The 41,506-nt window shown below is 49.5% G+C and carries 33 protein-coding genes; 9 read left to right on the forward strand and 24 right to left on the reverse strand.

The annotated features are described in order from the left end of the window. Positions 1–122: 122 nt before the first annotated feature. The 6 genes from AAG834_RS07655 to AAG834_RS07680 all read right to left on the reverse strand — a co-directional run bounded on the left by AAG834_RS07655 (position 123) and on the right by AAG834_RS07680 (position 5,996). On the reverse strand, positions 123–818 hold the full coding sequence (locus AAG834_RS07655) for a hypothetical protein (RefSeq protein WP_342031769.1): 696 nt from the start codon (positions 816–818) through the stop codon (positions 123–125). Between the two features lie 514 nt (positions 819–1,332). Continuing rightward, a complete protein-coding gene (pntB, locus tag AAG834_RS07660) occupies positions 1,333–2,718 on the reverse strand; it encodes a Re/Si-specific NAD(P)(+) transhydrogenase subunit beta (protein WP_342031770.1) in 1,386 nt (461 codons plus the stop codon). 90 nt (positions 2,719–2,808) lie between these two features. Then, positions 2,809–3,462, reverse strand: coding sequence for a class I SAM-dependent methyltransferase (locus AAG834_RS07665; protein WP_342031771.1), 654 nt, complete (start codon positions 3,460–3,462; stop codon positions 2,809–2,811). 87 nt (positions 3,463–3,549) lie between these two features. Next, the gene (locus AAG834_RS07670) at positions 3,550–3,951 is read right to left on the reverse strand and encodes a GFA family protein (protein WP_107814337.1); all 402 of its coding nucleotides are present in this window, start codon (positions 3,949–3,951) and stop codon (positions 3,550–3,552) included. A 116-nt stretch (positions 3,952–4,067) separates the two neighbouring features. Then, positions 4,068–4,451 (reverse strand): MAPEG family protein, encoded by a 384-nt coding sequence (locus tag AAG834_RS07675; protein WP_003744140.1) that lies wholly within the window; start codon positions 4,449–4,451, stop codon positions 4,068–4,070. Positions 4,452–4,454: 3 nt separating this feature from the next. Beyond that, positions 4,455–5,996 (reverse strand): Re/Si-specific NAD(P)(+) transhydrogenase subunit alpha, encoded by a 1,542-nt coding sequence (locus AAG834_RS07680; RefSeq protein ID WP_342031772.1) that lies wholly within the window; start codon positions 5,994–5,996, stop codon positions 4,455–4,457. Positions 5,997–6,232: 236 nt separating this feature from the next. Here AAG834_RS07680 and serB point away from each other — a divergent pair, with 236 nt between their 5' ends. Then, the gene (gene serB, locus AAG834_RS07685) at positions 6,233–7,066 is read left to right on the forward strand and encodes a phosphoserine phosphatase SerB (RefSeq protein ID WP_342031773.1); all 834 of its coding nucleotides are present in this window, start codon (positions 6,233–6,235) and stop codon (positions 7,064–7,066) included. Between the two features lie 399 nt (positions 7,067–7,465). Further along, positions 7,466–9,439: a TonB-dependent copper receptor gene (locus AAG834_RS07690; RefSeq protein ID WP_342031774.1), complete on the forward strand. Its 1,974-nt coding sequence runs from the start codon at positions 7,466–7,468 to the stop codon at positions 9,437–9,439. A 203-nt stretch (positions 9,440–9,642) separates the two neighbouring features. Here the strand turns inward: AAG834_RS07690 and lpxH are convergent, their stop codons facing one another. The 3 genes from lpxH to AAG834_RS07705 all read right to left on the reverse strand — a co-directional run bounded on the left by lpxH (position 9,643) and on the right by AAG834_RS07705 (position 13,342). Beyond that, on the reverse strand, positions 9,643–10,350 hold the full coding sequence (gene lpxH, locus AAG834_RS07695) for a UDP-2,3-diacylglucosamine diphosphatase (protein ID WP_446740453.1): 708 nt from the start codon (positions 10,348–10,350) through the stop codon (positions 9,643–9,645). Positions 10,351–10,512: 162 nt separating this feature from the next. Continuing rightward, positions 10,513–11,892 carry a PIG-L deacetylase family protein gene (locus AAG834_RS07700; protein ID WP_342031776.1) on the reverse strand — a complete coding sequence of 460 codons (1,380 nt, stop codon included), beginning with the start codon at positions 11,890–11,892 and terminating at the stop codon, positions 10,513–10,515. Between the two features lie 457 nt (positions 11,893–12,349). After that, on the reverse strand, positions 12,350–13,342 hold the full coding sequence (locus AAG834_RS07705) for a TraB/GumN family protein (RefSeq protein WP_342031777.1): 993 nt from the start codon (positions 13,340–13,342) through the stop codon (positions 12,350–12,352). Positions 13,343–13,616: 274 nt separating this feature from the next. On the opposite strand from AAG834_RS07705, the gene AAG834_RS07710 reads away from it, so the two are divergent. Further along, positions 13,617–14,066 (forward strand): CopD family copper resistance protein, encoded by a 450-nt coding sequence (locus AAG834_RS07710; RefSeq protein WP_342031778.1) that lies wholly within the window; start codon positions 13,617–13,619, stop codon positions 14,064–14,066. Positions 14,067–14,560: 494 nt separating this feature from the next. On the opposite strand, the gene AAG834_RS07715 is transcribed toward AAG834_RS07710, so the two are convergent. From AAG834_RS07715 to AAG834_RS07755, 9 genes are all read right to left on the reverse strand, one after another. After that, entirely contained in the window at positions 14,561–15,907 is a 1,347-nt protein-coding gene (locus tag AAG834_RS07715; RefSeq protein ID WP_342031779.1) for a hypothetical protein, read from the reverse strand. A gap of 47 nt (positions 15,908–15,954) precedes the next feature. Further along, positions 15,955–16,368 carry a type VI secretion system baseplate subunit TssE gene (gene tssE / locus AAG834_RS07720; protein WP_003758401.1) on the reverse strand — a complete coding sequence of 138 codons (414 nt, stop codon included), beginning with the start codon at positions 16,366–16,368 and terminating at the stop codon, positions 15,955–15,957. Beyond that, positions 16,368–16,907: a type VI secretion system lipoprotein TssJ gene (gene tssJ / locus AAG834_RS07725; RefSeq protein ID WP_070497194.1), complete on the reverse strand. Its 540-nt coding sequence runs from the start codon at positions 16,905–16,907 to the stop codon at positions 16,368–16,370. The genes tssE and tssJ overlap by 1 nt, the downstream gene beginning before the upstream one ends. A 20-nt stretch (positions 16,908–16,927) precedes the next feature. Continuing rightward, positions 16,928–18,037, reverse strand: coding sequence for a type VI secretion system baseplate subunit TssG (gene tssG / locus AAG834_RS07730; RefSeq protein ID WP_070497192.1), 1,110 nt, complete (start codon positions 18,035–18,037; stop codon positions 16,928–16,930). Next, positions 18,001–19,767, reverse strand: coding sequence for a type VI secretion system baseplate subunit TssF (tssF, locus tag AAG834_RS07735; RefSeq protein ID WP_003758395.1), 1,767 nt, complete (start codon positions 19,765–19,767; stop codon positions 18,001–18,003). The genes tssG and tssF overlap by 37 nt, the downstream gene beginning before the upstream one ends. A 9-nt stretch (positions 19,768–19,776) precedes the next feature. Beyond that, positions 19,777–21,402 (reverse strand): type VI secretion system protein TssA, encoded by a 1,626-nt coding sequence (tssA, locus tag AAG834_RS07740; protein WP_342031780.1) that lies wholly within the window; start codon positions 21,400–21,402, stop codon positions 19,777–19,779. After that, a complete protein-coding gene (locus AAG834_RS07745; protein ID WP_342031781.1) occupies positions 21,402–24,467 on the reverse strand; it encodes an ImcF-related family protein in 3,066 nt (1,021 codons plus the stop codon). Before AAG834_RS07745 ends, tssA begins: the two co-directional genes overlap by 1 nt. Before the next feature lie 422 nt (positions 24,468–24,889). Then, positions 24,890–25,153 carry a PAAR domain-containing protein gene (locus tag AAG834_RS07750; protein ID WP_342031782.1) on the reverse strand — a complete coding sequence of 88 codons (264 nt, stop codon included), beginning with the start codon at positions 25,151–25,153 and terminating at the stop codon, positions 24,890–24,892. Between the two features lie 730 nt (positions 25,154–25,883). Then, positions 25,884–27,167, reverse strand: a complete 1,284-nt coding sequence (locus AAG834_RS07755) for a deoxyribodipyrimidine photo-lyase (RefSeq protein ID WP_342031783.1) — start codon at positions 27,165–27,167, stop codon at positions 25,884–25,886. 389 nt (positions 27,168–27,556) lie between these two features. Between AAG834_RS07755 and AAG834_RS07760 the strand changes: the two genes are divergently transcribed. Both AAG834_RS07760 and argC read left to right on the forward strand, forming a co-directional pair. Continuing rightward, the gene (locus AAG834_RS07760; protein ID WP_342031784.1) at positions 27,557–28,402 is read left to right on the forward strand and encodes a DUF817 domain-containing protein; all 846 of its coding nucleotides are present in this window, start codon (positions 27,557–27,559) and stop codon (positions 28,400–28,402) included. A 137-nt stretch (positions 28,403–28,539) separates the two neighbouring features. Then, complete coding sequence (argC, locus tag AAG834_RS07765; protein WP_342031785.1) at positions 28,540–29,583, forward strand: N-acetyl-gamma-glutamyl-phosphate reductase; 1,044 nt, start codon at positions 28,540–28,542, stop codon at positions 29,581–29,583. Positions 29,584–29,996: 413 nt separating this feature from the next. On the opposite strand, the gene AAG834_RS07775 is transcribed toward argC, so the two are convergent. Beyond that, complete coding sequence (locus AAG834_RS07775; protein ID WP_342031786.1) at positions 29,997–30,272, reverse strand: hypothetical protein; 276 nt, start codon at positions 30,270–30,272, stop codon at positions 29,997–29,999. Positions 30,273–30,571: 299 nt separating this feature from the next. On the opposite strand from AAG834_RS07775, the gene AAG834_RS07780 reads away from it, so the two are divergent. The 3 genes from AAG834_RS07780 to AAG834_RS07790 all read left to right on the forward strand — a co-directional run bounded on the left by AAG834_RS07780 (position 30,572) and on the right by AAG834_RS07790 (position 32,777). Continuing rightward, entirely contained in the window at positions 30,572–31,258 is a 687-nt protein-coding gene (locus AAG834_RS07780) for a S24 family peptidase (protein WP_003758368.1), read from the forward strand. A gap of 216 nt (positions 31,259–31,474) precedes the next feature. Beyond that, positions 31,475–31,813: an iron-sulfur cluster insertion protein ErpA gene (gene erpA / locus AAG834_RS07785; protein WP_003758366.1), complete on the forward strand. Its 339-nt coding sequence runs from the start codon at positions 31,475–31,477 to the stop codon at positions 31,811–31,813. Positions 31,814–32,102: 289 nt separating this feature from the next. Continuing rightward, on the forward strand, positions 32,103–32,777 hold the full coding sequence (locus AAG834_RS07790) for a hypothetical protein (RefSeq protein WP_342031787.1): 675 nt from the start codon (positions 32,103–32,105) through the stop codon (positions 32,775–32,777). 389 nt (positions 32,778–33,166) lie between these two features. Here AAG834_RS07790 and AAG834_RS07795 read toward each other — a convergent pair whose 3' ends face one another. The 5 genes from AAG834_RS07795 to AAG834_RS07815 form a co-directional block, all read right to left on the reverse strand. Beyond that, entirely contained in the window at positions 33,167–33,925 is a 759-nt protein-coding gene (locus tag AAG834_RS07795; protein WP_342031788.1) for an iron ABC transporter ATP-binding protein, read from the reverse strand. Positions 33,926–33,997: 72 nt separating this feature from the next. Then, on the reverse strand, positions 33,998–34,621 hold the full coding sequence (locus AAG834_RS07800) for an FmdE family protein (protein WP_146736661.1): 624 nt from the start codon (positions 34,619–34,621) through the stop codon (positions 33,998–34,000). A 58-nt stretch (positions 34,622–34,679) separates the two neighbouring features. Then, the gene (locus tag AAG834_RS07805) at positions 34,680–36,545 is read right to left on the reverse strand and encodes an acyltransferase family protein (RefSeq protein ID WP_342031789.1); all 1,866 of its coding nucleotides are present in this window, start codon (positions 36,543–36,545) and stop codon (positions 34,680–34,682) included. Between the two features lie 155 nt (positions 36,546–36,700). Further along, complete coding sequence (locus tag AAG834_RS07810) at positions 36,701–37,699, reverse strand: iron chelate uptake ABC transporter family permease subunit (RefSeq protein ID WP_342031790.1); 999 nt, start codon at positions 37,697–37,699, stop codon at positions 36,701–36,703. Next, positions 37,689–38,663 carry an ABC transporter permease gene (locus AAG834_RS07815; protein WP_342031791.1) on the reverse strand — a complete coding sequence of 325 codons (975 nt, stop codon included), beginning with the start codon at positions 38,661–38,663 and terminating at the stop codon, positions 37,689–37,691. The genes AAG834_RS07810 and AAG834_RS07815 overlap by 11 nt, the downstream gene beginning before the upstream one ends. 610 nt (positions 38,664–39,273) lie before the next feature. Between AAG834_RS07815 and ppk1 the strand changes: the two genes are divergently transcribed. Beyond that, positions 39,274–41,331: a polyphosphate kinase 1 gene (gene ppk1, locus AAG834_RS07820; protein ID WP_342031792.1), complete on the forward strand. Its 2,058-nt coding sequence runs from the start codon at positions 39,274–39,276 to the stop codon at positions 41,329–41,331. The last annotated feature ends 175 nt before the right edge of the window (positions 41,332–41,506 follow it).

A 41,506-nucleotide genomic window follows, 5' to 3' on the forward strand; every position in this document is an offset into this window, starting at 1 on the left:
TGCGGTTTGGCTGATGTTTTTGCATTGTTCGTAATAGTTTAAAGCTTTGTTTCTTAAGTCCGCAGAGTATGCCATGGTTAGACCTTAAAAGTTGAGTATTGTACTATTTTATTTTTAATTGACTATAGGATTCCTAATTTTTGTTTCATTTCATCAGAAGCTTTCTCTCTCTCTTCATTAGATAAATGACCTTCATCCAATTTCTTCAAACTATCCTGCTGCATTGCCTGCCAAGCGGACTTCAACAGATTGAATGCAGGTAGGCGGAAACTTTCGCCGTAATCGCCTCGAAAAAACGGCAGCAGGTTGTAGATAGCAGAAATCTGCAAAGCGACCGCTCCGTCCCGTTTGCTGAAGGTATCAAAATCGGCTGTATCCGGCTTTTTGCTGTATTCTTCGGATCGCTCTGTTGTTTTCTCTACAACTTCCACTCCGTCTTTTGAGCTGCTTTTCTGCGTGGTTTTACTGACGGTTTTTATTTCCGGCAAATGTACTCCGCTGACCCATTCTGATAGTTTTTGAAATTCTTTCAGGTTAATGTCTTTGCGCTGGTTCTCGATTTGCTGTCTATTGTTTTCGTCGCGGAAATGCCAGATGACAAAAGCGACAGGGGCGGAAACAATCAGAATAATAAGATTCCAAGCACCGGGGGGAATACTCTGATTCTTTTCAATAACAAACTCATGAATAGTCCATAAAATAAATGCCGATGTGGCCCCCGCAAACAAAACTATTACCGCATTTCTTTTCTCATACAACCAAGTCTTGTTTTTACTGATTGTTTCTGTGATTTTCTTCCAGATATTCCATTTCACCATTTTTCACTCCCTTTATTGAATTTCAAGCCGTATCGCGCTTGGAGACAGCACGGATTTTATAGTATTGACTGAAAGCAAAAAAGAAAAAGGTCGTCTGAAACCAAGCTTTCGGTTTCAGACGACCTCTTGCCGTGTCAGCAACTTTGTTCCTTCCCCCGTCCGGCGGGGGAAGGTTAGGATGGGGGTGGCTTCGTGGCTTTAGGCAAAATCAAATTGTGCAGCCCGTAGAGCCACCCTCTCCCCAGCCCTCTCCCGCCGGACGGGAGAGGGGGCAGGTTGCGCGTAGAGACATAGATTTCTGTCGCACTACCGTCATTCCCGCGCAGGCGGGAATCTACTTTTAAATCTCGGCAACTGTTTTTTCAAACATCAGTTTCTTAGAATTTCTGATGGATTCCCGCCTGCGCGGGAATGACGGCGGCGGGGTGTTTGACGTATTGTGTTCATAAGAAAAGGTCGTCTGAAACCCTCAAAAATCAGGTTTTCAGACGACCTTTTATCTTGGCTTCAGCTTTTATTTCTTCAATTCCGCCAAAATCTCGTCAACGGTTTTCTTCGCGTCGCCGAAGCACATTACGCTGTTTTCATTGAAGAACAGCGGGTTTTGTACGCCTGCGTAGCCGGTATTCATCGAGCGTTTGAAGACGACGACTTCTTTTGCCTTCCACACTTCCAATACGGGCATGCCGGCAATCGGGCTGTTCGGGTCGGTTTGGGCGGCGGGGTTGACGGTGTCGTTCGCGCCGATAACCAGCACTACATCGGTTTCGGGGAAGTCGTCGTTGATTTCGTCCATTTCCAACACGATGTCGTAGGGGACTTTGGCTTCGGCGAGCAGTACGTTCATATGACCGGGCAGGCGGCCGGCGACGGGGTGGATACCGAAGCGTACTTCGGCGCCGTTTTTACGCAAAAGCTCGGTGATTTCGGCAACGGGGTATTGTGCTTGCGCCACTGCCATGCCGTAGCCCGGTGTGATGATAACGCTGCTGGCGTTGCGCAGCATTTCGGCAACTTCGGCGGGTTTGGCTTCGCGGTATTCGCCGATTTCTTGGCTGCCTGAGGCTGCGGCGGAACCGTCGGTACCGAAGCCGCCTGCGATGACGGAGATGAAGGAGCGGTTCATGGCTTTACACATGATGTAGGACAGAATCGCGCCGCTGGAGCCGACGAGTGCGCCGGTAACGATGAGCAGGTCGTTGGAGAGCATGAAGCCTGCCGCTGCTGCCGCCCAGCCGGAGTAGGAGTTCAGCATGGACACGACCACGGGCATATCCGCGCCGCCGATGGAGGCGACCAAGTGCCAGCCGAATGCGAGGGCGATCAGGGTCATCAGGATGAGGATGAAGCCGCTGCCGTCAACGGATACGAACACCAGCATCAGGATAAAGGATAAAACCAATGCGGCGAGGTTGAGCTTGTGTTTGGCGGGCAGTTGTAGCGGCGCGCTGCTGATTTTGCCGTTGAGCTTGCCGAATGCGACCAGCGAGCCGGTAAAGGTTACGGCGCCAATGAAGATGCCCAAATAGACTTCGACCAGATGGATGGTGTGCATATCGTGCGAAACGTTGCCCGGCTCGATGTAGCTGTTGAAGCCGACCAAAACGGCTGCCAAGCCGACGAAGCTGTGCAGAAGTGCAATCAGCTCGGGCATTTCGGTCATTTCTACTTTTTTGGCTTTGTAGATGCCGATGGCGGCGCCAATCAGCATAGCGATGATGATCCAGCCCAGTCCGTGGGTGTTTTCGGAAAACACGGTAACGAACAAGGCGACCGTCATCCCGGCGACGCCGGAATAACAGCCCTGCTTGGCGGTTTCCTGCTTGGACAGCCCCGCCAGCGAAAAGATGAACAGTATCGCGGCTACGATGTACGCCGCTGTAACGAGTCCTGAAGACATGGTGATTCTCCAATTATTTGTGAAAGTAACTGTGTTTTTTAATCGGGTCGTCTGAAAACTGAATTTCGGGTTTTCAGACGACCCTGATGCTTAGTGTTTTTCAAAGACGACTATGACAAATTCCCTCCGCACCAGATTGCCGCTTTTGCTGACCGCCCAATCGCGGCTTCGCTGTTCCCGAATACAGCGCAACGGCAGGTTTTCCGACAGGGCGCGGATGTCGGCGGCATCGTAGAGCGCGAAGCCGTGCGCGGCAAACGGCAGTTTCGCCATAAAGTCTTTTTCGCAGAAATTCAGGCATAGCCGCCCGCCGGATTTAAGCACGCGGCTCAGTTCTGAAAGTACGCTTGGTGCGTCGTCCCAAAAATAGACGGTATTGACGGAAACGATTTTGTCGAAGCTTTCATCGGCAAAAGGTAGTGCGCCGCCGTCGTACAGCCGGTAATCCGCCAGCCCTGCTTCGAGAAACGGAGCATTGAATGCCTGCGCCTGTGCGTGCATCAACGGGGAAATTTCCAAGCCTGTGTAATGCAGGTTTTCTGCCTGCGACAAAATGTAGCCGAGCAGCCCGCCGTTGCCGCAACCCGTTTCTAGGATGCGGTCTCCGTTTTGCAGTTGCACCGCTTCAAACGAACCGAGAATCTGTGTCAGGTTGCGCAGGTTCATCATCTGCCCGAACGCTTTTCCTGCTTCGTCATGCGGGCAGCGCAGTTGGGCGGCGGTTTGTTCGGTGGACAGGTTCATAGGGTTCTCCGACTATCGGGGCGGTTGATTCAACGTCGTCTGAAAATCCGGAATGAGGGTTTTCAGACGACCTCTGTATCGGGTTGCCTATTCGCCGCCGAATTGTGCCAAAAATTCTTCTTCGGTCAGCTTGGGCGTGTCGTTTGCCAGTTCGTAATACGGGGCTTTGGCGTCGATGTAAATCTGCTCTTCCAATTTGAAATCGGCGTTGTCGGCAAACAGTCCGGCGAAGACGAAATAGCTGTCGTTTGGCAGGAAATGGTAGAACAGGTGTGTACCGCAGTTTTTGCAGAACGTGCGTTCCGCCCATTCGGACGAATGATAGCGGGCGATGTTCGCTTCACCGTCGATTTTCGGCGGCTTGGCGGCAATCAGCGAAAACGTCGCGCCGCTGCCCCAAGTGCGGCACATGCCGCAATGGCAGGCGTGGACGTGTTTGTCGTGTTCCACTTCTAAAGATACGTCGCCGCACAGGCATTTTGCTTTCATGGTCGAACTCCTTATATTTGAAAGCTGACTTCTAGGTCGTCTGAAACGGTGTTGCCAAAACTTACGTCGCTCGTTTTAGCGAAACTCGCTGAGCTCGTTTTCAGACGACCCCGCTGTCAGACAGCGGCTACAAACAGCCCGATGGTGCAGACAAATCCGCCCGTCCACATTGCCGAACGCAGGCTCGGTTTATCTTTCAGATAGCTGAAAATATAAGCGATGCGGAAGGCGATGAACGATACTGCCAAAAGGTTGATGGTCGCTTGTGCGGCGTTGCCTGTGGCGTGTGCCACCAAAACAGCGGCGGCAAACGGGGCGAATACTTCAAAACCGTTTTGCTGTGCGGCATTGGCGCGCGCCGACAAGCCTTGCGTACGGGCGAGGAAATCGCGCGGATTTCGGTTGTCCGACGGCTGAAAACCGCCCTGCGCTTTGGCGATGAAGGAACAAAACAGTGGCAGCAGCGATGCGATCAGGATGCACCAATAGGCTAAAGTCATGCTTTATCCTTTCCTAAACATATTCAACATCCGGCGCGTTACGAAGAAGCCGCCGAAGATGTTGATGCTGGCAATCAGGATGGCAATGAAGGCAAGCAGGGTAACGAAGCCGTTGCCTTGGCTGATTTGCAGCAGCGCGCCGACGACGATGATGCCGGAAATGGCGTTGGTCACGGACATCAGCGGGGTATGCAGCGAGTGGCTGACGTTCCACACAACGTAGTAGCCGATGACGCACGCGAGGACGAACACGATAAAGTGGTTCAAGAATGCGGCAGGTGCAACCGCGCCAACCCACAGTACCAACACGGCGGCGATGACGGCGGGCGTGAGTTTTTTCCACAGGGGAACGGGTTTCGGTTCGGGCTTGGCGGCAGGCGCGGCTTTTTCAGACGACGTTTGCTGCGGCTGGGCGGAAACTTGAATCGGCGGAGGCGGGAAGGTGATTTCGCCGTCGCGGGTAACGGTCATGTTGCGGATAATCACGTCTTCGAAGTCCAACGTGATTTCGCCGTCTTTGTTCGGGCTTAACAGCTTGGTCAGATTCACCAAGTTGGTGGCGTAAAGCTGGGAAGACTGTCCGGCAAGGCGGTTTGCCATGTCGGTGTAGCCGATGATTTTCACGCCGTTGTCGGTTACGAACAATTCGCCCGGTTTGGTGAGTTCGCAGTTGCCGCCCGTCGCCGCCGCCAAATCGACGATGACGGAGCCAGGTTTCATGCTTTCGACCATTTCTTTGGTAATCAGTTTGGGCGCGGGTTTGCCCGGAATGGCGGCGGTAGTGATGATGATGTCCACTTCTTTCGCCTGCTCGGCAAAAAGTTTCATCTCGGCGGCGATAAATTCGTCGCTCATTACTTTGGCGTAGCCGTCGCCGCTGCCGCCCGATTCTTGCGGGAAGTCGAGTTTCAGGAACTTACCGCCCATCGATTCGATTTGTTCCGCCACTTCCAAGCGGGTATCGAACGCGCGCACCACTGCGCCGAGCGAGTTTGCCGTACCGATCGCCGCCAAACCTGCCACACCTGCACCAATCACCAAAACCTGCGCGGGCGGCACTTTGCCGGCGGCAGTGATTTGACCGGTGAAGAAACGGCCAAAGGCGTTGGCGGCTTCAATCACAGCGCGGTAGCCGCTGATGTTTGCCATCGAAGACAAAGCGTCCAAAGCCTGTGCGCGGGAAATGCGGGGAACCATGTCCATCGCCAGCGCGTTGACTTTCTTGGCACGCAAGGCTTCGACCAAAGCCTCGTTTTGGCGCGGCCACAAGAAGCTGACGATGGTTTGCCCTTCTTTGAGCAGCGGCAGCTCGCCTTCGGACGGCGCATTGACTTTGTAAAGCAAAGGGCATGCCCAAACCGTTGCTTTGTCGGCAACGGTCGCGCCTGCTGCTTGATAAGCCGCATCATCCAAACTTGCCGCCAAACCTGCGCCGCTTTCGACAACGGTTTCAAAGCCCAGTTTGCTCAACAGGGCAACGGTGGCAGGCGTACAGGCGACGCGGGTTTCGCCGGATAATGACTCGCGTGGGATACCGATTTTCATCTCTGAATCCTTTTTTAGGTTGTCTGTATATAAATGTTAATATATTCCATATAATCCCCTTATAGCGAATTTTCAGTGGACTGGCAATAGGCAAGCCGACAATTCGGCATTTCCTTCCTGTATTGCCTTACAAATACTGTCGTCTGCGTTTAAAATCATTTCCCAAACATACGGCTTGAGCGCCGTAACATTCTCCGTTGTTTCACTATATAATCCGCATTTTTTGAGCCACCGCCATGCCGCACGCCCTCGTCCTCCAATTTCCCTCCGCCGAAGCTCTACCTTCCGCCCTCCTCTCCCGCCTGCCCGAGCCTGATTACGCCGATGAAAAGCGTATGCGTTTTATCGTTGAAGAAGGGTTTTCTTTAAGCGGGGCAGACGCAGTGTTACTGGACAGCCGTCAAATCGACCACGCCGTGTTGCCCGATCTGGCGTTTGGCGAACTCGGGCTGATTGTCAGCGATATGGATTCGACGCTGATTACCATTGAATGCGTCGATGAAATTGCGGCGGGTGTCGGCTTGAAAGACCGCGTGGCGGAAATTACCGAACGCTCGATGCGCGGCGAATTGGATTTCGAGCAGTCTTTGCGCAGCCGCGTCGCCCTGTTGGCGGGATTGGACGAACGGGTTTTGGCGGAAGTTTATGAAAACGTTTTGCGGCTCTCACCCGGCGCGGAATTTTTGTTGGACGAATGCAAGGCACACGGCGTGAAATTCATGCTGGTGTCGGGCGGGTTCACGTTTTTCACCGAAAGGCTGCAACAACGCCTCGGCTTCGAATACCAACACGCCAATGTTTTGGAAATTGAAAACGGCAAGCTGACAGGTCGTCTGAAAGGCAGAATCATCGACGCACAGGCAAAGGCGGATTTATTGCGCGAATACCGCGACCGCCTCGGATTGCAGCCGCATAAGGTTTTGGCGATGGGCGACGGTGCAAACGATATTCCGATGCTCAAAGAAGCGGGCGTAGGCGTGGCTTACCGCGCCAAACCGAAAGCGCAGGCATTCGCCGATGCCTGCATCAATTTCGGTGGGCTGGGACGCGTCAGGGGTTGGTTTAAATAAACCGCCTGTATCGGTTGTTAGGAGTTTCCCAGTAAAACAAAGGTCGTCTGAAAAATTTTCAGACGACCTTTTTGCTGTTTGAAATATCGTAATGACTGCGAACGGAATACCAAAGAAACGCGGTAACAACACGCCAAAACGAAGCATCCACCCCGCTCCTAAACACGACCTTCTTCATTCCCCGTAACAACCTTATCCTTTCTTCCTGACAGACTGGAAGCAGGCAATTAATCAACACAGTTATTACCGTTCTTAAAATAATTTGGCTATGCACTGAAAATATTGACTTAAATTAAACAAAATCGTTTTCTTATTCACAAACTATCTGACATTCTTTATACTACCAAAGTAGTAATTAACTACAACCTATGAACTAAACCAATAAAAGGAGACCTAAGAATGAAACACCAGCTACTCCTTCTGCCGCTTGCCGTAGCTGTATCCCAAGCTTGGGCAGATACAGACCCCGTTCCCGAAGAGACTGTTACCCTTTCTCCTGTCACCGTCACCGGCACACAACAACAAAAAGCCAATAGCGTTACTTTCAACCCCAAAGCTGCTTTGCAACCCCTCCCTGCCGGAGACGGGGCAGACCTTTTACAGTCTGTCCCCAACATGAGCATCATCCGCAAAGGCGGAAGCTCGGGCGATCCGTTGTTCCGCGGTTTGGGCGGTTCGCGCCTGTCGATTAACGCCGATGACCAGTTTATTTACGGCGGTTGTGGTATGCGTATGGACCCGCCGACCGCCTACATCCACCCGAACTCTTTCGACAAAGTCGTCGTGACCAAAGGCCCTCAAACCGTAACCCAAGGCATGGGTTTGGTCAGCGGCTCGGTGCAATTCATCCGCAAAGACCCTGATTTCAGCGAAAAACCCTACAACATCAACTCCTCCCTGACCGCGGGCAGCAACGACCGCCGCGATGGCTCGCTTGAAGCTGAGTTCGGCGGCAAATACGCCTACGTCCGCAGCAATATTTCCCATAACGAAGCCGACGACTACAAAGACGGCTCAGGCAAAAGCGTCCACTCCCATTTCAAACGCGACAGCCAAATGCTGCAACTGGGCATCACCCCAACCGAAAACACCACTATCGCAGGCACATACGAACGCAGCAGAGCCAAGGTCGCCTACGCCGACCGCATGATGGACGGCAGCAAATTCGACCGCGACGCATGGAACGTCCGCTTTACCCAACGCAACCTCACCCCTTGGCTCAGCGAACTCGAATTGCGCTACGGTGAAAGCGAAATCGACCACGTTATGGACACATACAGCCTGCGCACCATCCGCAATCCCGCAGGCAAACAGATTAAAAACGCCAACAACCCCAAACGCAACACCGACACAGGTCGTCTGAAAGCCACCTTCGATTGGAATAATCTCAACCTGCAAACCGGCGTCGATTATATGGACGACGTACACGTCGCCCGTATGGAACGCGGCGGCGACGGTTACAGCCACAAGCCTTTTATGCCCAACCAAAGTTTCAAACAATGGGGCGTTTTCACCGAAGCCGCTTGGCAGCAAACTGACAAACAACGTTGGGTAGCAGGCTTGCGCCACGACCGTGTCAAAGCGGATTATGATTCCGCAGACGTAACCGATCCCGCCTTGAAACATCAGAAATTCAACTTGAATTCCGGTTTCTTACGTTGGGAACATGATACGGATAACGGCTTGAAATACTACGCCGGATTCGGTATCGCCGAACGCTCGCCCGACTACTGGGAACGTCTGCGCGCCAAAAAGAAAATCATCCATCCCGAACAAAACCGCCAAATCGATGCGGGCATCATCTGGAAACGTCCTAACCTCCATGCCTCCGTGTCCGTATTCGGCAGCGATGTCAAAAACTTCATCATACTCGAACGCCAAGGCACGGATTTAGGTGTACGCAACGTTAAAGCCTCGCGTTTCGGCGGCGAAGCCGAAGTCAAATGGACGTTTGCGCCCAACTGGGAAATCGGCAGCAGCCTCGCCTACACCCACGGCAAAAACCGCACTGACGGCAAACCTTTGGCGCAAACCCCGCCGCTCGAGTGGAACAACACCCTCGCCTTTGACAACGGCAAATACAGCGCAGGCGCGTTATGGCGCGTCGTGGCGAAACAAAACCGTTACAGCAAAGGTCAAGGCAATATCGTCGGTCAGGACATCGGCGCCTCTTCCGGCTTCGGCGTACTCTCGCTCAATGCCGGCTGGAAATTCAGCAAATACGCCACCTTGCAGGCCGGTATAGACAACGTGTTCAACAAAACCTATGCCGAATTCGTCAGCAAAGGCGGCGACCCTTCAGCAGGCACGCAAACCTTGCGCGTCAACGAACCCGGCCGTACCGCTTGGTTGAGGCTGCAAGCGAAATTCTGATGTTGAGTTGAAAAAGTGAAAGGTCGTCTGAAAACCCGATTGTGAGTTTTCAGACGACCTTTTTGATGATGGTTTTAAAGTGAAGCCGTTTACGAAATACGATGTTTTGATGATTCAAATCATACGGAGCAGTTGAAATATCGTACCAAGATGAAAGCTTGAACCCAAGCCCCTGTATTTTTACCCGCCACCACCCGGCAAATTTATAAAGGAACGAATCGGAAACCCTGTTCGTCAACCTCCAGTATGGAAGCGTAATCATTTTTCCAATCGCCCAATACAATGCGGGTGAAGCCGTCTTCCTGATGGATATGTTCACGATGGGTGTGACCGTGAATCAAGAGCGGGGTATGATACTGATGCACAATATCTGCGGTGAATTGCGGCTGAACGTCCATGATTTCCGCCGATTTATATTGTTTGCCCTGTTTGCTGGTTCGGCGTATTTTACGGGCGATTTTCAGGCGCAGGGCGAGCGGCAGGCTGAGGAACAGACGTTGCAGCCATTTTTGGTGAACAATCTTTCTGAACTTCTGATAACGCGCATCATCGATACACAAAGTATCTCCGTGGCAAATCAAGGCGGAACTGCCGTATAAATCGACCACCGCATATTCGGGCAGCAACTTCATACCGGATTGCGCTGCAAATTGCTTTCCGATCAAAAAATCCCGATTGCCGTGTACGAAGAAACATTCAACCCCGCGCTGCACGACGGATTGAATCGCTTGCGCGACAGTGTGGGTCAATTCGGATTGCTCGTCGTCGCCTATCCAAAAATCAAACAAATCCCCCAAAATATAAACCGAACGCGCCTGCGGTGCTTTTTCACGCATAAAGCGCAAAAACAATTTGGTCAATTCGGGATGGGATTCGCTCAGGTGCAAATCGGAAATAAAGTAAATCGGCATGGCGGGCAACAGGTGTGAAATCCTTGCCATTATAGGTTTTCAGACGACCTTTGTATATCGGTAGCCCAAGTATGCGGCATGGTTCCACCCATTGCCGAGACTGCGCTCAATTGCTCTTTTTATCCGACATTCAGGCAGGCAATGATTTGAAACCTGCCCCATTCAGCCGCATTGGACGATTTTTTGATAACTGTCTTCCTGATGCACATCGCTGACGGGAACGACATAAAACAACTCGTTGCTGCGGACAAAACGGTTGACCAAATCCCTATCGATATCAAATACATGATGGCGCAAGCCGTTCAAGCCGCGGAATATCATGGTTTTCCAGTCCGCATACCCGTTGGCGTTGGGGCGGATATCGTTCATCGCGTCCAGCGCCAGCAGCTTGCGGTTCTGCTCTTCTTTGTTCAAAGGCAGGGAATACACGGAATGGAAATGGAACGGCTGACCGAACATCGGCGGCAGGCTCAACATCGAGCCGGACTTGCCGATCGGAAAATCGTCGCTCAAGAAATGCAGCGTATGTAAAAACAGCGAACCTTTCCGATAATCCAATTGTTTCAGCGCTTCAACCGCAGCAATTGTCGTATATTGATGGTCTTTGTGTGCATCAATATTCGGAGACGGGCTGACAATGATGTCGGGCTGGAAGGTTTCAATAATATACGCCAGATTATTGACCAGACCGCGCCAATTCGAGCCGCCGTTCAAGCCTTTAGACAAAGGCGAAGTATTGGCACGGCGGAACAGATTGACATCCGCCGTATCCAGTTTGGTCGACTTCACATCCGCATCTGGATTCTGCTTCATGACTTGCAATGTGCTGTCAAAATAGCCGAGCTGCAAAATGTTTTCAGACGACACACCCGCCAAAAGCGGCACGGTCAGGCTGTTCCATACGCGCATCCTGCCCTTTTGCAGATACTGCGCCTGCATTTGCTCGGGATTGCGTGCATACAGATTGTTGTAATGGAAGCTGCCGCCCTCCCCTGCGGTAATCGTAACCACCAACGTATCGGCAGCATGTTTTTCATATAATCCGTAAGCCGCCAATTCCGCATCATCCGCATGGGGCGCCAAGACCAGAATTTTTTTACCGCTCAAACACTCGCGCGGATAAACCGACAATTCAACTTCCTGATCAGGCAGGGACACGCGGTTGCCGCTTAATGTCATTTTTCTGCTGCCGTCGTCGAAGGTATCGGTCAAATTGAGATAGCGTGCGCCGTTGCCGCCATGTTCGACATACGCCCGCCATTCCCCGCGGTTGGTTTTGACGCCGATCCAAGGCATTACCAATCTGCCCAGCCAACCTGATTTCACATTGATTCTGGCGATTACCGTATCATTCGCGCCGATGGTGTCGGGCAAGATCAGTTCGCCCTCACGCAAACTGACTGTCGCCGACTTGGGCAATTGACCGTATTCGTAATCGCGGCTGACATCGTAAGCAAACCGTTTTCTGCGAATTGATGCCACGATAAAGGCAGCAATTACAAGCAGGCAAAGTATCATGCAAAACAATACTAGCAATAACATTTTATTCCCCTGTGATTATTTCCCTTATCTTATTATCTAAAAATGCGCCCGTCTTAACTTTCTAACAAACGGTCATTTTTAAAACCAAACGTCATTTTAAATAGTAATTTACAATTTGAAATCATACAGTTTTCAATTGCACGCCCCTTCCGTTCGTAAGCAGACGCCCCTATCCAAGTTTCCAATTCCGCACCGTCCTTCCCGATAAGATAGGAAGATGACGCAACAAGCTGTCGCGACAATGCAAAGGTCGTCTGAGACCATCTATGCCATCACCTCATCCTGTTTCTCGCCATATTTGAAACAAAAAAGCACGCGCCAACCTTTCAGACGACCTTCCCTATTCTTGGATTTCAATAGAGCGCAAAAAACAAACCGACCGCTGTATCTCGCGGTCGGTTTCTCATTTTTTCATTATAAAACGTCGTCTGAAACCGTTTTCAGACGACGTTTTGTCTTACCACATCAATATTGAAGGCTCCGGCGTCACCTGATAACCATCCTTGCGCAACTTCTCAATCAAGCCGTGTTCAGACATCAGGTGCATGATACCCACAGCAAACACCGTTTTCTTTTTAGCAGATATCTCTTTGATTTTCGGCAGCCAAATTTGATTGCGCTTAATCAGCAAATCGCTGCGCTCCCAAGACAAAACGGGAATAGCATCAGGATACTTTTGAGCAAATTCCTGCTCCAATTCAGCTTCTGCCAAAGGTAATCCTGCAAAATTTCCCTTCTCGTAGAGGTCAAAGAGGTGTTTGATTTCCTGATCATTATACTCGTTCACTGTCATCAACATTTTGATCATCAACTTTTCCGGCTGGCTGGCAAACATTTGAGAGATATCTGTCACATCCTCTAAAGCGAGGCGTTTTTTGCCGGACTCTTGTGCCGCTTTCGACAACAAAATATCCACACCGGTATGGTTGCTGTATCCAGGCGGATGCAGACTTAAAGAAAATATGGACACCGCCCAAGGATGCATGTAGTCGATGTACAGTGCTATCTCAGCCAACTCCGGATTTTTCATAAAATCTTGTTGCAACCGTTCAAAATTCTTATCACCCAACTTGGATCTCAAAGAATCCTGACTATAACTATTCCGAATAAGCTCTTGATGTTTCTGTACCTCTGCATCATTGAGTTCCGGCAGCGTATCGACTTCGGTGACCAACTGTTCGGCTGATGCCAGCAGATTCTTTGCATCTTTAGACAAGGTGGCATTAGGCTTGCCGATATGAATAGTACCGACCAAATAAGAATCCGGCTGCCCCGATTTACTAATTTTCCAAACATTACTGGTTAATTTAGGAGTATCCAAATTCAATTCAGGACGGATAACAATAGTAGCCGCCTTTTTTGAGTCTGAGACAGGTACATCCGCAACTTTACATGCAGACAACGGCACAATCGCCAAACAAACAGCCAACAGAGACAATAATTTATTCATCTTTTCCTCTTCATCATTATGAAATGTGGTAACAGTATAGTGTATAGAGGGTTAAGTTTAAAATAGACCGGTATGTTAAATAAAATACCCGATTTTATTACCAGATTTGAAAACTATTTTGCCCCTTACCTATCAAACTACCCTAATAAACAAAATGGCTCCTTTGCACATCCCGAGCGACACCGGCTATTGAGCCGACAATAAGGAAAAGGTCGTCTGAAACCGCCCGACTGATGATACAATTTCGCCTGAATATCCACTTCGGAACACGGTCATGAGTCTCTACTCCATCGTCCACATCATCCACCTCTTTTGCGCCATCGCCTTTGTCGGCGGCGTATTTTTCGAAATGCTGGTCTTGTCCGTCATGCAGACCGGCCGCGTCTCGCGCGAATCGCGCCGCGAAGTCGAACGCGCCATGTCCTACCGCGCCGTCCGCGTTATGCCGCCCGTCGTCATTACGCTTTTCATCAGCGGCATCGTCATGGTATTCAACCGCTACCTGCCTTTTTTGAGCCAACCCTTCGCCACCTCATTCGGTACGCTCCTCACCCTCAAAATCCTGTTGGCAGTCAGCGTCCTCGTCCATTTCGCCATCGCCGTCGTCAAAATGGCACGGCGCACCCTGACCGTCGGCTGGTCCAAATACATCCACGCCGTCGTGTTTTCCCATATGCTGTTTATCGTATTTTTCGCCAAAGCCATGTTCTACCTGTCTTGGTAAGCGGTTTTCAGACGACCTCTTACCATCAGAGGTCGTCTGAAAACAAAGAACAAATACAAAATAACACGCTAAAAATAGCGGCATTTGAAAGCAAAAAATCCGCATAACCCGCAAAACCAATATGCCCGAGTCAGCTGTCCTATCCCCTCTTCCTCATCAGCTGGGGCAGATTATTCAAAATTAAAAAGGTAAAGAGGTTCATATATAGTGGATTAACAAAAATCAGGACAAGGCGACGAAGCCGCAGACAGTACAAATAGTACGGCAAGGCGAGGCAACGCCGTACTGGTTTAAATTTAATCCACTATAAAACCGATCTATTTCTTGCTTCCTAAGCCTGAGGAAATTTGTTTCTTTGAGCAAGAATACGAAAAAAATGTTGCATCACTAAAATCCATTCATAAGAAATGGTCGTCTGAATTTTTTCAGACGACCTTTTCTATGGATAAGCAGCAAACCGACTCTGCTATTTTGTTGGGCTTACCTGCCTTTTATTAAAAGGCGTCATCATCATGCACGATGACCTTATTGACATAAACCGGCTGCACCGGCGTTTCTTCATGCAAGGTAGGCGACTCTGTCTGTGGCACAGATGTTTCGGTAGTCATTGGTATTGCTGGCAGCATATTGTGCGCAGAATGAGTTTCTTCGCGCTGTATGTCTACTTGCGGCACCAAAGGCTCATGCTCTAACGATGGAGACTCCTGTTTACCGGCTTCAGGCTTCACTTCGGATACGGAAGTGGCTTTTACCGGCTGACTTTCCGATGACAAAGCCACAGGAGCCACAGGCTCAGATACGGACGAATGCTCCTCTACATCAACCGCTTTTGTCAAAGCTTCCTCGACTACCGGAGCTTGCGTAGTTGACGTAGTTTCTGTTGTTACCCGTGTTTCTACTGTTACAGACGCGTCCGTTTGGGCTGGTGTTTCTACGGTTTCAGAAATTTCTGTCTTGGTTGGTAGCGTTTCTACCGTTTCAAGTGGTTCAAATCGAGTTGGTGCTTCTACCGTTTCATGCGTTTCCGCTTTGGCTGACACTTCTACCGTTTCAGTTATTTCTGCTTTGGCTGGCACTTCTACCGTTTCAGATACCTCTGCTTTCGCCGACGTATCAATTTCCTTGTTTTCTAAGGTCTTTTTCTCGATTGGCGCAGTTGTATTTGATACTTCCGGTGTCGCCGAGCCAGCATTTGTGCGATCAGATTTCTCGGTATCTGTCTGTTTGGCATCCTCAGTTTTCACACTTTCTTTAACAAGGTCGTCTGAATTTGACTTGTCTTCAGACTTTTTACCGTCTTCCGATTGATTAGTCTGTGTAACTTCAGGATAAGGAATCGGCTCTTCTGACTCGCCTGCCGTTTCTTCCGGTTTGTCCTGTTCTGCCTTAGTTTGTTGGGATTCCGTAGCTTTTAATTTCGCATTGTCTTGTTTAGACTCAGGCTTCCCTCCTGTCGAACCTGATTTCTGCTGATTAAGCGGATACTCTCGAATAACGACTTCGGCAGGCGGGGTTTCGGTATGCGGCACATGGCAGCTCTCGCCCATTTTGATGAAATCAATGCCTGAAATCAAAAAATTGGTGTTTTCCAGATTGCCTCTTAATCCGACATAGATTGGTGTGTTTTCAGGCGTATTTTTTCTGACGCTGATGATTTCCGCTGCGGCTTCATAGCCGTTTCCGCTACCGGGAAGCAAAGTGTAATTGTTTTTCAAATCACAACTTCGAATCCGGACATAATTGTTTTGAGTGACCAACATGCCTTCCAGCTCTTTGGCAAAGGCGGTTTGAGCGGTTGCTGAAAGCAACACGCCGCAAGTAAGGAAAATGTGTTTAACCATATTTTATTTCTTAATTTTCAAAGTAATCTATTCACACCAAAGAAAGCTTATGTCCGGCTGCGTTTAACGGAAACCGTCCCCTCAGGCATAAAATAAGTGTCTATCACTACCGCACCCACGTTTTCTATTTCGCATTCCAGCTGATAACACAAGACCATGATATTGTCTTTGGATTCAGTGAGGTGGATATCCAAATTCCTTAATCTTGGCTCGTATTTCAACAAGGTTTTTCTCATAAAATACCGCAAGTCATGCGCGCTGGACGGCAGGTTTTTATAAACCATGCTAAGATCGGGAATCCCATAATCCGGCAGATGTTTCAAGGAACCACTTCTGCTGTTAAGAATGCGTTGGATATTGTCCAAAACACTGCGAACCAACTGGAAGCTGCCCGGCAGGTCATCTATCGGCAAACCGTCGGAATAAAATCCGGTCAGTTTCTCATAGAGTGCGGCATCCATTATTTGACTTTCTTGACCGTCTCTTGAAGCAGGACTTTGTTATCCACCAATTCGATAACGACCGGTTTGTTATTGGTCAGCTGCTTTTTGGTAATCAACATTTTCCAAGTCTGCTCTTCCCCTACTTTGTTGTAGAAGGCAACAACGCCGACATATTTGGTGTCTTTATTCAGGGTTTCATCAAAGCTGATGGTCTCCCCCGGTCGGATGGTATATTGCTTGTAACCTTCCGCCAGATCGTTGCTTAAGATGGTTTTGTCTTGATTGAGCAAATCACGATATGAGGCAACTTCATAATTTTGCTTGTCTTTCAATTGATACACTCGGACGACTGTCGACAACGACTGCCCGCGCTCGTTTTGATTCAAACCGTTTCGTGCAATCAGGTCGATTTTCAAAATCTTGAGTTTGGTATAAAAAACACTTTTCGTTGCTTCAACCGTTCCATCTTTCATGCCTTGCCAAATCCCGCATCCTGAAAGCATGGCGCATAAAAGGGCTAATGAGCAGACTGACGTAATTCTGGTTTTTTTATTCATGATTTTCCGTTTTCTTGAAGTTAGTTTGAGTAAGTATAGTTCGCTATTTTTATTTGTTTGTCTTGGTGCATCGCACCTAAACCGGTATTAATCCCCAATATTTGTTTTTTTTCCAAACGGCTTTTGGGTATCCATTGTTTTTTAATATTCAGGTAAACACTCGCATCAAAACGACGACCCAAATAGAGTTTTAATAATTCGAGCAATTTTTGGTGCAATTGCTGCTTTGGCAACAGAAGCTGCGCGTTGTCAAATGTATCAGGCGTAATTTCAATACGCACCAAATGACTGTAATCTTTTATCCGCCCGCCCAAAGATGCACTTCCTCCGTCTAACCGCAAACCGGCTTTCCCCAGTTTGCGGTCCTTTTCCAAAATGACCCACTGCGGCTGGAACTCTTTTACGTTCACATCGGCAAAGGGGAGTAGATATCTGACTATGCTGACAATCCCTTCTTTGGTTCGGGTTCGCTGGTAAAAAATACTGAACAATCCCAAAATCCTGCTATCGAGCAAGGGATGCATGAATTTCCCGTTTACCATGCCTTGCCCGATTAGGTGCAGAAGTGAACGCGATAGGTCATCTTGCCCCTCCCGCTGAAACAGAAACGGATAACGGTATTTTTTCCATGCTTGGAAAAACAGGGTTGTGATTCGGTGGTTAAAGATATCTAAAAATGCCGCCAGGCTTTCACTGCCGTCTTTATGCGTCGCAATATCGTTCAGGAAGTAATCCGGCAAAACTGCATCGACGCCGTATAAACCTAAAAATGTCGTCCTGACGGTCGGCAAATCGGCTTCTGCGTCATATTCAACCGATGCGATTTCCCCCGAAGGGAAAGATAAAGATTTTACCCTTCTAAATCTGACGGTTGACTCGACAGCCTTTTCTTCATTTCCTTCGGCAAGGGTTTCCAGAACCCGACAAAATTGGAAGAAATTCATCGTTGCCGCATTGCGTACAATAAACTCCCCCAATTTCTCTTGGAAGATTTCAGACGACCCGCTTTCGCGCTGCGCTTTATTTCTAGGAATCTCCCATAAAGGAAGCGTCTGCCTGCCGTTATTTTCTTTAGCGCTTTTGTGCGCCGTTTCTAAAACCGTGTGATAGTTGTTTTGCTGTCTTTCCATGTATATGTTTTCCCGGATGGCAGAGAAACAATGCTGAACCGGGTAAACAGGTTCAAATCAGCATACATTGCAAAAAATTCGTTCAATAATTCCCCGAACAAATAAATTTCCGCCTCACCGCTAAATGCGGTTGAATCAAATGTTACGGTAATATGAATTCCGCGATGGACTGCGCCACGCTCGATTCTCTGTACTGTTTCATGTTTGACATCAACAATACCATTCAGTCTGCGCTTGTTCAGCTCGTCTTCAGTCCAGTCGTAAATGGACAATGCCCCTTTCAAACTGTCGACATTCAATAATGATAAATAGTTGGGTGACAAATGGGACAATATTCGCCATTGGAATCTATCCTCTGTCGGCGGATAGCAAGATAAAGTTGGCGTGGTAAGGTTTCTGACCATTTTGACATTTGGTTCGGCGATATCGTCGTCTTGAATCTGGGTTTCCCTCAGACTTTTACGTGGCAAAGCACCATTTGTCCCGACCACCTTCAATGAAAGCGTCTCGGTAGGCAATATGTCTTTTCTATCCCACAACAATCCGCCAAGCATGATAAATGTTTCATGTCTTCCTGATACGCCTTGTTTGACTTTGGTATGGAAATACCTTTCTGGCGCATCATATTTCATCAATCCGCCACGATGCTGGAATGAGGAAAAAGGAATATAGGGATAACGCTTACCTGTTTCATGATTAACCGCCTCTACCTCTTCGACGGAATAAACTTCAACAGCCATACCTTCATGTAACAGCGGCTTCACCTGATATTCGAACGCCTTATGATCCACTCGAATAGGCTCTGCTTCCATATCAAACAGATTGATGGCAGGCACGCAGTTCAATTTCAAACAGTCAGGAGGGAATCGAAGCTCGGAAGGGTATTGCTTAGAAAGAACCACATTCACGCTAAACTCATTAATCCGTTCCGACCACGCTCCGGCATCGATGCCCACTAAATCAATAAAGAAAAACTTCTGTTTGAAACAAAAATATTCCAGCAATAGTTGGTAGCCGCTGAAGCTGTTATTGACTTTCTCCCACAACCTTTCATCTTCAGCAAATCCGACTGCCTTAAACTGTATATTGCCGGCAGATGGCAATTCGGCATGATGCAGGCTGATTCGCGCTGTCTGATTCAACAAAGCATGACGCAATGCGAAGGCAATCGGTTCGTCGGCGGAAATATAAATCCTGATTTTGGAAAAATCTAAATTTTCTTTCTGTATTTGCCGGTGGATACCAAAAGTTAATTTGATGACGCTTTGACCATTCGCATCATAATCCAACAATGTATGCAATATGCTCAAAGGCTGGAGCGCAACATCAGCAGTGGTTCGATACAAGCACCTGGTCAATCTATCGTTGATATTGATAGGTTCGGACTGAACAGACAATCCTTTTTTGACGACTTGCCCTCCTTGCAACTTTTTATTATCCGGAATCAATTCCAAAACAGTCAGGGAAGGAATCATCCTCAGATAATGCGGCCACAGCATATGGACCAACCCCTCCGTCAATTCCGGAAAGTCATCATCTAATTTTTGTCTGATTCTCCCTGTCAAAAAAGCAAAGCCTTCAAACAGTCTTTCTACATAAGGATCGCGCGTACCTACCCTGTCTAAATTCAGCATTGCGGCACGATCAGGGTGGGCTTTTGAAAACTCTAATCCCGCCTCTTTGAGATACCGCATCTCTTCTTCATAATAGCGTAATGTGGGATCTGACATAATATATGCTTAATAAATTAATTCCAATGCACGGACAACATCTGCCTGCATCAACTCTGTCCGTAAAAATTCGAGCTGTTCGACAGCCTCAATATCTTTATTATCAAGATCTTCACTTAATAGTTGATACCAAAGGGCATACATTTCAAACGTAAAATGTTTGTCCCACTCTTTAACTGTCAACACTTGCATCTGCTTTGAAGCCTGTTCCAACAGTTTCACTGCCCAGTCCGCCTTTTGGGCGCTTACAGCCAACCGAGCCATCATCAACCATTTCTTAACCTGCCCCGAACCCGTCTGCCACTCTGGTAATGTTTCCAACCAAGCAAATGCAGCGTCTAAACCGTATTCTTGCGTTTTCAACAGCGCCTGTTGCCAGTAACTTTCTTGGTTTTCCTCCTGAGATGACGGTTCTAACACTGCCTTTTGAATGGCTTGGCTATTCGTCTGCTTGCGCGTAGACGACATGACTTTTTGTTCCAGCCACTTAAGCGTATCGGCCGATACAAACGGGAATCCGTTATCAAAACTTAAACCGGTCAGGCCTTCGCATCGGGTCAATAAGGATTTCAACTCAAATAGCGAAGAATCAACTTGGGAAAGATATAAACCACCTAATGCCTGCTGACCTTGCCATGCATAATATTGCAGATCCAGCCAATAGTGATTAGCACCTTCCAAAAAAGCCGCCTCCACTTTATCAAGCAAATCGCACCATTGCTGCTCCTGAACCAAACGATTCAAGTTTGCCAATAAATCTGCCCTCGGAGCCTTCAACCGTGTCTGACCGTTTTGATGCGGAGGAATACCGTTCAATCCGCCCCAACGGACGGCTCGAATCATCTTGTTTGCAGACCAATAACCATCATCCTGTTCTCTCAAGTAGGCAGCATTAATCCTGACTTGATCCAGTAAGGCTTTAGAAGAGTTAACCTTGGTAACGGTCAAACTTTCAGACGACCCTCGACTCTCTTGATGAATTTGCGGCATTGCCACTTGCTCAACAGGCGCAACAGCTTCCTGATTTTGATTTGCACTTGTCGGTGAGGATGAAAAACGAACAGATGACTCTTCAAAATATTGCAACAATGGGAATAAGCTGGGGCGCACTGCCTCTTCCCATCCATCAAAATAATGTTGCAACGACATCAAAGCTGATAATGTCCGCTTAAGCTCCGTAGAATCGGATAATCCTACTTCTTTAAGCGTATCTAACACCCTTTCACCAGACAACCAATTTAATGCATTACGTTTTTGTACCGGTTTTTTCGGCCACAGCGACTGATCGAATTTTTGCAGCAACCCGCACAAAATCTCCAAGCCGTCTGAAAACCCTGCTAAACCTCTGTCTCTCAGCGAGGCAAAAATGTAATAGGTTGCCACCCTCAGGTCTTTAGATTCACGCTTCAAGAGGCGTTCTGAAGCATCCAAAATCAATCGGTAATCCATACCCGAAAGTTTGGCCAACTCAATCTTGATGGCTTCAAAATCATCTGTATAGGCGACATCCTCGCCGCAAGGATGGTCGTCTGAAACAGGCTCCAACCATTCTTGCCAGCGATGGATATTGTTATCGGTGATAGATGTACCTTCATCACCGAGTATCGGCTTTACCCATTGGGGTAATGTCATCATTATTTAACCTCAAAAATCTTATTCGGCAGATGGATATTTTTCAGATCCAGCAGTCCCAACGGTCCTTTACCGGAATTGGTCCGCATATAGAAGCGCATCAATTTGTCTTTTTCCAGTGGGAACTCAACCAAATAGGTACTTCCATCAATCGGTGTAACCCTAGATTTTTCAAGCATACGGATGAAACCGAAACGTCCGCTGATTTCCTGAGTTTTACGCATACCTTCTGCCTCGGTTTCCCAAGAAATACGCAAACCGGCATTGCTGACATCACCCGGCCATTTAAATGGCTTCCACTCTGTCTGTTGGTTGAAATAATTCAATGATTGACCATCAACAACCAAGTCGAATTGAACAATCCCCTGAGTAGACGTCGGCTTCAGCTCAAAGCTGTAACCACCTTCTCCGTTGACGAAGAAATCCTCAGAAATCGCACTCAATTTGTTCAGCTGTTGCAACAATCCCGGATTGACTTTCAATTCGCTTCCCGGTGCCACAATCCATTGATTGCCTTGTTTGGTCAAAACACCTGCCAATTGGGTCGTTATAAACTGATTCAATGCGCCTTTGTTGATATCCAAGTATTTTGCCAATACGGGAATCGAAACTTCGGTTTCTGATTTGGCAAACGGATATCTGCCACCCAACTCAGACTGCATAGGATTAACAAAATTGCTTGCCCACAGATTATTGATGTCTTTTTGGGCCACGCCTGCAATCGAATCCCATACGGAATTAAATGGCAAGACAAAAACGTTGCGCGCGAACGGCAGCAATCTGTCACCCACACCAGCCTCAATCAAACGTGCATACTGCATACCTTCAAGAAATTCATTGTCTCCGCCATTCAAAACACCCTGCACGGCCGATCTGGCTACGCCACCGGTATCGGAAGAGGACGCCATTTGAATCAAACGTTGTTTAATGGTCGTCACTCGCTCAAGGTAACGTTGCAGGCTCAAATCGCTCTTCGGATTGATTTGTGCGTCAATCAATTGCAGCAGGTTTTCAAATTCTGCTTCCAACGGTCCTGCCAGATAATCATTGACTTTACCTTCCAGTGCGTTGATGTTTTCAGCCTGTGAATTTAATACCGTATCGGCAACCCTACGCGAGCGGGAAGACAGCTGTCTTGCCGCCGCACGTTTTGCAGCATCGGCAACCGCCGGATTCACGTCGATTTTTTTGCTGTCCAATTGGCTGCTTTCTTTTACTGCATGGAACAATGCCACCAATGGGGAACGCTGAGGATCTGCATAAACGTGGAACTGATTGACTGCATCCAAATTGGTCGTTCTTGGCTGCCATGTGATGCTGTTCATCATGTCATACCAAGCCACAGCATATTCTTTGAAGTAGCGCTCTTTCAGACTATTGATGGCAGCTTCCGTTACCGGTGCCTGATGCAGGTTTCCACCCAACACCCAGTCAGTATTCTTGCTGTCCTTAACAGCTTGATCCAGAGCGGGCTTGACGTGTTTTTCCCAGCCTTCGACCGTATACACGCGGGGCAAAGGTTTGCCGACATTCCAAATGCCTTTCAAATCCTTATTCAGCAGCTCTGCCAATGTAATGGTTTTCAGCTTGGCATCCGTACCTTGTACGATGCGTTTGTATAACTGTTCACTACCTTGGTCGCGGTTGATCCAATCCACCAGAATCTGACGGCTTCGTGATACCAATTCAGGTTGCTCGGTTTCAAGCCAACCGGAATGAGTAGCCATGCGAGGTACGAAGAATTGAGCCAAAATTTGTGCATCTTTGGTAGAAACATTCTGTGCTGAAAGCATTTCCACCAATTTTTTCGTCAGGAATTCAGCATCTTTTTTGTCTTTGGTTTTCTCTACATGAGACGTCAGCATCAAATATGCTTTCAGGTCTTGATAAGAACTGTCTTGCAGCGCGAAGTCGTCCGGAATCTGCCCTTCGAGCATAGTCAATCCGTCCAACTTATTCGCGAAGAATACGGTAGCTGGGCGGCTGACGACATCTTTAACCAAAATACCGTATTTACGGTACGCGGCAGCCAACAACTCTTTTCTATGTTCATAGCCCAAGAACTTGGCTGTATATTGCAAGAAATCCCTGCCGGATTCTATTTCGGTAATACTCTGTTGCAGTTTGACTAATGCTGCAACTTTTTCCGAGCGTGATTTTGCCTTCTGAATGCTTTCCAAATCAGCATTCAGACGACCTATATCTTGATAACTGCTGTGTGCACCCACTGCAAACACGCTACCGACCAACAAGGCTACGGCACTCATTGCCAAATAGGTTTTTTCCGTTTTGGACAAATGCAGTTTTTTACCGGAACCTAAAACCGACAGATCATTAAACGCACGGTAAATCAAATCGCCTGATTGTTCGGGATTATTGGTTTGAATAAACGAAACGCCGGCAACTGTATCCAGTTTTCCCAAACTCCGTTTTTCAGCAGCAATATGATCCGCCAAAGCCTGACTTTGGGAAGGCAACGTCGCAGACAGTTTTGCAATAGGTGTTTGGCGCAAATCTTCCTCAATCAGCTGCGTACCCAGTGCTGCCAACTGGTTGGCAAACTGATCCAATTCTTTCGCCAACTCCGTTGCCGATACAGTCGAACCATATTTCAAAGCATGGCTGATGGCTGATGGCATTTCATCAGCTTCATTGGTCAGATACACCTGATTAATCGGTAGCTTCCATCCGAGCTTTTTCATTAACTCGGTCAATTGCGCGGCATTTTCGTGAATTGAGGATTTTGCTTGAAGCGAAACAATGCCTTCGGCAGGACGTTTACCCACGCCCCTCAGATATTGCCAACCGCCCGCAGGCTCCATAGCCTGTGCATCAATCCAAATAGCCGATGCGGTTTCCACCCACAACTGACGGCGGATATCCGGCAAAGAGGCTTCCAGTAAGGCAGTATCTTGAGTGACCACAAAAATCCAAGGCTTACGGTGTTTTTTATATTGCTTGGTCAGCAAGTGGATATGCCTCAACTGCTCCCAGCGTTCCGACACGCCGATCAAATGGGTAGATTCCGCACTGTCACCGCTTAAATCTTCGGGATTCAGATGCTTCAAATTAGAATGTCTGTCGGACACGCCTGACCAAAGCATTCGTGTCAACAGAGGGATAAAGAATATCAACGAGGTCACTACTGTGATACATGCCCAAACAACCGCTTTGGCTGCAAATGTATCGATTCCGAATTTATGACCTAAAAAGTAGAGTAAGACTGCACTGACGATGCTTAGAATAATAACCACTATGCCAGTAAAAATTGGCTTCATAATAACTTCCGAAAAATAAACTTAAAATCTAAAAACTTAATCTGTATTTTGAATATCAGAACTTTTGAATTATTAAGATGAAAGGCTTTTTGCCAAACCTGCCCCGAATCAGGCATGCGCCCCTAAAAACCTGCGACACTAAAAGGATTATGCAATTTTGTATCTTATTTCCGACAATCCGGCACTTTAGCTCCTTGCAGATTCCATTCCCCTTAGTAGCTTCCGACAGTCGGCATACTGCTGATCAAAGCGCAGCCGCATGCAGTTTTACAACCGTCCACAGCGACATCGCGCCCTTTAAACGACATATATTGACTGCCTTCGATAATCGGATTGGTGCCATGCCCGGGTATGGGGCAAGAAACCAAATCGCCTACCAGAGCGGCAGGCTTTCCTTCAATGACCATATCCGAAGACGCTTGAACCACAATGCCTCCATGAGTAGTCGCATCTCCCAGCCTGATAATACCTTTCATAGTTTTTACCTTTTTAAAAAATTTACTTATCATATCAAAAAATAAATAAATTAGTAACTACCGTTAAATATCAAATTCATACCGCTTATCAAACGGGTTATAACGCGGGCAAAATTATGACGGTTTGAGTGCCAATCGATTTTTTAAAATGATGAATAAAGTCATTACTATTCAAATATTTACAACATATTAATCTTATACCGAATCAAGACAGGACAACGCCCGACCGGTTTTAAAATTAATCCGCTCTAGAAAAAATATAGTGGATTAAAATAAAAATGAGACAAGGCGGCAACGTCCGCCGTGTACAGGTAGTACATAAGGGCGTTGGCAACGCCGTATCATTGCAATTTTAATCCACTATAAACAAAACAATTTTCAGACGACCCCTTGAGGTAACCTGACTTGCTCCTTTCAAAAATGAATTAACTGTCCACAATGGGACGGTTTTAAGTTTGAGGATAGGAGATTTAAGGAGAAAAGTATTTCAAGGGCGGACTTCTTCAAGCTATAGTGGATTAACTTTAAATCAGGACAAGGCGACGAAGCCGCAGACAGTACAGATAGTACGGAACCGATTCACTTGGTGCTTCAGCACCTTAGAGAATCGTTCTCTTTGAGCTAAGGCGAGGCAACGCCGTACTGGTTTAAAGTTAATCCACTATATTTTTACGCTTAAAGAGGTCGTTTGATGAGAAACCCGTAGCCGTTACCGAGCGATAATCACGCTCTAGGGCGCGACGACGGGCGGCGGATAGCCGTGTGCGTCAATTTCAGACGAGGCGAACCACGGGGTATGGACGAGGTTGGCGGGCAGATGCGCCAATTCGGGGATGTGGCGGCGGACGAATGTGCCGTCGGGATCAAGCCGGCGGGCGGTTTGGATAATATCGATGGAACACCTGCGGGCATTGCGGGCGGCGGTTTGCCAGTTGCCTTCGTTCAACGCCGGGTCAAAATCGGTTTGCTGTGTGGCGAACCAGGCGATGCCGTGTTCGGACGGCTGATGCAGGATGCCACACAAAAATTCTGCCGTCAGGGAGCGTAGGGCGGGATGCAGCCAGCCGCTCGATTTCAGGCTGCGCATGGCGGCATCGATGAGCGGAAAACCTGTTTCCCCCCGCCGCCAGCGTTCCATCAGGTCGTCTGAAAACGGCGCAGATTCGGCATCGAATTCAGGCTCGATGCGGGCGCGGTGGTAAGCAAGCTGCTGATAGAAATCGCGCTGAATCAAGTTGTCCAACCAAGCATCTGCGCCCTGCCCTGCGGCTTCGGCCGCCAACACGCGCGGCGAGATGCAACCCACGCTCAAATACGCACTCAATCGGCTGGTGCCTTTTCTGGCAGGGAAATCCTTCATAATCGGATAAAACCCAATATTTTCTTCAAAATGCCGCCATTGTTTGTCCGCCTCATCTTCGCCGCCGCGCTGTGCGGAAACCATATCCTGCTGCCCGTTCCACGCTGGAAACGGCGGCATTTCAACAGAGGTCGTCTGAAAAATTTCAGTGCGTCCGCCTCCCCCATCCTGCCCGCCGAACCGCTGCCGAAACAAAGCCAGCCACGCTTCTTTATAATGCGGGAAGTCGGTATAAGGCGCGCCGTGGCTGCCCATGATGTCTGCCTTGGCGAATATGGCACGGTCGTTAACGCGATCGAACGCAACGCTTTGTTCATCCAAAATCCGCCAAATGCAGTTATCTTGCCCGATTTCAGACGACGTATAGGCTTCGTCTGCAATTACGGTCTGAACATTCAACCGCATCGCCAAAGCAGGCAATTCTTCCACACGGTTCACCGCATACAAAGCCACGCCACAGGCCGCCAGCGAGCCATGCAAAGCCGCCGCCGCCTGATAATGAAACCAATCCTGACGCGGATTGGAGATTTCAGACGACCCCTGCGCCACCCACACGCCTGCCGCAGGCAATCCCCGCTTCACGGCGGCGGACAACGCGGCGTTGTCGCGTATGCGCAGGTTGCGGCGGAACCAGACCAATGTATGTGCTTGCATGGCGATGTCGTCTGAAAAGGATAAGGCGTTTGATTTTAGCAGAAATTTTAGAGTCCTAAGAAGGCGGTGGAAGGCGGGGAGGTCGTCTGAAAACGCTAGGACGCGTCATTCGCAAAAGCTGTTTGACGATTTAAACAGCGATACCCGTTACGTTTCCAAATCTACGCCGCCTTCCTTTGATTGAATATGTGGTAACGCGTGGGATTTTTCTTTGAGTCGCATCGTCGCTCAAAAAATACCAAACATCGCATACGATTTCAGACGACCCCTCATCGTCCCATCCCCCGACATTGCCGTTCGTCATAGCATATCCCATCCCTTTCCCATTTCCGTTATATTCCGTCACTTTATATTCCGTCACTTTGTAAACCCGAAGGTCGTCTGAAAATATGTTGGGCAAACTGGATACTTGGCTGATGGAACACCCGAAACGGGATGATTTGCGCGGTTGGCGGCGTTTTGCGGTCGAATTTTGGTTTTTCGGACTGAAAGAAGCGCGCGCCTGTTTGTTTGCCGGTTTGTTTTTCATCGCCATGTTCCTGATTCCGAAAACAGGCTGGCTGGGGATTTCACGCTATGACCTGCTGCTGATTTTTGCAGTCTCCGTTCAGGCTGCGATGCTGTATTTCAAGCTGGAAACGTGGGACGAAGTGAAATCGATTACGCTGTTTCACTTGGTGGGCTTTGCTTTGGAGTGGTTCAAGACATCGGGCGACATCCAGTCTTGGAGCTATCCGGACGAGGCGTACACCAAAATCGGCGGCGTGCCGCTGTTTGCGGGCTTTATGTATGCGGCGGTCGGCAGCTACATCATTCAGGCTTGGCGGCTCTTTAATATCAGAATCAAAAGCCATCCGCCGTATTGGTTGAGTACATTGTGCGCGCTGGCAATTTACGTCAATTTTTTCACTCATCACTATCTCGGCGACTACCGCTGGTATCTCGCCGCATTCGCACTCGGGCTGTATGCGCGGACAACGGTTTTATACACGCCCTATGATACTACCCGAAAAATGCCGCTGCTGCTGGCGTTCGTCCTCATCGGTTTTTTCATTTGGCTGGCGGAAAACTTAGGGACTTTGTTCGGCGTTTGGCGTTATCCCAACCAAATCGGCGCATGGGCATCGGTGCATATCAGCAAATGGAGTTCGTGGGCCTTGCTGGTGATGATGACGTTTACCATCGTGGCGAATTTAAAACACGTCAAACACACCATCAGCGTTTCTAAAGACTAAGGGATACCGTCAGACGAATACTGATTTCCACACGGTCAATCATCAGAGCATGCCGTATTACCCCCTTCCCCTTTTCAGACGACCCTCATCCCATTAAACTAAACCTCCATATTTAAAGCCCATTCAACGGAGAAATCATGAATCAAAAAATCAAAGCCGGCATCGTCGGCGCAACAGGCTACACCGGCGTAGAACTGCTCCGCCTACTCAACACGCACCCCAATGTCGAAGTAACCGCCATTACCAGCAGGAGCGAAGCGGGCATTGCCATTGCCGATTACTTTCCCAGTTTGCGCGGCATTTACGACTTAACTTTCCAAACGCCGGACCAAGCCCGACTGGATCAATGTGACGTCGTGTTTTTTGCCACGCCCAACGGCGTCGCCATGAAGGAAGCACCCGCACTCCTGAACCAAAACGTCCGTATCGTCGACCTATCCGCCGACTTCCGCATCCAAGACATCCCGACATGGGAACAATGGTACGGTATGCGCCACGCCAGTCCCGATATTATCCCGCAAGCCGTATACGGATTAAGCGAAATGAACCGCGACGCCATTGCCAACGCACGCATCGTCGCCAACCCCGGCTGCTATCCCACCTGCGTTTCACTGCCCTTATTGCCTTTGTTGCAACAAGGTCGTCTGAAAGCACACATGCCATTGATTGCCGACTGCAAATCCGGCGTCTCCGGCGCAGGGCGCAAAGGCAACATCGGTTCACTCTTCTGCGAAGCGGGCGACAATTTCAAAGCATACGGTATTGGCGGACACCGCCACCTTCCCGAAATCAAACAAACCATTCAAACATTGCAGGCAGACATCGCCGATGGTTTTATCTTCACTCCGCACCTCACGCCCATGATACGCGGTATGCACGCAACCCTTTACCTGCATCTTGAGGACGGTTGCCATCCTAAAGAGATACTTCGCGAATACTATCGGGACAGCCCCTTTGTCGACATCCTTTCTGCCAGTTCCACACCCGAAACACGCAGCGTCCGCGGAGCCAATGTGTGCCGCATCAGCATCCAGCAAGCGCCGCAATCCAACGTTTGGATTGCCTTGTCCGTCATCGATAATTTAGTGAAAGGTGCAGCAGGACAAGCCATTCAAAACATGAACCTCATGTTCGGTTTTGACGAACAACTCGGTCTGCAAAACGCCCCGCTACTTCCCTGATACATACACCAATCTTCTCAAACAAGACGGATGTTCATCCATATAAAAGGGGTCGTCTGAAAACAACTTACAGCGTTTTCAGACGACCCCTCATCAACAACCGCAATAGCAAATGCTTATCCAAATCACAAATCTAAAGAATTTCTAGTCGGTGAACTTCGACCACACGGCGCATGCCTATCCTGCCCGTCCATTATATAGTGGATTAACTTTAAATCAGGACAAGGCGACGAAGCCGCAGACAGTACAGATAGTACGGAACCGATTCACTTGGTGCTTCAGCACCTTAGAGAATCGTTCTCTTTGAGCTAAGGCGAGGCAACGCCGTACCGGTTTAAAGTTAAGCCACTATACAAACTCAAAAATTCCCCGCCTCCAGATTTAGAGCTTCATAACGGCAGCCTCACAGCCACTCACTCATACACAATACCGGCAACCAATTCTTCTTCATTCAAATTGCCGTACTGCTGCTCCCAATCATGCGAAGCCTCAACCGTATCACACTCGCGCGCAAATACTTGCTGCTGCCCGTTCATATTTTCCAAAACCAAATTATTCAACTGCTCGCACTCTTGTGCAGAAACGCCGATATCGGATTGATGCGCTTGCGAATAGCTGAAAGGAAACGCCAAAAAACCCAATACAAAAGCCGTCAGAACCAACCAAGCATTTTTACGATAACGAGTCATTTTTACAGCCTCCAACAAAATCTAAAACACATTCAAATAAAACATAATTCGGTCTAAAAAATCAGCTTAACCATAAAAAAGTATCAAAACCGAGATACGAATCAAGAATAAAAGTATTTTTAAACCGGAATTATTCGATTAATCTAACAATAAGCACATAATACTCAGAAAAAACAAAAACAGCAATACTTTTTCTTAGTATAACTAATATTTTTCTTACAATTTGATAAAAACTAAGGTAAAATACACATCAATCATTCAAAGTGTATTAAAAATCACACTTAAACCAAAGGAACAACATGGATACCTTTAAAGACAGACTGGCTTTTCTATGGAAAGATGAAGCACGACAAGCCAAAATCGCGGCTGATATCGATATGACTATTGCCGGCTTCAGCCGCATCTGGAACGAGGGCGGATTACCCAAATCCGAAACCCTGAAAAAAATCAAACAGCTCAAAGGATGCAGCATAGACTGGCTTCTGACGGGAGAAGGAGAGCCGTTTCCCAATACCGAGCCGCCCAAAGCCACCGCTTACGATACTTTGGGCAATCCGGTCGATATTGACGAATTTATCTTCGTTCCGCGCTACGACATCCATGCCGCCGCAGGACACGGACAGCTTGTCGGCGATGAAAAACCCATGTTTACCATGGCATTCCGCCGTTACTGGATTGAAAACTACGTTACCCGCGACACCAAAAACCTGTCGGTCATTTCCGTCAAAGGCGATTCTATGGAAGGCGTCCTGAACGACGGGGATACCATCCTCATCAACCGCAGCGAAACCACCCCGCGCGATGGGTTATATGTTCTGCGTATCAATGAAAATCTTTTGGTGAAACGGCTGCAAGTCATACCCGGCGGCATCGTCAACGTCATCTCCGCCAACGAAGCCTATCCGGCCTTTGAAATCGATTTAAACAAAATGACCGAAGATGTTGCCATCATCGGCCGCGTGGAATGGTTTGGACGGATTATCTGATCTGCGTTGTGTTCAGACGACCTGAATTCATGTTTTCCTATTTTTTAACAGGACGGACGGTGTAAAGGCTGTCCGCCTGCCTATTGAAATTTTTCGAGATTGCAGCCATGTAAGTGGTTGACAGATATTGCCGCCCGACCCGCAACACCCTCTTCTTGCTTCAAGAATCCGTTTGCGCGACAATACTGGCAATATTTATATAAAAGGAATCACATCATGTCAGACGAAAGCCCTATCATTTTTACAGAAAGCTGCTGCACCAAAGTAGCTGATTTAATTGCCGAAGAAAACAACCCCGACTTAAAACTGCGCGTATTCGTCAACGGCGGCGGCTGCTCAGGCTTCCAATACGGATTTACCTTTGACGAAATCAAAAACGATGACGATTTTGAAATCCAAAAAAACGGGCTGACTTTCTTGGTCGATCCGATGAGCTATCAATATTTGGTCGGCGCGGAAATCGACTACACCGAAAGCCTGCAAGGTTCCCAATTCGTTATCCGCAATCCGAATGCGGAGACTACTTGCGGTTGCGGTTCTTCATTTTCCGTCTAATACGCTGTTTTCTAAAAAAGGCCGTCTGTTCACTCAGGCGGCCTTTTAGATTGATATGCTTTCAAAGCAATAACATCTATCTTATAATTCATAGTTCCATTTGGTAATATTCATTAATATACTATAATTGGTCAAAATCGGTCATTTATACTATTTCAGCCGAATAAAATACCCTTTATCCTTCGGTTAAGACAAATAGACGAATAATAATCTATACTTTATAACAAAACCGACACTAAATACCTGCCTTCAGATGACAAAGCAGGATTTTATATCTCATGGGATCACAATGAAGAAACAAGATAAACTTTACGACGTTTATGTTTCTTATCCGCCGGATGTCGATCGCGAGCGCATCAACGCCTGTTTGTACGATAATCTGCCGGAAAAAGAAGCCGAAGATTTGGTTCAAGCGCTTGCCGAGCGTCCGCAAGCCATTATTGCTGAAAACTGTACCCAAGACGAACGTGAAAACGCCCAACAATATTTCAATTATTTAGGTTTGGATGTCATCGTCCGTCAATCGATGGAATTGGAGCTGGATCTCAGTGGCGAAGAGCAGGAAGAAGCGGCTCCTGAAATCCGCCAATGTCCCGTATGTTTAACCCTGATTGAGGATCACGAGGCGACGGAATGTCCCGTCTGCCATTTCCACCTTGCCAGCGCAACCGAGCAAATCATCCAGCGCAAGCGCATCGAATGGCAGGAACGGGTGGCGTTTGAGCATAAAAAACAAGCGGAAATCGCCCATAAGCTGCAAATCGAAAAAGAGCGCGAAGAAAAACTCCTGCGCAAACAAATCCGTTCGGAACTGGAAAGCAAGCTTCGCCAAGAATTGGGTGAAGAACCCCAATTGGCTGCTTTGCAATCCAAAAAGAACACTTACATTCTGATCAGCGTATTGGGTATTCTTGCCATGTTCGGCTTGGTGGCTGCCGGATACCTTGCCGCCAAATTCCTATAAACGGAACACGGTATAGGGCTTAAGTTTAAATCAGGACAATATGGCAGCAGAGACAGTGCAAATCGTATGAGACCGATTTTCTAAAGCTGCTTCATCCATTTAAAGAATTACCCTCTTCAAACCGCAGCAACGCCGTATTCATTTATAGTGGATTAACTTTAAATCAGGACAAGGCGACGAAGCCGCAGATAGTACGGAACCGATTCACTCGGTGCTTCAGCACCTTAGAGAATCGTTCTCTTTGAGCTAAGGCGAGGCAACGCCGTACTGGTTTAAAGTTAATCCACTATATTTAACCCGCTGCCAATTCGCCATAGCTGTTCGAACAGGTCAGATATAACAAAAGGTCGTCTGAAAACTTTTCAGACGACCTTTTCCACATCCGCATCTCAAACGTGATGAATGACCAGCTTCTTGCCCTGATAGTCCAATACGTCCACATCCATATCAAACAAATCTTTAATATTTTCAGCGGTAAAGATGTCGTTCGGCGTGCCGGTCATGGCGACTTGTCCGTTTTTCATGGCGACGACGTGGTCTGCATAGGCGGCGGCTTGATTGATGTCGTGCAGGACGACGACGGTGGTGCGCTTGTGTTCGCGGGTCAGCCGCTGGAGCAGCTGCATGAGGGCGCGGGCGTGGTACATATCGAGGTTGTTGAGCGGTTCGTCCAAGAGGACGTAATCGGTGCTTTGGCAGAAGACCATGGCAATCATGGCGCGTTGGCGTTGTCCGCCGGAGAGTTCCGTCAGGTAGCGGTTGGCGAAGCTGTCCAGTTTGAACTCGGAAAGTGCGTTTTCGACGATGGCGAGGTCTTCGGGGGTCGGTCTGCCTTGGTGGTAGGGATAACGCCCGAACATGAGCAGATCACGCACGGTAATGCGGCTCATGACGCTGTTTTCTTGGGTCAGGATGGAGAGCGTTTTTGCCAGCTCGGCGGTAGGTGTGGTGGAAACATCTTTGCCGGCGTAGCTGATGCTGCCCTGCTCCAGCGGGCGGAGGCGCGCCATGAAGGAGAGGAGCGTGGATTTGCCTGCGCCGTTGGGGCCGATGAGCGCGGTAATGCCGCCTTCGGGGATGTCTAGGCTGACGTTGTTGAGGATGGGGTTGCCGCCGATGTGGAAGCTGACGTTGCGGATGGTAATCATGAGTGGACTTGATGTGTGGATTTGTTTTCAGACGACCTCAGAACATGGGAGGTCGTCTGAAAATGATGGGCTTCAGATTTCGCGAACGATGACGAATTGGGGATTGTCTGCCAAATCAATCAAGAAGGCTTTGACACGCGCCTGCCAGAGTTCGCCGAAGCGTTTGAGTTCTTCTGCGGTGGCGGTGCCGCTGACGGCTTTGGGCATGATGTCGCGCATTTCGGGGGCGAAGGGCTGCATGGCGGCGTTGAGGCTGACGGCGACGGTTTTGCCGTTGTCTTTACGACGCAGGGTCAGCGTGCCTTCGATGTCGGCATCGAAACTCAACAGGTTGCGGCGGGCGAAGCGTCCTTGCGGACCGACACCGCCGAAGCCCGTTTCGGGAGCGGCGCCGGTTAAGAGTTGGACGACGGATGCGGTAACGCCGACCGTGCCTTCGTCGCGCGCACCCTGCATGGCGGCTTCGATTCTTCCGCGCTGCGGCAGGTCGCTGCCGTAAAGTGCTTTCAGGCCTTTAAGCGTCATGAGATACGCGCCTGCGACAGTGGGGCAGGAGTGTCCGCACAGGCGGACGGCATCGGCGTAGCGATACTGCATGATGCCCTCCTCTGCCGCGCCGAGAAATTCGGCGAGCGCGTCTTGGACGGTCAGCGTCGGGGCTTGCTCGAAAAATTCGGGGAAATGTTCTTGAGTCATACGGTATCCTTTTACTTTAAAGAGGTCGTCTGAATCTGTTTTCAGACGACCTTTGTGCTTATTTCAACAGGGTGCGTTTATCGTTGATAAACATTTCGGCAATTTTACTTGAACCGAACGGGTTGAGGTGGTTGGTATCGAAGTACACCGGCAGCCCGTCTATGAGTTTGTCCGCGGGGATGTACTGCATAAAGTCCACCCATTGTACGCTGCGGTGCTGCTTCACGATTTTTTCGACTTCGTCTTCCGACTTGGCGGAATCGCGGATTTCTGCCTTTTTATCCTCTGAAACATAATGGATGTCGATACCGAGATTTTGTCTCAGGTAATAACGCCGCAACGGCAGCTGTCCGTCCATAGGCGTATCCGCCAAAACGTACACTTGCTTGCCCGCCTTCACCAAATCCTCCAGCATTGTGTTGAACCGTTCTAAAAATTCCGGTTTAGCGGTATGAAGGAACCAGCGTTGCGAAATGATGATGACAGGATAGTCTTTGGTTTTTTGTTCGATAAAACTGTTATACGGATTGCAGCGGTCGGCACGGCGGTCGCTGTCGGGCAGGACGAATCCGAACGCAGTGGCGCAGCTGTTGGACGTAATGACGTCCGCCGACCAGCCTTCTTTTTTGCCGACAATGTCGAGGAACGGGCTTAAATGCGCGGCATGTGAGTCGCCGATGACCAAAACTTCAGGCTTTTTGTTTGCCGCACCGACGGCACAGTCGGTTTTGGTCAGCGTGTCTGCGCAAATTTTGCTTTCATCAGCCTTGTACAAAGTGGTTTCAAACGCGGCAGGTTTGGCGGTCATCAGATAGGCAGCCGCAGGAATCAGCAGCGCAAAATAAGCCGCCATGCTCCATTTGAATTTCGCCGTCGTAAAATTCTTTACCTTCCGCGCCGGTGTTTCCACAAAATAATAGGACAACACCGACAACAGCAGCATGATGATGACAGCCAGTGCCGATGCGGCGAGCGGAAGCTGCGCGTCCATATAAATGTAACGCATCAGCGCCAACACCACCCAGTGCCACAAATACAGCGAATACGAAATCAACCCGATAAACACCACAGGCTTGAGGCTCAACAATTTGGACGTATTGAAGCCTTCCTGCATCTGCAATGATTTGCCCGAATAAATCAAACCGCCGACCGCCAGACAGCAAAGCAGCCGTTCGATGTTTCCCGCGCCGGGCAGGACGCCGTAGGGCAGCACCAGCGTGACGGCGATGACCGCCATCATCAGCCATCCGAACAGCGGCGTACTGGCTTTGTCGTTTTGTTCGGCGGGCGGAATAAAGGCAAAAAGCGAACCGACCAGCAGCTCATAAGCGCGCACATGCGGCAGGAAATACGCCTCCATACCCAAAGTCGGCAACAGCGCGGAAAACAGGCTGATGACAATCAGCAAAAGGATAAACGTCCGCACATTGCGCCGTTTGCTGATACGGAAAAACAGAATCAGCAACGCGGGGAAAATAAAGTAAAACTGTTCTTCCAACGACAGCGACCAAATATGTTGCAACGGCTTTTCCGTCGCATCCGCATCAAAATAACCGCCACGGCGCGCAAAAAACAGATTGGCGGCAAACAGCAAGGCATAGACGGCAGATTTGACGTATTGGCGCAAATCGAAAGACAAAAAGAAAATGGCGGCAACGACCGTCGTGCAAAGCAATACGCAGGCAAAGACCGGCAAAATGCGTTTGGCGCGTCGTTTATAAAACTCGAGAAACGAAAAGCTGCCGTCGTGAATCTCGCGGCTGATAATGGTCGTAATCAGGTATCCCGACAACACGAAAAACATATCCACGCCCAAAAAACCGCCCGGCAGCCATTGGGGATCGATATGAAATACGATGACGGATAAAACCGCCAATGCCCGTATCCCATCCAAATCAGGACGGTATTTCAACACTTTACTCATAGTACGCACCTTGATAGTGATGCTTATTATGAGTAAGAACTCGATATTTAGTTTCATTCACGCTATCAAATCCAAGGGCGTGGAAAACGAAATATACCGTTTGGAAATAGTGGTTTACGCCATTCGAATTCAGGCTCAAAAAGTTTTCAGACGACCTAGCGCTTGCGTTTCAACACCAAATACAAAAACACCAGCCCGCCGGCAAATTCAACCACCACGCTCAACACCGCCTTCATACCGAGCAGGTGTTCGAACACGGTTTGTCCGCCGACCAGCAGGATGCCGCCGACACACACCGTCATCGGCAGCCGCACGCTATGGCGCACGCTCGGGGCGAAATGGTTGGCAAGCGCGGCAGCCAGCAGGCCGAAGAAGCTGACCGGCCCGACCACCGCCGTCGCCGTCGCCACGAGCGCGGCAATCCAAAGCAGCAGCCACAAGGTATTGCGCGTATAGTTTATGCCCAAGTTAATCGTTTGGTCGCGCCCCAAAAGATGAACGTCCAGACGGTGCCGCTCGCGCCAAACCGCCACCACACTCGCCAGCAGAATCAGCGCGCCTACGCCCAAAAGCTCGCTGTGAACCGTATTGAAGTTTGCAAACATGTTCGCCTGCGCCGCCGTAAATTCCTCCGGATCAATCATGCGCGTCAGCAGCGAAGAGAGGCTGCGGAACAAAATCCCGAAAATCACGCCGATTAAAATCATGCGCGACAAATCGCGTCCGCCCTGCCGGATGAGTGTGTAAAACAAAAGCAGCGAGCCGCCCATCATCATCACCAGCTCAAAGCCGAACTTACCCGTCAGCGGCAGCGACGTATAGCCCACCCCGCCCAAGGCAAACAGCAAAAGCGTTTGCAAAAACACATAAAGCGAATCGAAGCCCAAAATCGAAGGCGTAAGAATCGGATTGTTCGTCAGCGTTTGGAAAAGCTGGGTCGAAACCCCGACCGCGTACGCCACCAACAGCAAAGCCGCCAGTTTGGTCAGCCGCAGTTGCAACACAAAATCCCAATCACCTTGTATGTTCAAAGTCAGGAATAGCGTACAACACGCCAACAGCAAGACGAACGCCACCCACAGCGGACGGGAAGAACACTGCATAAACGCAACCTTGTTTGAGCGAAGCGCGCTACGCTTGTTTTCAGACGACATGGGCAGGCTTCCTCAACAAAATCCACAAGAACAACACCGTACCCAACACACCGAACACGGTTGAGACCGGAATTTCAAACGGGAACACAATCACGCGCCCCAAAATATCGCACAAAAGCACCAGCGACGCGCCGAGCAAAGCCACTGCAGGCAGGCTTTGGCGCAGCTTGTCGCCCATCAGGCGGCTGATGATGTTCGGCACGACCAGCCCGATAAACGGAATATTGCCGACCGTTACCAACACCAGCGACGTAATCAGCGCAACAATCACCAAACCTACCCACAACACCGCCGTCCGGTTCAGACCCAAATTCACGCTCACTGTTTCGCCCAAGCCCAAAATCGTCAGCTGGTCGGCAATCAAATACGCCGCCAATGCCAAGCCGCCCGTCAGCCACAGCAATTCGTAACGCCCCAACAGCACGCCCGAAAAATCGCCCTGCTGCCACACGCTCAACAACTGCATCATCTCAAATTCATAGGCGATAAACGTCGTCACCGCCTCGATAACGCCGCCGAAAATAATCCCCACCAGCGGCACCATCAACTGCGCCGTCGGCGGCAAACGGCGTATCAGCATCATAAATACCAACATACCCGCCAACGCCGCCACGGCAGAAAATGCCATATTTACCCTCATGTCGGCGGTCGAAAACATCAACCTCATCGCCAACATGCCCAACGCCGCGCTCTGACTCGCCCCCACCATAGACGGCTCGACAAAACGGTTGCGCATCAAAATCTGCATAATCATTCCCGCCACCGCCATCGATGCCCCAGCCAGCACAATCGCAAACGTGCGCGGCAGGCGGCTGACCAGCATCAGTTCCGTACTGTCAGACAAAGTCCAGCGAAACACATCCGCCCAGCGGAAATCGCCGACACCCACCGACAGGCTGACAACAAACAGCACCACCAGCACAAAGCAGTTGATTAAATTTAAAGATAAAGGTTTGACGAACATAAGGGAAAAAATAATTCAGATAGAAAAACAAACGCCGTAAAGACGATATAGTGGATTAACTTTAAACCAGTACAGCGTTGCCTCGCCTTGCCGTACTATCTGTACTGTCTGCGGCTTCGTCGCCTTGTCCTGATTTAAATTTAATCCACTACAACAAGGTCGTCTGAAAAAATGCTGACAGTCAGTTCGGGCAAAATTCAGACCGGCTTTCGCCCTAAAAAACCGTGCTAACGATACCATTTACTATAAAAATAAACAATATTTGCACAAATAATAACCATTCTTATACACCTCGTCTGAAAACACTTGCCCCATACAAAAAACACCCAGACAGCCTTTTCAGACGACCTCCCGCCCTGCCAACCGCCCGCCCATCCCGCACTACTGCCCCACCCGTCCGAAACGCGTTATACTTCCCAATTATAGTGGATTAAATTTAAATCAGGGCAAGGCGACGAAGCCGCAGACAGTACAGATAGTACGGAACCGATTCACTTGGTGCTTCAGCACCTTAGAGAATCGTTCTCTTTGAGCTAAGGCGAGGCAACGCCGTACTGGTTTAAAGTTAATCCACTATAACTATCCACCCAACCCGCTTCAGGAGAACACCATGCCCGAACAAAACCGCATCCTCTGCCGCGAACTAAGCTTGCTCGCTTTCAATCGCCGCGTTTTGGCGCAGGCGCAGGATGAAAACGTGCCGCTTTTGGAACGTTTGCGGTTTTTGTGTATCGTGTCTTCCAACCTCGACGAATTTTTCGAGGTACGCATGGCGTGGCTCAAACGCGCGCAAAAAATGAATCCGCACGAGCGTTTGGACAACGGCACCACGCCGTCCGAAACCATCGCCGCCGTCGCCGCCGAAGCGCACACGCTGATACAGGAGCAATACCGCCTGTTCAACGAAGTCTTGCAGCCCGAACTGGGCAAACAAGGCATCCATTTTTACCGCCGCCGCAACTGGACGCAAGGGCAGCAGAAATGGATCGAGCAGTATTTCGATGCCGAGCTGCTGCCCATCCTCACTCCCATCGGACTCGACCCGTCGCACCCCTTCCCGCGTCCGCTGAACAAATCGCTCAACTTCGCCGTCGAGCTTGAAGGTACGGACGCATTCGGCCGACCCTCCGGCATGGCGATTGTGCAAGCCCCGCGCATCCTGCCGCGCGTCGTCCCCCTGCCTGCCGAATTGTGCGAAGGCGGCAGCGGCTTCGTCTTCCTTTCCTCCATCCTGCACGCCCACGTCGGCAAACTCTTCCCCGGCATGACGGTCAAAGGCTGCCACCAGTTCCGCCTCACCCGAGACAGCGACCTGACCGTCGATGAAGAAGACCTCAAAAACCTGCGCGCCGCCATTCAAAACGAATTGCACGACCGCGAATACGGCGACGGCGTTCGCCTCGAAGTTGCCGACACCTGCCCGCCCCACATCCATAACTTCCTGCTCGCCCAGTTCAAACTCACCCCCGCCGAGCTTTACCAAGTCAAAGGCCCGGTCAACCTCGTGCGCCTTAATGCCGTGCCCGATTTGGTTGACCGTCCAGACCTCAAGTTTCCCGCGCGCGGAGCAGGTCGTCTGAAAGCATTGCGCAAGAACGGATCGATTTTCAAACTGGCGAAACAATCGCCCATCCTGCTGCACCATCCGTATCAGTCCTTCGACCCCGTCGTCCACATGATACGCGAAGCCGCCGCCGACCCCGCCGTCCTCGCCGTCAAAATGACCATTTACCGCACCGGCAGCAATTCCGAACTCGTCCGCGCCCTGATGAAAGCCGCCCTTGCCGGCAAACAAGTAACCGTCGTCGTCGAACTCATGGCGCGTTTTGACGAAGCCAACAACGTCAACTGGGCGCAACAGCTTGAAAACGCAGGCGCACACGTCGTTTACGGCGTATTCGGCTACAAAATCCACGCCAAAATGGCACTCGTCATCCGCCGCGAAAACGGTGCGCTCAAACGCTACGCCCACCTCGGTACCGGCAACTACCATCAAGGCACATCGCGTATTTACACCGACTTCGGCATCATCACCGCCGACGACCAAATCACCGCCGACGTGAACACCCTCTTTATGGAAATCACAGGCTTGGGCAAACCGGGTCGTCTGAACAAGCTCTACCAAAGCCCGTTTACCCTGCACAAAATGGTCATCGACCGCATCGAGCGCGAAATCCAACACGCCAAAGCAGGCAAACCCGCCCGCATCCGCGCCAAAATGAATTCACTGATTGAGCCAAGCGTCATCGACGCCCTCTACCGTGCCAGCAGCGCAGGCGTGCAAATCGACCTCATCGTACGCGGCATGTGTACCCTGCGCCCCGGTGTCAAAGGCCTGTCCGAAAACATCCGCGTCCGCTCCATTATCGGCAGACAGCTCGAACACTCCCGCGTGTACTGCTTCCACAACAACGGCGCGGACGATACCTTCATCTCCAGCGCCGACTGGATGGGGCGCAACTTCTTCCGCCGCATCGAAGTCGCCACCCCGATTTTCACGCCCGAACTCAAAGCCCGCGTCATCCGCGAAGGCATCGAAATGGCACTGCAAGACAATACCCGCGCCTGGCTGATGCAGCCCGACGGCAGCTACACCCGCGCCCAACCCGAAAACGGCGAACCCGCCTTCAGCCTGCAAGAGAGTTTGTGGGAAATGTACGGGCGTTAACGCTTAAGCAACACAAAAGGTCGAGACCTTTGCAAAATTCCCCAAAATCCCCTAAATTCCCACCAAGACATTTAGCGGATTTCTCATGAGCACCTTCTTCCGGCAAACCGTACAAGCCATGATTGCCAAACACATCGACCGCTTCCCACTATTGAAGTTGGATCAGGTGATTGAT

It is taken from the genome of Neisseria sp. Marseille-Q2251, assembly GCF_940793045.1.
In the GTDB taxonomy this organism is placed as follows: Bacteria; Pseudomonadota; Gammaproteobacteria; order Burkholderiales; family Neisseriaceae; genus Neisseria.

What these genes read in the sequence shown, in the direction of transcription:
- AAG834_RS07655 (WP_342031769.1), bottom strand. Translation starts at nt 818, where the DNA reads ATGGTGAAATGGAATATCTGGAAGAAAATCACAGAAACAATCAGTAAA.
- pntB (WP_342031770.1), bottom strand. Translation starts at nt 2,718, where the DNA reads ATGTCTTCAGGACTCGTTACAGCGGCGTACATCGTAGCCGCGATACTG.
- AAG834_RS07665 (WP_342031771.1), bottom strand. Translation starts at nt 3,462, where the DNA reads ATGAACCTGTCCACCGAACAAACCGCCGCCCAACTGCGCTGCCCGCAT.
- AAG834_RS07670 (WP_107814337.1), bottom strand. Translation starts at nt 3,951, where the DNA reads ATGAAAGCAAAATGCCTGTGCGGCGACGTATCTTTAGAAGTGGAACAC.
- AAG834_RS07675 (WP_003744140.1), bottom strand. Translation starts at nt 4,451, where the DNA reads ATGACTTTAGCCTATTGGTGCATCCTGATCGCATCGCTGCTGCCACTG.
- AAG834_RS07680 (WP_342031772.1), bottom strand. Translation starts at nt 5,996, where the DNA reads ATGAAAATCGGTATCCCACGCGAGTCATTATCCGGCGAAACCCGCGTC.
- serB (WP_342031773.1), top strand. Translation starts at nt 6,233, where the DNA reads ATGCCGCACGCCCTCGTCCTCCAATTTCCCTCCGCCGAAGCTCTACCT.
- AAG834_RS07690 (WP_342031774.1), top strand. Translation starts at nt 7,466, where the DNA reads ATGAAACACCAGCTACTCCTTCTGCCGCTTGCCGTAGCTGTATCCCAA.
- lpxH (WP_446740453.1), bottom strand. Translation starts at nt 10,350, where the DNA reads ATGCCGATTTACTTTATTTCCGATTTGCACCTGAGCGAATCCCATCCC.
- AAG834_RS07700 (WP_342031776.1), bottom strand. Translation starts at nt 11,892, where the DNA reads ATGTTATTGCTAGTATTGTTTTGCATGATACTTTGCCTGCTTGTAATT.
- AAG834_RS07705 (WP_342031777.1), bottom strand. Translation starts at nt 13,342, where the DNA reads ATGAATAAATTATTGTCTCTGTTGGCTGTTTGTTTGGCGATTGTGCCG.
- AAG834_RS07710 (WP_342031778.1), top strand. Translation starts at nt 13,617, where the DNA reads ATGAGTCTCTACTCCATCGTCCACATCATCCACCTCTTTTGCGCCATC.
- AAG834_RS07715 (WP_342031779.1), bottom strand. Translation starts at nt 15,907, where the DNA reads ATGGTTAAACACATTTTCCTTACTTGCGGCGTGTTGCTTTCAGCAACC.
- tssE (WP_003758401.1), bottom strand. Translation starts at nt 16,368, where the DNA reads ATGGATGCCGCACTCTATGAGAAACTGACCGGATTTTATTCCGACGGT.
- tssJ (WP_070497194.1), bottom strand. Translation starts at nt 16,907, where the DNA reads ATGAATAAAAAAACCAGAATTACGTCAGTCTGCTCATTAGCCCTTTTA.
- tssG (WP_070497192.1), bottom strand. Translation starts at nt 18,037, where the DNA reads ATGGAAAGACAGCAAAACAACTATCACACGGTTTTAGAAACGGCGCAC.
- tssF (WP_003758395.1), bottom strand. Translation starts at nt 19,767, where the DNA reads ATGTCAGATCCCACATTACGCTATTATGAAGAAGAGATGCGGTATCTC.
- tssA (WP_342031780.1), bottom strand. Translation starts at nt 21,402, where the DNA reads ATGATGACATTACCCCAATGGGTAAAGCCGATACTCGGTGATGAAGGT.
- AAG834_RS07750 (WP_342031782.1), bottom strand. Translation starts at nt 25,153, where the DNA reads ATGAAAGGTATTATCAGGCTGGGAGATGCGACTACTCATGGAGGCATT.
- AAG834_RS07755 (WP_342031783.1), bottom strand. Translation starts at nt 27,167, where the DNA reads ATGCAAGCACATACATTGGTCTGGTTCCGCCGCAACCTGCGCATACGC.
- AAG834_RS07760 (WP_342031784.1), top strand. Translation starts at nt 27,557, where the DNA reads ATGTTGGGCAAACTGGATACTTGGCTGATGGAACACCCGAAACGGGAT.
- argC (WP_342031785.1), top strand. Translation starts at nt 28,540, where the DNA reads ATGAATCAAAAAATCAAAGCCGGCATCGTCGGCGCAACAGGCTACACC.
- AAG834_RS07775 (WP_342031786.1), bottom strand. Translation starts at nt 30,272, where the DNA reads ATGACTCGTTATCGTAAAAATGCTTGGTTGGTTCTGACGGCTTTTGTA.
- AAG834_RS07780 (WP_003758368.1), top strand. Translation starts at nt 30,572, where the DNA reads ATGGATACCTTTAAAGACAGACTGGCTTTTCTATGGAAAGATGAAGCA.
- erpA (WP_003758366.1), top strand. Translation starts at nt 31,475, where the DNA reads ATGTCAGACGAAAGCCCTATCATTTTTACAGAAAGCTGCTGCACCAAA.
- AAG834_RS07790 (WP_342031787.1), top strand. Translation starts at nt 32,103, where the DNA reads ATGAAGAAACAAGATAAACTTTACGACGTTTATGTTTCTTATCCGCCG.
- AAG834_RS07795 (WP_342031788.1), bottom strand. Translation starts at nt 33,925, where the DNA reads ATGATTACCATCCGCAACGTCAGCTTCCACATCGGCGGCAACCCCATC.
- AAG834_RS07800 (WP_146736661.1), bottom strand. Translation starts at nt 34,621, where the DNA reads ATGACTCAAGAACATTTCCCCGAATTTTTCGAGCAAGCCCCGACGCTG.
- AAG834_RS07805 (WP_342031789.1), bottom strand. Translation starts at nt 36,545, where the DNA reads ATGAGTAAAGTGTTGAAATACCGTCCTGATTTGGATGGGATACGGGCA.
- AAG834_RS07810 (WP_342031790.1), bottom strand. Translation starts at nt 37,699, where the DNA reads ATGTCGTCTGAAAACAAGCGTAGCGCGCTTCGCTCAAACAAGGTTGCG.
- AAG834_RS07815 (WP_342031791.1), bottom strand. Translation starts at nt 38,663, where the DNA reads ATGTTCGTCAAACCTTTATCTTTAAATTTAATCAACTGCTTTGTGCTG.
- ppk1 (WP_342031792.1), top strand. Translation starts at nt 39,274, where the DNA reads ATGCCCGAACAAAACCGCATCCTCTGCCGCGAACTAAGCTTGCTCGCT.